The following is a 57,159-nucleotide window of genomic DNA, read 5'->3' as shown; positions in this document are numbered from 1 at the left end:
TGAAGAAGAAGCCGTCACAGGTCGCGCACCAGGAGACGCCGCGGCCGGAGAGCGCGTCCTCGTTGGGGAGGCCGAGCTTGCGGTGCTGGGAGCCGGTGGTGACGATGACGGCCTTCGCGCGGTGCACGGTGCCCGCGGTGTCCGTCACGGTCTTGATCTCGCCGCTCAGGTCGACGGCCACGACGTCGTCGGGCACGAGCTCGGCGCCGAAGCGCTCGGCCTGGCCGCGCATGTTGTCCATGAGCTCGGGGCCCATGATGCCGTCCTGGAACCCGGGGAAGTTCTCCACCTCGGTCGTGTTCATCAGCGCGCCACCAGCGGTGACGGCACCCTCGAACACGAGCGGCTTCAGCGACGCGCGCGCGGTGTAGAGCGCCGCCGTATAGCCGGCGGGCCCGGAGCCGATGATGATCACGTTACGGACGTCGCTCACGGCTTGATTCCTCGTCTCTGCGGGACTGCTGCGTACTGCCAGGGGGAGGCCATTGGGAGGACTCTCACCCGACCCAACGGATCCTACGGGGCATGCATTCCCGACGTGCCCGGCCACACTTAGCGAGTGCTCTTGGGCGTCCCGGAGCCGTGGTCGTAATCGTGCTTGTACAGCAGCGTGCCGGCCGACGAGGAGGACGTGCCGACGCAGGAGGAATCGATGACGAAGGCCGTGACCCGATGGGCCGGATCTGTCTTGTGGGGCAGCACGACGAGGTAGGCCTTCTTCCCTTCGTACGTGCCTGTCTCCGCGGCGAGGGGGTCCTCGTTCCGGTGGGTTCCGAGCTGGATGCACGGGGGCACAGAGATGGCCCGTTTCTGCATCGGAGCCTTCGTCCCCTGTGCGCTGGGCCCCACTTTTTCGGTGTTGAGCGTCGAGGAGCCGAGCAGCGTCATGACCTTCGTCTCCAGAGTGCCCTTGGCGAGGGTCGACGCGCTGTGGCTCTTCCCTGCGACCGGCGAGCCGCCCTCGTCGTTCTGGATGAGCAGGGCTCCCACGCCGATCGCTGTGACCGTCAGGACGGCTCCGAGCGCGGCACCGGCGCGCTTCCGGTTGCCGCGTACCTTGCGTCCGGGGCCGGTGGCCCCGTGCGCGTGTCCGGCAGGACGGTCGGCCGCGGTCGCCGTTTCACGTGAAACAGGCCCCGTTTCACGGTCCCCTTCGAAAGCCAGGGCCGCATCGATCCGGCTCACGATCTCCTCCGGCATACGCGCCGGGGCCGTCACGGCACCGAGCGTGCCCCGGATCTCTTCCAGGGACGCGAGGACATCGGCGCAGAGTGCGCAGCCGTCGAGGTGCTGCTGGACGGCGGCCGTACGGGTGGGAGCCAACAGGCCCTCGGCGAGTTCGGAGATCTCGGTGACCTCCGGGTGCTCTGCCGTGTCGGTCGTGGATGTCACGCTCGCCCACCTCCGCCCTTCACCGCAGCCGAATCGGCAGGTCCTGTCTCGTCACGAGGTCCCGCTGCGGGTGGGACGGATGTCCCCTGCGCCCGGTTCCTTCCAGGGGGCGGGTTCTCGCCACCTTCCTGGCCCCCGCCCTCTGTGCGGAGATGTGTGAGCAGCGGAAGCAGTTTGGCTCGGCCGCGCGCGCAGCGGCTCTTGACCGTGCCGGTGGGCACATCGAGGATCCGCGCGGCCTCGGCGACCGGATACCCCTGCATGTCGACGAGGACGAGGGCAGCGCGCTGATCGCTGGGCAGGACCGAGAGCGCCTCGATGAGCTGACGGTGCAGGTCGCTCCGCTCGACGGGGGCGTCCGCGGACTCGTGCGGTTCCAGGAGCTGGTCCAGACGGTCGGCGTCGTCCACGGGCGCCGTCTTGCGCGAGGCCATCTTGCGGGCCCGGTCCAGGCACGCGTTGACGGTGATGCGGTGCAGCCAGGTCGTCACCGCGGACTGGCCGCGGAAGGTGTGGGCGGCGCGATAGGCGGAGACCAAGGCGTCCTGCACCGCGTCCGCGGCTTCCTCTCGATCCCCCAGGGTCCGCAGGGCCACGGCCCAGAGGCGGTCGCGGTGGCGTCGGACGAGTTCACCAAAGGCGTCCTTGTCGCCGGCGACGTGACGGGCGAGGAGGTCCTGATCGTTCGCTTCGCCATAGGCGTCGTCCACTGTCGAACCCCCTCCCCGTGGTGAGCCGTGCCCGTCAGCCGGTGAACTCCACATCGGTGATGCCCTGCTTGAAGCCCGCGCTGCTGTAGCCATCCTGGCCTGCGCGGGGCAGCGCGGTCAGCCAGACGAGCAGATAGCGCGTCTTGACCGGGGCATCGGCCGTGATCTTCGCGGAGGTGGTCTTCGAATCCGTCTTGGGCCCGATCTGCTTCAGGCCGGACACCGAGCCCGGGTTCAGGGACGGCGAGGCGTACAGCGAGACCGTGGTGTGGTCGCCGCCGTATCGGAGCCCTATCGAGGCGGCCGACACTTCCTTGGCGGAGCCGAGGTCGTAGACGATGCCGACCCCGGGCTTGATGACCATCTTCGGGCCGTCGACGAAGGACTTGGTGCGCCAGTACGTCGACGTGCTGGCGTCGTACGTCTTGGCGACGTCGCCCGGAGCCTGGGCGTCGCCTTCGGCGACGAACTCCTTGGCGCTCTGGATGGAGAGCGGCTTCGCGTCCTGCTTGCCGCCCTTGCCACTGTCCTCCGAGGTGTCCGTGGACCCGGAGCCGCCCGAGTCGCCACGGTCCATGAGGGCGTCGGCGAGCTGCCAGCTGCCCAGGCCGAGGGCCGCGATGAGCAGCGCGGAGACGCCCCACTTGAGGGCCTTGCCGGTACGGCTCTGCAGCGGGGGCGGCGGCGTGGGGACGGGCTGGGTGGCACGTGGGGCGGGGCGGCCGTAGCTCCCCTGCTGGTACGTGGTCCGCTGGTACTCCGGGGGCGCCGTGAAGGCGGGCTCCGGTGGCCGGATCCTGGGCATCTCGCCGATGGCCTTCACCAGGTCCTCCGGCGTGGTGCACGGCGGCTCCTGGCGGGACGCGGTCGCCCCGTCGTTCGCGAGCGCGCGCATGGAGAGCTCCGCCAGACCGCGGTGGACGCCGGCGCGCACCTGGTCGGGGGCGATGAGGCCGACGCCCTTGGGCAGCCCGGAGAGGCCGTAGGCGTCGTCCTCGTACGGCCAGCGCTGGGTCAGAGAGGCGTACAGGAGCGCGCCGATCGCCTCGGTGTCGGCGCGCTGCGGGGTGTCGCAGGTGATGCCGCGCAGCGCCGCGTTCACGGCGAGGCCGCGGATGCGCCACTGCCCGGTGGAGGTGCGCAACACGGCGCTCGGCGTGAGGCGCAGATGGGCGAGGCCCTCACGGTGGGCGGCCGCCATGGCATGGGAGACCTGGCTCGCCATCTGGTACGCGTCGTGCGCCTCGAGGGGAGCGAGAGCGAGCAGGGAGGTCAGTTCCGTCGCGTCGGGCAGCCACTCGTGGACGACGTAGACGAGGTCGTTCTCCTCGACCGCGTCCAGCACCTGTACGAAGCGGGGGTCGCCCAGGAGAGCCGAGGAACGGGCCGCGGCGAGCACCGAACGGCCTCTGGGGTGATCGGCGGGGAGGATGTGCACGCCGACGGCACGCCGCAGCTTCTCGTCCATCGCACGCCAGCTGCTGAAACCGTCCAGACGGGTGACGCACTCCTCGAGCCGATAGCGTCTGGCGAGCTTGTGGCCACTGTGCAGCTCAGGTGGCGACGCGGCGCCGGGGCTCACATGAGTCCCCGTCTCCGCGGTGTCCACGGTCTCCTCGCGCTCCGGCGCGTCCTGCTCCCCGGTATCGGCCACCCCGTCGGCCGTGGCCTGCTCCGCCTTGTCCGCCTTGGCGGTCAGCGGTTCATCACCGCTGTTGTCGGCCACGTCGACGGCAGCCGTGCTCCGTTCCGCCACCGTCGTTCCTGCCTCCCCATCCGTTGCACTCACTCCGACGCCAAAGCCAATTGTGCCCACAGTCCGGCGCTATGCACGACACGCGATGGCCGCCGATGGTTGCACACACTTCCGGCCGACTCAGCGGCCGAGACGACCGCGGACCATGCCGACCAGCGAATTCAGTTCTTCGATCCTCATCTTGCGGGCTGCCACATAGAAGACTCCGAGCAGTGCCACACTGCCCACGACCAGCGCCGCGATCGAGCCGAGCACACCATGGCCCAGCGCTTGCGTGACCGCGTACCCGAGTCCACCGCCGACGATCGTCGCCGGCAGCGCCGCGAGGCAGAGCCGGGCGTAGGTACGGACGACGTGCGCGCCGTCCAGGTCGCCGCCGAGCCGGTTGCGCAGCCGCCGCCAGGCCACACCGACGCCGATCGCGTACGCGATGCCGTAGGAGAGTGCCATGCCGACGACGGCCCACTGAGCGGGCAGGATCAGGTAGCAGATGCCCGCTGTGGCGGCGTTGACCGCGGCGACGATGACCGTGTTGTAGAAGGGCGTGCGGGTGTCCTCGTAGGCGTAGAAACCGCGCAGCACGACGTACTGCACGGAGTACGGAATGAGGCCGATACCGAACGCCATGAGGATGTAGCCCATGGACTGGGCGGCCTCTGTGCCGCTGGAGCCGAAGAGCAGGGTGCACATCGGGACGCCGAGCGCCACGAACATGAACGAGATCGGGACGATCGCCACGGCCGAGGTGCGCAGGCCGGAGGAGATGTCGTCCCGGACCGCACCCGGGTCGCCGTCGTGGGCGGAGCGTGAGATGCGCGGCAGCAGGGCGGCCATGACGGAGACGGTGATGATGGCCTGCGGCATGCCCCAGATGAGCTGGGCGTTCGAGTAGGCCATGATGCCGGCGCCGGCCTTGCCGGACGCCTTGCCGGCCGCCGTGGCGAGCTGGGTGACGACCAGGACGCCCGCCTGGTTGGCGAGGACGAACAGGACGGTCCACTTGGCGAGCTTCACGGCCTTGCCGAGGCCGTGGCCCTTCCAGTCGAAGCGCAGACGGAAGCGGAAGCCGGTCTCGCGCAGGTACGGGAGCATCGCGAGGGACTGCACGACGAGGCCGAGCAGGGTGCCGATGCCGAGGAGGCGGATGCCCTCGTCCGGGATGGTCGTGACGCCCATCTGCGATTCGGCCGCGGTCCCGTAGACCCAGATGAACGTGCCGAACGTGAAGATCATGACGATGTTGTTGAGGACCGGAGTCCACATCATCGCGCCGAACTTCCCGCGGGCGTTCAGGATCTGGCCCATCACCACGTGGATGCCCATGAAGAAGATCGTGGGCAGGCAGTAGCGGGCGAAGGCGACGCCGACGCTGTTGGCGTCCTCGTTACCGGCGACCGTGTTCGACATCAGATGGATCAGCAGGGGCGCGGCGAAGACGACGACCGCCGTGATGGCTGCGAGCGCCACCATGACCAACGTGAGCAGGCGGTTGGCGAAGGCCTCGCCGCCGTCCTCGTCATCCTTCATGGCGCGCACCAGCTGCGGTACGAACACCGAGTTCAGGCCGCCGCCGACGGTGAGGATGTAGATCATCGTCGGCAGCGTGTACGCGACGGACCAGGTGTCACCGAGAAGTCCGGCGCCCAGCGCCGCGGTGATCACCATGGTGCGGACGAAGCCGGTGAGGCGGGAGACGAGCGTGCCCGCCGCCATCACCGCGCTCGACTTCAGGATGTTGGAGGCGCGGCCGCCCTTCTGCGCCGCGGGCGCCGGCGCGGGGGTGGCGGCCGGTGGCGGCGGGGGCTGCGGAGGACCGAGTTGCGTGGTCGGGTTGTCGACGGGCTCGGCCGGCGGGCGGCCTCCGCTGTGGCCGGGCTGCTGGTCGCGGTACAGGTGCGCGAAGGCGTCCGGTTCGTGGCTCTCCTCGGCGGAGTGCGTCACCAGGTCGTCGACGCCCACGAACTGCGTCGTACGGGCGTCGTCGCCGTACGGGAGATGCTGGGTGGGACCCGCCGGCTCCGGCGCGGGCGTCTGCGCCCACACACGGGGGTCGGGCTGGTACTGCTGCGCGGGCGGCGGCGCGTACAAGGGCTGCTGCGCCTGCTGCGTGCCCGGAGGCGGTGGAGGGTGTGCGGCGCGGTCGTACAACGCCTCGGTCACCGGGTCCTGGGCGGTCAGGTCGTGCGCCCGGTACGGATCCTGCTCGTACGCGTCCTGAAGGTACGCGTCCTGCGGATACGCGTCGGGAGCAGGCTGCGGCGGCGGCACCTGCCCCTCGGGCTGCGGTGAACCGGCGTACGGCCGACCATCGCCCGAGGCAGAGCCGCCCGAGCCGTGGCCACGCTCACCGTCGTACGGCGCGTTCATGGTTACCCCACCTCATCGTCCCCGGCCCAGCGGCCCCGACATCGCTCAACGGTCCACTCTCTCACCCGTGCCCGACGGGGCCGTGCTTTCCGGAGCGGTGTCAGCCGTCGGGTCACTCGGCTGCTGCGGAACGTCTCCCCGTGCGGCGTCGTCCGGCTCGTCGCCCTTGTCGTCGTCGGCGGCCGCGGAGTCGCCCTCGGGGGCGTCCCCGTCGGGCTGCGCGGCGACGGCACGCTTGCGCTGCTGGTACATCCGGTATCCGGCGAGGACGAGCAGCAGGACGCCGCCGGCGATGACGAGCATCACGGTCGGGGTGACCTCAGTGACGTCGACCTTGAAGGCGAGCGGTTCGCCGTAGGGCTCGCCGTCCTGGGTGTACAGCTGGGCGTGCACCCAGATCGGGCCCGTCGCCTTGGCCGTGGTCGTGAACTTCACGGACTGGCTGTGCCCGCTGGCGATCTTGACTTCCTGGTTCTGGAAGTTGTCGCCGCCGATCTTGAGGCGGGTGCCGTTGCCCGAGGTGAGACGCAGCGTCAGATGGTCGACGTCCTGCCACAGGTTGTTCTGCACCGACACCGGGATCGTCGCGCTGCGCCCGGACAGCTTCACTTCGGACTTGTCGATCAGCGCCACCTGTTCGGTGAGGCCCGACAGGTACGAGGAGACGGCGTCGCGGAAGGTTCCCGAAGTTCCCGGGTCCGCACGCCACGACGTGGACATCTCCCGGTCCATCGCGCGGCCGAAAGGTGTCACCACGCGGGACTGATCGGTGAGGACGACGCCGAAGTTCTCGAGATCGCGCTGGGTCGCCTGGATCTGGTCGAAGGCCGACTGCGGCAGCTCCTGCTTGCGCAGCGACGAGGGGTACGCGTGCGGGACACGTGTGGTGGCGGCGGGGTCGGGCTTCGCCTTCGCGGCGGCCGACAAGGTCTGGGGCTGCGACCAGGTGCCGTCCTGCAGCGCGTGCAGCGCCTTGGCCATGGTCTGGGCCTGGCTCGTGGTGGGCATGCGCTGTGGGGCCACGACGACGCTGCGCTGCTTGTTCGTCTGCATGTTCAGCATCAGGGACTGCGCGAGGAACTGCTGCACGGCGAGCGTGGAGTTCTCGGCGCCTGTCATGTCGCCCTGGAAAGCGGTCGACAGCCGGCCGTCGGCGACCACGGCCGAGGCGCCGCCGCCGATCGGACGGGCGGCGGACGGCGTGTACGCCAGCCCTCCGGTCTCCGGGAAGTGGTCGCTGCGCGCGATGATCTTGTCGGCGCCCGCGGACGTGGCGACCTTGACGATGTCCCGGTCGACGGCGCCTTCCGCGGGCCATGCGTACGACGTGTCCGGCCTGGTGTGCAGGATCGTCTGCACGGTCAGGGTTGCGGCGTCGGTGGCGTCCTTGAGTTGGGCCAGGGAGCCGGTGACCTTCGTGCCGGTGTGTGCGAGCGACGCGAGGTCGGGGTCGGCGAACGGAAGCGTGACCACCTTCTGCCCCTGCACGGCGGTCTCCAGGTCGCTCAGCCACTGCTTGGCGTGCGCCTGGTTCTTGCCCGCCCTGAGCTTCCCGTCGGGGCCCTTGACCTTGTACGGCTCCGTCATGGCGTCGACCGACGCCAGCAGGTCGGGGTCGATCACCCACGTCACGTCGAGCTCGCTGCCGAGGGCCAGCATCTGCTGGAGGCGGCCGCCGGGACCGATCTGCTTCGCCAGGTCGTTGTCGTCAAAGACCGGCGTCTGCTGTTCGTCCGCGCCCGTCTCGGCAGTGAGGTGGGAATCGGAGATCAGCGGCCACAGAGCCGTCGTCTTCGTGCTCGTGTCGGTCTCGCCCGGCTGCCAGGGCAGGAAGGTCCGCTGGATGCCGAGCGTCTGCTGGTAAGGCTGCGCAGCGGTCTGTCCCATCAGGGCGACGCTGAGCTGGTAGACGCCGTCGGCGCCGAGATGCAGCGCCTTGACGGGGACGGACAGCGTGAAGTCCTGAGCGACGCCGGGCGCCAGCTTGGAGAACTTCTTGCCGTACTTGCGGGAAATCTCGTTGCCGTCCGCGGCGCCGCCCGTGCCGTTCTTCGCGGCCTCGTCCACGGCCGTGCGGCCGCTGTAGGACGTGCCGACCCGCAGGCCCGCGTGGGCGCCTGTGACCACCTGCTTGCCCTTGTTCATCACCGTGCCGCTGACTGTCACGGTGTCACCGTCCGTCGGCGCGCTGGGCGAGAGGGAGTTCACGGCCACCTCGACCGTGCTGGTCCCTGTCGCGCTCGATGCGGCGGTGGCCGGGGTCGCGGCAGGCAACAGCGGCAGCGACGCCAGGAGCGGCGCAGCCGCGAACAGGGCCCCGGTGCGCCGCAGCAGTCGCCGGGCAGGTGAGGGACTCACCGTTGGGAAGTCTGCCGCCTCGGCCACGTGGTCGTCCGTCCCTCGTCCTCGTCGGTGGTCGCAGATGTGTCCACGCATGGTAACGAGGAGCGCTGTGGCTGAGTGCCACGGTCTGCCCGGCATGATCGTGGGGGCAAGAGTAGGGGGCCGCGGGTGTGCTCCTGTCGCGGGCCCGGCGAACGGTTTCGGCCCGGGCCGTCCGGGCCACGTACCCTGTCCTGTTGTGCCGAACGCCAACGAAGACACCCCCAGCACCCTGAGCCAGGTGCAGCACCGCGCGGTCAGTGAGCTGCTGCGGGTCTCGCCTGTCGCAGACGACCTCGCCCGCCGATTTCAGGAGGCCGGGTTCTCTCTCGCCCTGGTCGGTGGTTCGGTGCGGGACGCACTGCTCGGCCGACTCGGCAACGATCTGGACTTCACCACTGATGCCCGTCCCGAGGACGTATTGAAGATCGTTCGTCCATGGGCCGATGCGGTGTGGGAGGTCGGGATCGCGTTCGGCACGGTCGGCTGTCATAAGGACGGCTACCAGGTCGAGGTCACGACGTACCGCTCCGAGGCGTACGACCGAACCTCCCGCAAGCCCGAGGTGTCGTACGGCGACTCCATCGAAGAGGACCTGGTCCGCCGGGACTTCACCGTCAACGCGATGGCTGTGGCGCTCCCTGAGAAGGAGTTCATCGACCCGCACGGCGGCATCAGGGACCTGTCCGAGCGGGTGCTGCGCACGCCCGGCACTCCGGAGGACTCCTTCTCCGACGACCCGCTGCGGATGATGCGGGCCGCCCGCTTCGCCGCTCAGCTCGACTTCGAAGTCGCTCCTGAGGTCGTCGAGGCCATGACGGCCATGGCAGGCCGCATCGAGATCGTCTCCGCGGAGCGAGTGCGTGACGAGCTCAACAAGCTGATCCTCTCCGCGCACCCGCGCAAGGGCCTGACGCTGCTCGTCGAGACCGGTCTGGCCGATTCCGTACTGCCCGAACTGCCCGCGCTGCGTCTGGAGCGTGATGAGCACCACAGGCACAAGGACGTCTACGACCACACGCTGATCGTGCTCGAGCAGGCGATGGCGTTGGAGACCGAAGGCCCCGATCTGACGCTGCGTCTCGCGGCGCTGCTCCACGACATCGGGAAGCCGCGCACTCGTCGCTTCGAGAAGGACGGCCGCGTCTCCTTCCACCACCACGAGGTGGTCGGCGCCAAGATGACGAAGAAGCGAATGACCGCGCTCAAGTACTCCAATGACCTGGTGAAGGACGTCTCACGCCTCGTCGAGCTGCACCTGCGCTTCCACGGCTACGGCACCGGCGAGTGGACGGATTCCGCTGTACGTCGGTACGTACGGGATGCGGGGCCGCTCCTCGGCCGGCTGCACAAGCTCACCCGTTCCGACTGCACGACGCGCAACAAGCGGAAGGCCAACGCGCTTTCGCGTGCGTACGACGGCCTTGAGGAGCGCATTGAGCGGCTTCAGGAGCAGGAGGAGCTGGACTCGATCCGGCCGGACCTCGACGGTAACCAGATCATGGAGATCCTCGGCGTCAGCCCGGGCCCGGTGATCGGGCAGGCGTACAAGTTCCTGCTGGAGCTGCGCCTTGAGAACGGGCCGATGGATGACGACGCGGCGGTGTCGGCGCTCAAGGAATGGTGGGCCGACTGCTCTCAGGACTGAGACGGATGGAATGCGTCGGGCTCTGTTTCACGTGAAACAGAGCCCGACGCATATCTGGAGACGCTCCGTTTCACGTGAAACGCCGCCGCCCGCACAGCGTCAGAGCGGTCGCTCCGTAGAGGATCGAAACCAGGACCACGAGGGGGACCGAGCGGCCGTCCGGCGGCAGCATCAGTGCCGCCACCGCGGCCGCACCGACGAAGGAGACGTTGACCAGTACGTCGTAGATGGAGAAGATCCGGCCACGGAAGCCGTCCTCGATGGAGGACTGCACGACCGTGTCGGTGGCGATCTTCGCTGCTTGTGTGGTCAGGCCCAGAACGAACGCAGCCACCACGATCGGCGCGGGTTTGAAGGTGAGTCCCAGGGCGAGTTCCAGTACGGAAGCGGTGCTGGCGCAGAGGACGATCCACCCGGCCGTGCCGAACCGGCCCACAGCTGCGGGGGTGATGGCCGCCGCGACGAAGAAGCCTGCCCCCGAGACGCCCATGGCGAGGCCGAGCAGGGCCAGGCCTTCGGACTCCGTGGATGACCACGCGTACCGGCACAGCATGAGCACCATGACGAGTAGGGCGCCGTAGCAGAACCGCATCACCGTCATCGCGGCAAGGGCGCGCGCGGCGGGTGGGCGCGAGACAAGGTGCCGGACGCCGGCGGCGAGGTCCCGGGCGGTGCCGGTCACTGCCGCCCCCAGCCGTGGCTGGACCAACTCCGGATCGGGGCCGAGGAGTTGAACACCCATGCGCAGGGATGCGAGCGCGGCACACAGGTAGAGCAACGCCCCGATGAGGACCACTGCAGCATCCGAGTCGGCGGCGATCAGGCGCACGCCGAAGGCGAGGCCGCCGCCCAGCGTGGCCGCGAGGGTCCCCGCGGTCGGTGAGACGGAGTTGGCCATGACGAGGCGCTCCGAGTCCACGACACGGGGCAGTGCGGCCGAGAGCCCGGACAGAACGAAGCGGTTGACCGCGGTGACGCACAGCGCGGACGCGTAGAAGAGCCAGTCCGGAGTGTGGCTCAGCATGAGTGCGGCCGTGACGGAGGCGAGCAGTACCCGCAGCAGGTTGCCGTAGAGGAAAACCTGACGACGTCGCCAACGGTCGAGGAGGACGCCGGCGAACGGGCCCACAAGGGAGTACGGGAGCAGCAGCACGGCCATGGCCGACGCGATCGCGGCGGGCGAGGTCTGCTTCTCCGGGGAGAACACCACGTAGGTGGCGAGTGCCACCTGATACACGCCGTCCGCGCCCTGGGAGAGCAGCCGTAGCGTCAACAGACGCCGAAAATCGCGCAGGCGCAGCAGTACGCGCAGGTCACGGACGACAGACATGGGGCACAGCCTCACATACGAGGCGGGCCCCCGGCGCGCACCATGTGTGCGAACCGGGGGCCTCAACAGCCTTCAGGAGGTGGGTGTTTCACGTGGAACACCCGGACCGCCCTTCAGGACAAGGTCAGCGCTCGACCTCACCCTTGATGAACTTCTCGACGTTCTCGTAGGCCTCGTCGTCGAAGTACTGCACCGGCGGGGACTTCATGAAGTACGAGGACGCGGAGAGGATCGGGCCGCCGATGCCGCGGTCCTTGGCGATCTTCGCGGCGCGCACGGCGTCGATGATGACACCCGCGGAGTTCGGGGAGTCCCAGACCTCGAGCTTGTACTCCAGGTTCAGCGGGACCTCACCGAAGGCGCGGCCCTCGAGGCGGACGTACGCCCACTTGCGGTCGTCGAGCCACGCGACGTAGTCGGACGGGCCAATGTGGACGTTGTCCTTGCCCAGCTCGCGGTCGCGGATCTGCGAGGTGACGGCCTGCGTCTTCGAGATCTTCTTCGACTCGAGGCGGTCGCGCTCCAGCATGTTCTTGAAGTCCATGTTGCCGCCGACGTTGAGCTGCATCGTGCGCTCGAGGCGGACACCGCGGTCTTCGAAGAGCTTCGCCATCACGCGGTGCGTGATGGTCGCGCCGACCTGCGACTTGATGTCGTCACCGACGATCGGGACGCCGGCCTCGGTGAACTTGTCCGCCCACTCCTTGGTGCCGGCGATGAAGACCGGGAGGGCGTTGACGAACGCGACCTTGGCGTCGATGGCGCACTGGGCGTAGAACTTCGCCGCGTCGTCGGAGCCGACGGGCAGGTAGCAGACGAGAACGTCGACCTGCTTGTCCTTGAGGACCTGGACGACGTCGACCGGGGCCTCGGGGGACTCCTCGATCGTCTCGCGGTAGTAGCGGCCCAGGCCGTCCAGCGTGTGGCCACGCTGGACCTCGATGCCCTTGTTCGGCACGTCGGCGATCTTGATGGTGTTGTTCTCGGAGGCGCCGATGGCGTCCGAGAGGTCCAGACCGACCTTCTTCGCGTCGACGTCGAACGCGGCGACGAACTCGACGTCACCGACGTGGTAGTCGCCGAACTGCACGTGCATCAGGCCCGGGACCTTGGTCTCCGGGTCGGCGTCCCTGTAGAACTCGACGCCCTGCACCAGCGAGGCGGCGCAGTTGCCCACGCCGACGATGGCTACGCGAACCGAACCCATTCCGGTTGCTCCCTGTGTGTACTCGGTGAAGCCCTGACCGGGCTTCACGTGGCGGTGTCGTCGGACGGATCCGGCCGGGTGCTGTCCCGATGCCGGGGCAGGCCGCCCGTCTCTCCAGATGTGTCCTGCTGAGCCGCGTCCCCCGGTCGTGACCGTCGTTGGTCACGGCCCGCGCGCTCGCTCTCGATGAGCTCGTTCAACCAGCGCACTTCGCGCTCCACGGACTCCATGCCGTGCCGCTGCAGCTCGAGCGTGTAGTCGTCCAGGCGCTCGCGGGTGCGGGCGAAGGAGATGCGCATCTTTTCGAGGCGCTCCTCCAGACGGCTGCGACGGCCCTCGAGGACGCGCATGCGCACGTCCCGCGACGTCTGCCCGAAGAAGGCAAAACGCGCGGCGAAGTGCTCGTCCTCGTATGCATCGGGGCCGGTCTGCGAGAGCAGGTCCTCGAAGTGCTCCTTACCTTCTGCCGTCAACCGATAGACGATCTTGGCGCGACGCCCCGCGAGTGGAGCCGCAGGGGTGTCGTCGGGTCCTGGACCCGGTTCCTCGATCAACCAGCCGTTGGCGACCAGTGTCTTGAGGCAGGGGTACAGCGTCCCGTAGCTGAAGGCGCGGAATATTCCGAGTGAAGTGTTGAGTCGCTTGCGCAGCTCGTAGCCGTGCATCGGGGACTCGCGGAGCAGACCGAGTACGGCGAACTCGAGGATGCCGGAACGTCGGCTCATCGTCGTCTCCTCCCTGCCGCGGGCCCTTGTATCGACTCTTTATGCCGAGCTGATGTATCGACTCGATACATCTAGACGATAGAACTGCTCCTCGGCTGCGGCAAGTGCGATCACGGTGAACGGCGTCACATCACCGATTCGTAGGAATCGAGTTGCCTGATTTGGGGTGAAGTTCGGCCCTAGGAGGGTTTTGACGGTGCGTAGTCTGTCCGCCATGCAGACCACCGGGAACCGAGTGACGCACGTGAGCGTCGTTGTCCCTGGTGTAGTGCGGGTGAGTGCCGAGAGGGGCGCATCCGTACTCCGGGGGGACCGGAAACCCGACGCCGTTTCCAGGCGCGCGACCTCGCGCCTGCCCGAGGAGTAGTCGTTCGATGAGCGAGCACCGTCGCAAACCGCCGCAGCCGCAGGGCGGTGGGCGCGCCGCGGCCCGTCGCGGAGCATCCGGAGCACCATCGGGCCGCCGCGCGGCACCGCGTGGAGGCTCCCCCTCGCCCGCCGCTTCCCACGACCCCCCGAGCTCAACGGGCCCGTATGGGAGCCCGGAGGCGGAACGCCCCTGGGGCGGACGTGCCGAAGCCCGTAAGGCGGCCCAGCGCGGCGGTCGGCGCAGGTCAGCCGATGGCGCCGGTGGCGGTGGCGGTGGCCGCCGCGGTGGTGGCGGCCCCGGTGGAGGCGGTCCTGGCGGCCCGTACGGTGCGGGGCACGGTGGCCCGGAGAAGAAGAGGTTCGTCGACTACCCGCGCGCGTACAAGCACGGCTGGCGCCGCTGGGTGCCCTCCTGGCGCCTGGTGACCGGCATGTGCGTCGGCTTGTTCGGCAGCATGATGGTCGCGGCCGGCATCGCGTACGCGCTGGTGGGTGTGCCCGACCCGGCCAAGACTGCGACGGCGCAGAACAACGTCTACTACTGGTCCGACGGATCGCAGATGGTCGCCACCGGTGGCGAGACCAACCGGCAGATCATCAAGTACGAGGACATCCCGAAGTCCATGCGCTACGCCGTCATGTCGGCGGAGAACAAGACGTTCGAGACGGACAAGGGCGTCGACCCGATGGGTATCGCCCGTGCCGTGTTCAACATGGCCAAGGGCGGCGAGACGCAGGGCGGCTCGACCATCACCCAGCAGTACGTGAAGAACGCGATGCTGGACGACCAGTCCCAGACGGTGACCCGTAAGTTCAAGGAGTTGTTCGTCTCCATAAAGGTCGGTCGGACCGTCGACAAGGACGATGTCATGGCCGGCTATCTGAACTCGGCGTACTACGGGCGCGGCGCCTACGGCATCCAGGCCGCAGCCCGCACCTACTTCGGTGAGGACGCCACGAAGCTCGACGCGAGCCAGACCGCGTTCCTCGCGTCTGTGCTCAAGGGCTCGACGTACTACGACCCGGCGGGAGCGCCCGGCATCGACCCGGTCAACGCGACGCCGCAGAAGAACCAGGCGCGCGCCACGAAGCGTTGGTCGTGGATCCTCGGCGAAGAGGTCAAGGACGGGCATCTGAGCCAGAGCCGGCGAGCCCAGTTCAAGAGTTTCCCCAAGCTGGCGAGCCCGCGCGCCAACGCCCAGCTCGGCGGTCAGACCGGCTATCTCGTCGACCTCGCCAAGTCGAATGCCGTCAAGAACAGCAATGGCGAGATCACCGAGGACGACCTGCAGAAGGGCGGCTACGAGATCCACACCACGTTCAACAAGAACAAGGTGAAGAAGCTCGAGGACGCCGTGAAGAAGGTTCGCAAGGAGAACCTCCAGAAGAACCGCAAGGTCAACGGGAAGTACGTGGACCGGCATGTCCAGTTCGGTGGAGCCTCCGTCAGCCCCAAGACCGGCGCGATCGAGGCGATCTACGGCGGTGAGGACGCCACGAAGCACTTCACCAACAACGCTGATGTCACCGGCGCCCAGGTCGGCTCGACCTTCAAGCCCTTCGTCCTCGCGGCTGCCTTCAGGGACGGAGTCAGGAACCCGCAGGGGCCCGAGGTCCAGGACGCGAGCCAGCGCACGATCGTCTCCCCCAAGAGTCTGTACAGCGGCAAGAACGGGCTCAAGATCAAGGACTGGAAGGGGGACATCTGGACGAATGAGAAGGGCAAGCAGTGGAACCAGACCAACGACGGTAAGCAGTCGTACAACAAGCCGAGCTACCAGATCGATCTACGCGAGGCCATGCGCGAGTCCGTGAACTCGGCCTATGTGCAGCTGGGCATGGACGTGGGTCTGGACAAGGTGCGCGGCGCCGCGAAGCGGGCCGGCATCCTGGACGACAGCTTCGCCGACTCCAACTACCCCTCGTTCTCCCTCGGTACGTCCGACCCGAGTGCGATCCGTATGGCGGGCGCCTATGGCACGTTCGCGACCAGTGGTCAGCAGAACGACCCGTACTCGGTGACATCCGTCGACCGTGAGGGCGAGAACGTCTTCCGGCACGAGGCCAAGCCCGTGCGCGCCTTCGACACGAAGGTCGCCGACAACGTGACCGACGTTCTCAAGACCGTCGTCGACAAGGGCACCGGTACGGCGGCGCGGCTGCCGGGCCGCGACGTGGCCGGCAAGACCGGTACCACCGACGGCAACAAGTCGGCCTGGTTCGTCGGCTACACCAAGCAGTTGTCCACCGCGATCACGATGTACCGGATGGACGACAACGAGAAGTCCCACAACCGCAAGTTCCTTGAGATGTACGGCACCGGTGGTCAGGAGAAGATCCACGGTGCGTCGTTCCCGTCCGAGATCTGGCACGACTACATGACGCAGGCTCTGAAGGGCCAGCCGAACGAGCCGTTCCCGGTGCCGGAGCCCATCGGGGAGCTCGTGGGCGCGACCCCGAGCCCCACGCCGACCCCGTCGGCCACGGTGACCCCGTCGGAGACCGCCTCGCCGTCCCCGTCGACCAGCGAGACTGCGCCGCCGTCCCCGTCGCCCTCGGAGACGTGCAGCGACTGGGACTGGGCCTGCAAGAACGAGGACGGTGGCGCCACCGGGGGTACGGACACCGGAGGCGCGACCGACGGCGGAGCGTCGTCGACGCCGAGCGACGGGAGTACCGACGACACCGGAGGCCCGGGCAATGGAAACGGTGGCGGCATCTTCGGAGGCCCGAACCAGTAGCCGAACCGGCTTCAACGCACCGTGTTTCACGTGAAACTCTGCGTGTTCCACGGCAAGCGAGGGCCGTCACACCCACCGGGTGTGGCGGCCCTCGCCCCGTTCTCAGCCTCGTACGGCAGGATGTGCCGCATGCCCAGTGCAGAGACGACGAGCGCGAATCCGCAGCAGCCGGAAGGGGATCCGGATCCGGAGCAGGTACGGCCGACCAGAGAGGACGAGGTCGCCGCCGTTGGCAGCGGGTTCATCGGCGGGCCCATCGGGCGACGGGCCCTGCTCGGGATCTCGTGGTGGACGCCCGCACGGGTGATCGCACTCGTCATGCTCGGCATGTTCGCGCTCGGCATGGTCCAGAAGTTCCCCTGCTACGACGGCGCCTGGTTCTACGGCACCAGCTCCCAGTACACACACGCCTGTTACTCGGACATCCCGCACCTGTACCAGGGACGCGGATTCGCCGATGGCCTCGTGCCGTACTTCGACAAGCTCTCCGGCGACATGGACTACCTCGAATACCCGGTGCTCACCGGTGTGTTCATGGAGGTCGCCGCGTGGCTGACGCCGGGCAGCGGCTCCATTCAGCACCAGGAGCAGGTGTACTGGATGGTCAACGCCGGGATAATGATGATCTGCGCGGCGGTGATCGCCGTGTGCGTCACCCGCACCCATCGCAGGCGCCCCTGGGACGGCCTGCTGGTCGCACTGGCGCCCGCCTTCGCGCTGACCGCCACCATCAACTGGGACCTCTTCGCGGTGGCGCTCACAGCGGCCGCGATGCTGATGTGGTCGCGGAGCAGGGCCTTCGCCTTCGGCGTGCTGCTCGGCCTTGCGACGGCCGCCAAGCTGTACCCCGTGCTGCTGCTCGGACCGCTCTTCGTGCTGTGCTGGCGGGCCGGCCGGTGGCGGGAGTTCGGCAGGGCGACCCTTGGCGCCGCCGTCTCGTGGCTGGCCGTGAACCTGCCGGTGATGATGCTGGCGCCCGAGGGCTGGTCGAAGTTCTACACGTTCAGCCAGGAGCGCGGAGTCGACTTCGGCTCCTTCTGGCTGATCATTTCCCAGCACCGGGACACGCCCCTCGACACCAACGTCGTCAACACCCTGGCCACGACGCTGATGGTGTTCGCTTGTCTGGGCGTCGCGGCGCTGACACTCACCGCGCCCCGGCGACCGCGCTTCTCACAGCTCGCGTTCCTGGTGGTCGCGGCCTTCATCCTCACCAACAAGGTCTACTCACCGCAGTACGTCCTGTGGCTGATCCCGCTCGCCGCGCTGGCGCGCCCCAAGTGGCGGGACTTCCTGGTCTGGCAGGCGTGCGAGGTCGCGTACTTCCTGGGGATCTGGCTGTACCTCGCGTACACGACGAGCGGGGACAAGCATCAGGGGCTACCCGAGGACGGATATCAACTGGTCGTCGCGGCGCACCTGTTGGGCACGCTCTACCTCTGCGCGGTCATCGTGCGGGACATCTGGCTGCCCGAGCGGGACGTGGTGCGACGCTCCGGGGAGGACGACCCCACGGGCGGTGTGCTGGACGGCGCCAAGGACGTCTTCGTACTGGGGCAGGCGGCTCGCCCGCGGCGGCACCGGCACGCCGCCCGTACCTCGGAGGAACCGGCGGCGGTCGACTGGGGTCGAACGCCGGGGAGTTCGCTCTGAGCGAACACCCTCGCTGGAGGCACGAAAAGCGGGTCGGGCACCTCATGGGCCCGACCCGCTTTCGTATGTCCTACGTAGAGGCGCGTTCAGTGGTCAGCGATCCACGATCCGGTCGAACTGCGTGGTGGTGTGCCGAAGATGGGCCACCAGTTCCTCGCCGACCTGCGGCTCGGGGGCGTCGGACGGCACGAACAGGATCGACACCTGCATGTGCGGCGGCTCGGCGAACCAACGCTGCTTGCCCGCCCAGACGAACGGCGCCAGGTTCCGGTTCACCGTCGCCAGACCGGCCCGTGCGACGCCCTTGGCGCGCGGCATGACGCCGTGCACGGCCTTCGGGGCCTCCAGGCCCACACCGTGCGACGTACCGCCCGCCACGACCACCAGCCAGCCGTCGGAGGGGGCCTTCTGCTGGCGGTAGCCGAACCGGTCGCCCTTCGTCACGCGCGTGACGTCGAGGACGGCGCCGCGGTACTCGGTCGCTTCGTGGTCGCCCAGCCACAGCCGCGTACCGATGCGCGCACGGAAGCGCGTCTGCGGGAACTGCTGCTGCAGACGCGCCAGTTCGTCTGCCTTCAGGTGGCTGACGAACATGGTGTGCAGCGGAAGGCGGGCCGCGCGCAGCCGGTCCATCCAGCCGATGACCTCCTCGACGGCGTCCGTGCCGTCGGTGCGGTCGAGAGGCAGGTGGATCGCGAAGCCCTCGAGGCGCACGTCCTGTATGGCGTGCGCGAGCTGCGGCAGGTCTTGCTCGGTGACGCCGTGCCGCTTCATCGAGGACATGACCTCGATGACGACGCGGGCGCCGACGAGGCCGTGCACGCCGTCGACGGAGGAGACGGAGCGGATGACGCGGTCGGGCAGCGGAACCGGCTCCTCGCCGCGCCGGAACGGCGTCAGGACCAGCAGGTCACCGCTGAAGCAGTCCTTGATCCGGGCGGCCTCGTACGTGGTGCCGACGGCAAGGACGTCGGTACCGAAACGAGTCGCTTCCTCCGCCAGCCGTTCGTGACCGAAGCCGTATCCGTTGCCCTTGCAGACGGGGACGAGCCCCGGAAACTGCTCGAGCACCTGCTTGTGGTGTGCCCGCCAGCGCGCGGTGTCGACGTAGAGCGTGAGCGCCATGGCCGGTCCCGGAACCTTTCGTGGAGAGTGCGGAGCTAGGTCAGATTGTGCCGGGCGCTCAGCGCCGCGACATGTAGATGTCGAGCGCCTTGTGCAGCAGCTTGTTGAGCGGGAAGTCCCACTCGCCCAGATATTCGGCCGCCTGGCCGCCCGTACCGACCTTGAACTGGATCAGGCCGAAGAGGTGATCGGTCTCGTCCAGCGAGTCGGAGATGCCGCGCAGGTCGTAGACGGTGGCGCCGAGCGCGTAGGCGTCGCGCAGCATCCGCCACTGCATGGCATTGGACGGGCGCACCTCGCGGCCGATGTTGTCGGAAGCGCCGTAGGAGTACCAGACGTGCCCGCCCACGACGAGCATGGTGGCCGCCGCGAGGTTCACGCCGTTGTGCCGCGCGAAGTAGAGCCGCATCCGGTTGGGGTCCTCGGTGTTGAGGGCCGTCCACATGCGCTGGAAGTACGACAGCGGGCGCGGCCGGAAGTGGTCGCGGGTGGCCGTGATCTCGTACAGGCGCTGCCACTCGGCGAGGTCCTGGTAGCCGCCCTGGACGACCTCGACGCCGGCCTTCTCGGCCTTCTTGATGTTGCGTCGCCACAGCTGGTTGAACTGCTTGTGCACCTCTTCGAGGGAGCGGTTCGCGAGCGGCACCTGGAAGACATAGCGCGGCTGTACGTCGCCGAAGCCGGCGCCGCCGTCCTCGCCCTGCTGCCAGCCCATGCGGCGGAGCTTGTCGGCGACCTCGAAGGCGCGCGGCTCGATGTGGTCCGCCTCGATGTCGCGCAGGCGCTTCACATCCGCGTCCTGTATGCCCTTCTTGATGGAAGGCGCGTCCCAGCGGCGAATGATGACCGGCGGGCCCATCTTCACGGAGAAGGCGCCCTGCTGCTTCAGATGCGCGAGCATCGGGCGCAGCCACTCTTCGAGGTTCGGCGCGTACCAGTTGATGACCGGGCCCTCGGGCAGATACGCGAGATAGCGCTTGATCTTGGGGAGCTGGCGGTACAGCACCAGGCCCGCACCGACCATTTCGCCGGTGCGCTCGTCGAACCAGCCCAGGTGCTCGGAGCGCCATTCCGCCTTTACGTCTGCCCATGCGGGGACCTGCATGTGGCTGGCCGACGGCAGGCTCTGGATGTACGCCAGATGCTGCTCTCGGCTGATGGTCCTCAGGGTCAGGCTCATTCGGGGCGCTCCTCGGGCTGGTGTGTCCCCATGGGTACAGGGGCTCCGGCTCTCGCGCCGAAGCCTACTGCGCCCTGTGAGCGCCCCGACCGGCCGTATGGGAGGTCGGTGGTGAAGGCGGCCCCGCGGCAGCTTCCGAGGGGGCGGTCTCAGCCGAGGAGCCCGCCGAAGAGACCTCCGTGTGCCATGCCGATGAAGAAGCCGACGGCTGACGCTCCCAGGCCCAGGATCAGCCCGAATCGTTCCCGGGTCGTCTCGGAGACGAACTGGCCGTAGGCCCCGGTCAGGATGCCGACGAGCCCTGCCCAGGAGCTGAGGAGATGAAGCCCGGGCCAGATCGACGTGATGATCGCGATCGCTCCGAGCACCACGGTCACCCCGAGCAGGGTGTCCGGCAGCGGATGGGGCCTGCCGTCCGTGGCAAAAAGGGATGAGGAAGCGGTGCTGTTCGGACGCATTACTTGTGCCATGGGGCACCTCCTGCGGAAGCGGCGCACTGTAGCGCCGTACACACCCGATGTGTACAGATTGCGGCCATTGGCTGCCGGATTTCAACCGGAAGCAGAGGTGCGGGTAGTCTGTACGGTCTGCACCGGTGTCTGTTCATGCCCCCGACCAGGGGGCACTCCTCTGATCAGCGCGGATCCGCTCGTCGGACCCGATTGTCAGTGGTGGCCGATACCGTTGCTCACGCATAACAACCCTCCTGCCACGGAACGACCGTGGCCGCTGAGTCCAAAGGAGGTGGGTTCTACATGCGTCACTACGAGGTGATGGTCATCCTCGACCCCGATCTGGAGGAGCGCGCTGTCGCCCCCCTGATCGAGAACTTCATGTCTGTTGTCCGTGAGGGCGACGGCAAGGTGGAGAAGGTCGACACCTGGGGCCGTCGTCGGCTCTCGTACGAGATCAAGAAGAAGCCCGAGGGCATCTACTCGGTCATCGACCTGCAGGCTGAGCCTGCGGTCGTCAAGGAGCTCGACCGCCAGATGAACCTGAACGAGTCGGTCCTCCGGACCAAGGTCCTCCGTCCCGAGACCCACTGAACTTCCTAGTTCAGCGGTACTCGGGATCCGAGTAGCAGCAAGCAGCCAGCAGCAAACCCGCCGAGAGGTTCCCCCATGGCAGGCGAGACCGTTATCACCGTCGTCGGAAACCTGACCGACGACCCCGAGCTGCGCTTCACCCCGTCCGGTGCGGCCGTCGCGAACTTCACGATCGCGTCGACGCCCCGGACGTTCGACCGCCAGACCAATGAGTGGAAGGACGGCGATGCGCTGTTCCTCCGCGCGTCGATCTGGCGTCAGGCCGCGGAAAACGTCGCCGAGTCGCTGACGCGCGGCATGCGCGTCGTCGCTCAGGGACGACTGCGGCAGCGTTCGTACGAGACCCAGCAGGGCGAGAAGCGGACGGTCGTGGAGCTCGAGGTCGACGAGATCGGCCCCTCGCTGCGCTACGCCACCGCCAAGGTCACCAAGACCCCCGGTCGTGGTGGCCAGGGTGGCGGCGGCGGATTCGGCGGCGGCCAGCAGGGCGGCGGCGGTGGCGGCTGGGGCGGCGGCCCCGGCGGTCAGCAGGGCGGCCAGGGAGGTGGCCAGGGCGGAGCCCCGGCCAACGACCCCTGGGCGACCGGTGCGCCAGCCGGCGGCGGCCAGCAAGGCGGCGGCGGTGGCGGCTGGGGCGGAAGCTCCGGCGGCTCCGGCGGCGGCTACTCGGACGAGCCCCCCTTCTAGGGATCACTCCCTGACAGGGCTGGGTTCGCACCCCACACTTCTTGATCACACAGGAGAAACACCATGGCGAAGCCGCCTGTGCGCAAGCCTAAGAAGAAGGTCTGCGCGTTCTGCAAGGACAAGGTCACGTACGTGGACTACAAGGACACGAACATGCTGCGGAAGTTCATTTCCGACCGCGGCAAGATCCGTGCCCGCCGCGTGACCGGCAACTGCACGCAGCACCAGCGTGACGTCGCCACGGCCGTCAAGAACAGCCGTGAGATGGCGCTGCTGCCCTACACGTCCACCGCGCGATAAGGAAAGGGTGACCGAAACATGAAGATCATCCTGACCCACGAGGTCTCTGGCCTCGGCACCGCCGGCGAGGTCGTCGACGTCAAGGACGGGTACGCCCGTAACTACCTGATCCCGCGGAACTTTGCGATCCGCTGGACCAAGGGTGGCGAGCAGGACGTGGCGCAGATCCGCCGCGCCCGCAAGATCCACGAGATCGCCACCATCGAGCAGGCCAACGAGATCAAGGCCAAGCTCGAGGGCACCGCGGTCCGTCTGGCCGTCCGCTCCGGCGACGCCGGTCGTCTCTTCGGTTCCGTCACCCCGGCTGACGTCGCTTCGGCGATCGAGGCTGCCGGTGGCCCGAAGGTCGACAAGCGTCGTGTCGAGCTGGGCTCGCCGATCAAGTCGCTCGGTGGCCACGAGGCCTCCGTGCGTCTGCACCCCGAGGTTGCCGCCAAGGTCAACATCGAGGTCGTCTCTGCCTGAGCACTGCCCTGAGCAGCGCTGAAGCGAATGTGGGGCCGCACCCTTCGGGGTGCGGCCCCACATGCTTGCTGTCTGCGTTTCACGTGAAACGGGTTCGCTGGCACGGTTTCACGTGAAACAGCCCGCTCGGAGTCAGCGTGTCGCGCCCGTCACGGCCCAGCGTCCCGAGCGGTAGCGGATCCAGAGCGTGATCATGCGCACCGTCATCATCAGCGCCATCGCTCCCCACACTGCCGTGAGACCACCGCCGAACACGGGGACCAGGAGCGCCACCGGCGTGAAGACGGCAAACGTGACCAGCATGGCCCAGGCAAGATAGGGCCCGTCGCCCGCGCCCATGAGGACGCCGTCGAGGACGTAGACGATTCCGCATACGGGCTGGGACAGCGCGACGACGATGAGCGCGGGCAGGGCGGCGTCCTGTACGAGCTGATCGCTCGTGAACAGCGGGACGAACAGTGGCCTGGCAAAGACGATCAGTACGCCCAGGACGACCCCCGCTGCGATCCCCCACTCCACCATCCGGCGGCAGACGGCCCGCGCGCCTGGAGCGTCATCCGCTCCGAGATAGCGGCCGATGATCGCCTGGCCGGCGATGGCGATGGCGTCGAGGGCGAAGGCGGTCAGGCTCCACAGGGACAGGATGATCTGGTGAGCGGCCACATCGGCATCGCCGAGCCGGGCCGCGACGGCCGTCGCGATCATCAGGATCGCCCGGAGCGAGATCGTACGGACGAGAAGTGGAGCGCCCGCCTGGGCGCAGGCCCTGATGCCGGCCGCGTCCGGACGCAGTGAAGCTCCGTGGCGGCGGGCGCCACGGATCACGACGACGAGGTAGACGGCGGCCATTCCGACCTGGGCGATGACGGTGCCCCAGGCCGAACCCGCGATGCCCAGGCCGGCACCGTAGACGAGCGCGACGTTGAGCCCCGCGTTGGCGATGAAGCCGGCGACCGCCACATACAGAGGGGTCTTGGTGTTCTGCAGCCCGCGCAGCACGCCGGTGGCGGCGAGGACGATGAGCATCGGGGGAATGCCGAGCGAGGAGATGCGCAGGTAGGTGATCGCGTAGGGCGTCGCGGTGTCGGAGGCGCCGAAGAGTTCGACCAGCGCCGGGGCCGCGGGCAGGGCGACCGCGACGACCACGGCCCCGAGGAACAGGGCGAGCCAGATGCCGTCCATACCTTGCTGGATGGCGGACTTCAGATCACCGGAGCCGACACGTCGCGCAACCGCCGCGGTGGTCGCGTAGGCGAGGAAGACGAAGATGCTGACCGCGGTCTGCAGCAGGGCCGAGGCGACGGCGAGTCCCGCGAGCTGCGAGGTGCCGAGATGGCCGACGATGGCGCTGTCGGCCATGAGGAAAAGAGGCTCAGCGACGAGTGCGCCAAAGGCGGGAACGGCGAGAGCGACGATCTCTCGGTCGTGCCGCCGTCGGGCGGCTTTGGGCGTCGCGGGAGCCTGTGTCATGGGCACCAATCTAATCTTCCACAGGTAAGAGATGCAATCCGTGAATGACCCTTACTTACGACAGTCTTCCGCGTGTCGCGGGGCGGGGCCGACGGAGATCTTGGGCCGACTGGGAAAGTTTTTCTTCTGCACAGCCGGTGGATGGGAAAACAGCAGGTCAGGCCCTATGTATGGAATAGCCTGAGGGCTTGTTCACAGGCCTGTCCACCGTGTCGTGCACAGGTTTTGCCAGGTTCTCCACAGCGAGGGGCCGGTCATCCACATGGCCTGTGGATAACCAGATTGGCTGACGGTGCCCACAGGCCTACCGTGGTGCGGCGCCCACCGTGTCCCGCGACCTCGGAAACCTCACAATTCCGACGCGTCATAAGCGGAGTTGGGCCTCTGATTTGTCAGTGTCGTGCCGTAGGAATGAGGGGTACGGCGAGGTCCGCTCGGCGGACGGGAGGAGGCGGCCCGGTGAGTATCTCCGAGCCATTGGACGACCCCTGGGCCGACGACGGTCCCAGCGATCGTCTGCCCGCTTCCCGGCCGTTCCGGGGTGCCGGCCGAGGCCAGGGCGACCAGCACGAGCGGGGCAGCGAGGGTGGTGGCGGCTGGGACGAGGGCCCTGCCACCTTCGAGCGCGTTCCGCCGCAGGATCTGGACGCCGAGCAGTCCGTGCTCGGTGGCATGCTCCTGTCGAAGGACGCGATCGCCGACGTCGTGGAGGTCATCAAGGGGGCGGACTTCTACAAGCCGGCCCACGAAACGATCTTTCAGGCGATCCTCGACGTCTACGCCAAGGGCGAGCCCGCCGACCCGATCACCATCGCCGCGGAACTGACCAAGCGCGGCGAGATCAACAAGGTCGGTGGCGCATCGTATCTGCACACCCTCGTGCAGACGGTCCCGACGGCGGCGAACGCCGAATACTACGCGGAGATCGTCCACGAGCGCGCCGTACTGCGCCGTCTCGTCGAGGCGGGCACGCGGATCACGCAGATGGGATACGCGGGCGACGACGACGTCGACGAGATCGTCAACAGGGCGCAGGCCGAGGTCTACGCGGTCACCGAGCAGCGCACCAGCGAGGACTACCTCCCGCTCGGCGACATCATGGAGGGCGCGCTCGACGAGATCGAGGCGATCGGTTCGCGCAGCGGCGAGATGACCGGTGTGCCGACCGGCTTCACCGACTTCGACTCGCTCACCAACGGTCTGCACCCGGGCCAGATGATCGTCATCGCGGCCCGCCCCGCCATGGGTAAGTCCACGCTGGCGCTGGACTTCGCGCGCGCCGCGTCGATCAAGAACAACCTGCCGAGCGTCATCTTCTCCCTCGAAATGGGGCGCAACGAGATCGCGATGCGCCTGCTGTCGGCCGAGGCGCGAGTGGCCCTGCACCACATGCGCTCCGGCACGATGACGGACGAGGACTGGACGAGGCTCGCGCGCCGGATGCCCGAGGTCTCGGCCGCGCCGCTGTACATCGACGACTCCCCGAACCTGTCGATGATGGAGATCCGCGCGAAGTGCCGCCGGCTCAAGCAGCGCAACGACATCAAGCTCGTGATCATCGACTATCTGCAGCTGATGCAGGCCGGTGGCTCGAAGCGCTCCGAGAGCCGACAGCAGGAGGTCTCGGACATGTCCCGAAACCTGAAGCTGCTGGCCAAGGAGCTGGAGCTGCCGGTGATCGCGCTGTCCCAGCTGAACCGTGGCCCCGAGCAGCGGACGGACAAGAAGCCGATGGTGTCCGACCTGCGTGAGTCCGGCTCCATCGAGCAGGACGCGGACATGGTCATCCTTCTGCACCGTGAGGACGCGTACGAGAAGGAGTCGCCGCGCGCGGGCGAGGCGGACATCATCGTCGGCAAGCACCGTAACGGTCCGACGGCCACGATCACCGTCGCCTTCCAGGGCCACTACTCGCGCTTCGTGGACATGGCGCAGACCTGACCAGGAGACGGTCGGCGGCACAGATCAGCCTCCGGTGAAAACCGCTCGACGCCGGTCGTCGGTCAGGATGGACTGGGCCCATGACGACATCCCCGGAAGTGTTGTTGCCCACCACGCGTCGCGCCCTCTTGCACCGCATCGCCGTGGCCCAGAGCGAAGGGCGGGCGCCCTCACTCGTGGCCGCGGTCGCGCGGGACGGCGAATTGGTGTGGACCGGATCGCGTACCTCGGTGGACGGGCACGGGCCGGACGAGCACGTGCAGTACCGGATCGGTTCGATCACCAAGACATTCACGGCCGTACTGGTGCTGCGACTGCGCGATGAAGGGCTGCTCGATCTGGCGGACCCGCTGGAGAAGTATCTGCCCGACACCGGTGCCGGCACGGTCACCGTCGCCGAACTGCTCGCCCACACCGGCGGGTTGGCGGCCGAGACGCCGGGGGAATGGTGGGAGCGGAGCCCCGCGAGCCGGCGCCCGACCCTCGCGGACGTCCTCGGCGAGCAGCCTTTCCGGCACCCCGTCGGCCGCCGCCACCACTACTCCAATCCCGGCTATACGCTGCTGGGCGCCCTGGTCGAGGCGGTGCGCGGGGTGTCCTGGGAGAAGGCCCTGCGCGACGAGATTCTCGAACCGCTGGGTCTGACCCGCACCAGCGTCCAGCCACAGCAGCCGCACGCCGGGGGCTGGGCCGTGCACCCGTACGCGGATGTGCTGCTGCCGGAGCCGAGCGAGGACCTGGGCTTGATGGCCCCTGCTGGTCAACTGTGGTCCACCACGCGGGATTTGGCCGTCTTTGCCTCCTTCCTCATGGGCGGAGACGACCGGGTGCTGAGTGCGGACTCCGTCCGGGAGCTGCGGACTCCCGCCGCGCCGACGGTGCCGGGCGACTGGGGATCCTCGTACGGGCTCGGCATGCAGGTGGTGCGGGGCGGAGGACGCACCCTGGCCGGGCACACGGGCTCGCTGCCGGGGTTCGTGGCGGGGCTGTGGTTGTGCGAGGAGGAGGGGCTCGTGGCGGTGGCCCTCGCCAACTGCACGACGGGGGTGCCCGCGGGGACGCTGGCCGCCGAACTGATGGCGATCGTCGCCGAGGCCGAGCCGAGCTTGCCCGAGCCGTGGCGGCCGCTCCCCGAAGTAGAGGCGTCCGAACTGGAGCTGGTGGGGCCCTGGTATTGGGGGACACAGGCCGTGGTGCTGCGCTTGGCGGCCGACGGCGGTGTGGAGATGGGTCCGGCGGCCGGGGGCGGACGACGCTCCCGGTTCCGGTCGAACGGAGACGGCACCTGGACCGGGCTGGATGGCTACTACGCCGGAGAGCTGCTCCGGGCCGTCCGGCGGGACGACGGGGCGGTGAGCCACCTGGACCTCGGTTCCTTCGTCTTCACGCGGGAGCCGTACCCGGCGGACGGGCCGGTTCCTGGTGGAGTGGATCCGGAGGGGTGGCGGGGCATTCCGCGGTGACACCCAGCTCTGTCGGTCGGCTGTTTCACGTGAAACAGCCGACCGTGAAACGCCGACCGCGCGACTCCTCCGTCACAGCTGCAGCTTGAATCCCATGTGCGAGCCCACAAAGCCCAGTCGCTCATAGAAGCGATGGGCATCGGTACGCGTGGCATCGGAGGTCAGCTGTACCAACTGGCAGCCCTGGCGCCGGGACTCGTCGACGGCCCACTCGATGAGCTGCGTGCCGAGGCCGCTGCCACGCTCGTCCGCGTGGATGCGGACGGCCTCGATGATCGAGCGGGTGGAGCCCTTCCGGGAGAGCCCGGGGATGATGCTGAGTTGCAGTGTGCCGACGACGTGGCCCCCGCGCGCGGCGACGACGAGGTGCTGGTTCGCGTCGGCCGTCAGGCGTGCGTGCGCGGTGAGATACGGCGTCAGGTCCTCCGGGGACTCCCGCTGGGCGCCCAGCGGGTCGTCCGCCAGCATGGCGACAATCTCCGGAATGTCCTCGGCCGCGGCGGGCCTGATCTCAAGATCTCCCATGGACCGCAGCCTATGCGGGGCCTTCCGCCGACTGTGTTCGGCCCCGGTCAGGCGACGGCGTGCAGCCCCTCGACCGCTTTGACCAGAGGAACGAGGTCCGGGTTCTCGGCCGCGGCGTCGAGGGCTTCCCGCAGCGCCGTGGAGTTCGTGGGGCGGGCCTCTTCGAGGAGCTTGAACCCGGCTTCGGAGACGTTCGTGTAGATGCCCCGACGGTCGGTCGGGCACAGATAGCGGGCGAGCAGGCCGCGTTCCTCGAGCCGCGTGACGAGGCGCGTGGTCGCGCTCTGGCTCAGGACGACGGCGTCGGCCACCTGCTTCATCTGGAGGTGGCCGCCCTCCCCGTCGTGCTGACGGCCGAGGACGTCAAGCAGCGAATACTCGCGCACGCTCAGCCCGTGTCGGGCCTGCAGTGCGCGCTCGATGTGGGACTCGATTTGCCCGTGCAACAGCGAAAGCGCGCACCAGCCCTGAGAAAGGGCGGTCAGTGCGGGGTCTGTGGCGGTCATGGTTCGTGATTCCTCCGTCCCGGAGCGGCTCAGCCCAGGGTAGTCGATGACCGGGGTAGCCCGCGTTTGCAATTAACCAGCGTCTGCAATTATTGTGAGGTCTCGTAAAGCGCACCCGCAACAGTCTGGAAGGGGTCCCTCCATGCCTCTCGCGCTTCTCGCCCTCGCGATCGGGGCCTTCGGTATCGGAACCACGGAATTCGTGATCATGGGATTGCTCCCAGAGGTCGCGGGTGACTTCGGCGTCTCCATCCCCACGGCCGGCTTTCTGGTGACCGGCTACGCGCTCGGCGTGATGTTCGGCGCCCCGCTGATGACCGCCCTGGGCACGCGCATCCCGCGCAAGCGGATGCTGATGCTGCTGCTCGGCTTCTTCATCGTCGGCAACCTGCTCTCCGCCGTCGCGCCCGTCTTCGCCGTCATGCTGATCGGCCGCGTGGTCGCCTCGCTCGCCCACGGTGCGTTCTTCGGCATCGGCTCGGTCGTCGCGGCCGAGCTGGTGGCACCGGAGAAGAAGGCCGGAGCGATCGCCATGATGTTTACGGGCCTGACCGTCGCGAACGTCGTCGGTGTCCCGCTCGGCACGTACATCGGCCAGTCGGTCGGCTGGCGCGTGACGTTCACGGTCGTCGCCGGACTCGGTGTCATCGGCCTCGTCGGCATCGCCAAGCTCGTGCCCGACCTGCCCAAGCCGGAAGGTGTGCGGCTGCGTCACGAGCTGGCCGCGTTCAAGAACGTGCAGGTCGTGCTCGCCATGGCGATGACCGTGCTCGGCTTCGGCGGGGTCTTCGCGGCCATCACCTACATCGCGCCGATGATGACGCACGTCGCGGGCTTCGCGGACGGCTCCGTCACCTGGCTCATGGTCCTCTTCGGCCTCGGCATGGTCGCCGGCAACCTCGTCGGCGGAAAGTTTGCCGACCGCGCCCTGATGCCCATGCTGTACGTGTCGCTTGGCGCGCTCGCCCTCGTGCTCGCTCTGTTCACGGTCACCGCGCACAACCAGGTGCTGTCCGCGATCTCCATCGTGTTGATCGGCGCGTTCGGCTTCGCGACCGTGCCACCGCTGCAGAAGCGCGTCCTCGACCAGGCGTCCGGCGCCCCGACCCTCGCCTCGGCCGTCAACATCGGCGCCTTCAACCTCGGCAACGCCCTCTCCGCCTGGCTCGGCGGCATGGTGATCGCCGCGGGCCTCGGCTATACCTCCCCGAACTGGGTCGGTGCCGTGCTCGCCGCGGCAGCCCTCGTCCTGGCCGTGCTGTCCGCGGCCCTCGAGCGCCGCACGTCCGCCCCGAGCCTGATCGTCGCGGCCACCGAGCAGCCGCGTACCGAGCCGGCCCGCCACTGATCCACGCCCCGGGAGGCGGGGCCCGATGTCGCCCTCGCCCCACAGCCCCCTCAGCACCATCCCGCAAGGAGCATCACCTCATGAGCACCACCGCCGTCACCCCACTCAGCACGCAGGACGCCGAGACCCTGGTCGCCGCCGCTCACCTCGCGGCCGAGGCGGCCGGAGTCACCGTCAGCGTCACCGTCCTCGACGCGGGCGGGCACCTCCTGGCCTTCCGCCGCGACGACCGCGCCGTCCTCATCTCCGGCGAGACCAGCACGCGCAAGGCGTACACCGCGCTCCAGCTGAACGCCCCCACCGCCGACCTCGTCGACCTGGTCAAGCCCGAGGGCCCCTTCCACACCCTGCCCACCGCGCTGGACCGGCCGTTGCTGTTCATCGCCGGCGGCCTGCCGGTCCACCGCGACGGACGGCTCATTGGTGCCATCGGTGTCGGTGGCGGCGCCCCCGAGCAGGACCACGGCTTCGCCACCGCGGCCGTGGAGGCCCTCGCGTAACAGCTGGACGTGCGTGCCGCATCCGCCCCGAGTCACCGCAACACAGCGGTACTTGGGGCGGACGCTTGCTCAGCCCGCGGCCACGGTCAGCGGTGCGAAGCGGCGGGTCCAGTCGCCTGGCAGACCTGAAGACCCGTAGCTCATCACCGCGTTGAGGCTGACGGCATCGAGGCCACTTTCCTTGAGCCACGCCAGCAGCTCTTCGTGGCGCACGTCGATGTCGGTGCGCAGCGGCCGGTCCGTGCCCGCCGCGAGCGAGGCCACGAGGGCCTGTGCCGTCGCGGTGTCGCGGGCGATGAGCGGGCCGATGACGTGGGTGTCCTCGTTGGGCCAGGCGGCCGCGAAGCCGATGAGCCCGCCACTGGGCCCCTCGTCCACCGCCACCCGCAACTGGTCCGCGAAGGCCGGAAGTCGCGTGATGACCTGCGTACGGTCCGGGCCGAAGACCTCAGCGTCCAGGCGGAGGATGGCGGGGAGGTCCTCTGCTGTGGCCGCGCGGGTGGAGACAACAGGCAGGGACCCGCCCGCGGCGAAGCGGCCGCGCACCATTTCGGCCCGCCCTGTGACCTTGAAGCCCAACTCCTCGTAGAGCGGCCGCCCGTACGGCGTCGCGTGGAGTGTGAGCGGGGTCGTGCCCGCCCGCTCGACGACGTGGCGCATCAGGCGCCTGCCGATGCCCTGCCGTGCATGCTGCTCGGCGACCAGAACCATGCCGATCGCTCCGAGTTCGGGCCGCTCGCGGGGTCCGTACTCGGTCACTACGCACGCGCTGACGAGACCGCCGTCGGGGTCGTCGATGCCGTAGCCGGTACCGGCGGAGAGCAGTAGCCGCCACTTGTGTTCCTCACGGGGCCAGCCCCGGTTCTCGGACAGGTCGGCGCAAGCGAGGACATCGCGCGGGGTGAGGCGGCGGATGGGCTGGCTGGAGGGGGAAGGTGTCGACACGCAGGTCAGGCTGTCCGACTTCGCCCCGCGGCGTCCACCGCTTTGTGAAGAGTGACCCGGCGCTTTCGGCCGCGCCGGGAGTTTCACGTGAAACATGGCGCCGGGGGCGGCTCTCGCCCGCGCTCGACGGCGCGGGACGCGCGAATTGGCGCGCCGAGGCCGGTAATTGAGGAATTTACGAAGTGGCCGGAGTTCGCTTAATCCGCAGTTATGCCGGTAGGGGGTTGTCGACTTCGAGGCGGCCGGTATCGTCGGGTCCGGATCGCGCCGGGTGGCCGAAGAAGGCCGAGGGGAAGCCCGTGGTGCGCGCAGGCCCACGCAGCCTAACGGGACGGAGAGATCGAAGACCTGCACTTTCCGCTTTGCGTTCTGGGCAATGACACCGGATGGCAGGCTGCGGTGAGAGGACTGCGGACAATGTCACACTCTCACCTTACTTGTCAGTAGCCGTCCGGAATGCAGTGTTCAATGTGGACTGCATTGTCGTCGAGGCACGCGGGGGAAAGCCCATCGTTTCCGGGTGCGGAACAGCTCGGGAGTACGTTGACCGACCGAAATATGTTCGAGGCGAGGCACAGCATGGACGCTCCGACCACTACGCCGTCGGCCGATTCCGGTTCGGACGGTGGGGGCTGGTTCACGCCGCGCACGGCCCCGGCCCCGCAGCCGCCCACCACCGGTTCCGGCCAGGAGGCGACGCAGGAGGAGCACCGAATACCGGAGCCGCGCCAGGCACCGGCCGTGCAGCAGCCGCAGCCGACACAGCAGACGCAAGCGCCCGCCCCGCCGCGCGCCGCAGAGGCACCCGGCCCCACGGCCGCCTCTGCACGCACCGCTCCCCATGCCTCCCCCGACGCGATCCTCATCCGCCGCACCATGGAGGAGATCGGCCCCGTCGCGGACAGAGTCACGTCGTACTTCTACGCGCTGCTCTTCGTGCGGCACCCCGAACTGCGCCCGCTCTTCCCTGCGGCGATGGACACCCAGCGCGACCGGCTCCTCAAGGCGCTGCTGACCGCCGCCGAGCACATCGACAACAAGGACGTCCTCGTGGCGTACCTGAAGAATCTGGGCCGCGGGCACCGAAAGTACGGCACGCAGGCCGACCACTACCCGGCCGTCGGCGAGTGCCTGATCGCCGCGCTCACCCAGTACGCCACCACAACGTGGAACGCGGAGACCGAGGCCGCCTGGGTCCGCACGTACACGACGATCTCCCAGGTCATGATCGACGCGGCGGCCGAGGACGAGCTGAGGGCACCGGCCTGGTGGCTGGCCGAGGTCGTGTCGCACGACCTGCGCACTCCCGATGTCGCGGTGGTGACCGTACGGCCCGATCAGCCCTACCCGTTCCTGGCCGGTCAGTACACGACGCTGGAGACACCCTGGTGGCCGCGGATCTGGCGGCACTACTCGTTCGCGTCAGCGCCCCGCTCGGACGGGCTGCTCTCGTTCCACGTGAAGGCGGTCCCGGCGGGCTGGGTCTCCAATGCCCTCGTGCACCGGGCCCGCCCCGGCGACGTGCTGCGCCTCGGCCCGCCCGCCGGCTCCATGACCGTCGACCACACCACGGACAGCGGGCTGCTCTGCCTGGGTGGTGGCACCGGCATCGCGCCCATCAAGGCGCTCGTCGAGGACGTGGCCGAACACGGGCACCAGCGCTCGGTCGAGGTGTTCTACGGCGCCCGCACCAATCACGACCTGTACGACATCGACACGATGCTGCGCCTCTCGCAGAGCCACGCATGGCTCTCGGTGCGCCCCATCGTCGACCAGCAGGCCCACCTCCAGCTGCCGGACGCGGTACGGGAGTACGGCCCCTGGAACGAGTACGACGCGTATCTCTCCGGGCCGCCCGGCATGATCCGCAGCAGCATCGACACCTTGCGGCGCATCGGTATCCCCGGCAGCCGCATCCGGCACGATTCGGTCGAGGACCTGGTCGCGGCGGTGGACTGAGACCGCGACATGCCTCCTACAGCGAGGTGTCAGCCCAGATCGGGTGCGTGCATCGCACGGACCCCCTCGATGTTGCCGTCCAGGTAGTGACGCAGCGAGAGCGGCACCAGATGGACCGAGGCGATGCCGACGCGGGTGAACGGCACCCGCACGATCTCGTAGTCGCCGCACGGGTCCTCGATCTCGGGCCCGTGCCGCTCGTCGGTGTCCATCGACTCCAGTCGGCAGACGAAGAAGTGCTGGACCTTCACGCCGGTCGCGCCGCCGTCCTCGCCGATGTGCTCGACGGTGTCCACGAAGCAGGGCACCACGTCGATGATCTTGGCGCCGAGTTCCTCGTGCACCTCGCGATGGAGGGCGTCCACGACGGTCGTGTCCTCCGGCTCGACCCCGCCACCGGGAGTTACCCAGTACGGATCGACGCCGGGCTTGGTCCGCTTGATCAGGATCAGGTCGTCGCCATCCAGCAGGACGGCGCGTGCGGTGCGCTTGACCACGGGTCGGACGGTCATGGGAGAAATGTGGCCCGGCTGGTTCCACGTGAAACATCCCGCATCGCTCGGCGCCCGCTCACGACCAGTCGACGGCAGCGCGCAGCAGCCACTCATGCGCCCGCGCGATGTGTGGCATGGCGAGTGTGCCGGTGCGCACCACCAGGAAATACGTACGCAGTGGCGGTACGGGCGGGTCGAGCAGGGCGACGATCTGCCCACGCTCCAAGTTCTCCTCGCACAGATAGCGCGGCAGGACCGCGAGTCCGGCACCCGCGATCACACAGGCGAGTACGGCGCGCAGATCGGGCACGACGACCGTGGCGGACACGGCGGGCCGGGAGTCGAAGACGGCGGCCCAGTAGCGGCTGACCAGGGGCAACGACTCGTGCACCTCGACCACTGGGAACTTCTCCAGGGACGGCGCCGCGTCGCGGTGCAGCATGCCGGGGCCGATCCGGGCGGCCAAACGGGGGGCGGCGGCCAGCACGTGCTCCTCGTCGCAGAGCGGAGTCGCCGTGAGCAGGGCGCCGCGTGGATGGGCCGTCGCGATGGCCAGATCGTGATGCCCCGCAGCCAGCCCTTCCAGGGTTTCCTCGGCCGTACCGAAGCTCGCCCGCAACGCGATGCTCTGCCCGTTGTCTCGGGGCAGGGCTGTCAGCGCGGGCAGGGCGCGCTCCGCGGTGAACTCCGGGGGCCCGGCCAGGTGCAGGGTGCGCCCGGCGGACTCCTCGTCGAGCCCGGCTTCGGCTATCTCCACGAGGGCGTCGAGATGCGGAGCCGCCTTGTGGGCCAGCTCGTCGCCGATCGTCGTGGCCGTCACGCCGCGCGCCTGGCGCAGGAAGAGCGGGCGCCCCAGCTGCCGCTCCAGCGTGCGGATCTGGGAGGTGACCGCCGGTTGGGACAGCCCGAGCAGAGCGGCGGCACGGGTGAACGAACCGGCGCGGTGCACCGTCACAAAGGTGCGCAGTAAGGCGAGATCCATCGCGGCACGTCTCCCTCCCCAACCCCCCGGCCGCGCCCAACTATAAATAAGTCGATAGGTCTCTGTCGCTACAGTGATTGGACACTGACACAGAGTCAACTAGCCTTGTGCGCGCGGTTCTTCGCGCGCAAGAACCGGGACGGTCCGAGCCACGAGGGGGGAGGCTCGGACCGTCCGTTGTACGTAGCGCGGTACTAGGGCCCTTCTGACGGATCTTGCTGGGGTCGCGGGCCCTGGTGCGCACATCTGCTGCGTTGTCGTCGGTTGCCAACGCTCCGCGTTGTCGCCCTCCTCCGCCTTGCAGCTGCACGCACCAGCCCCCGCTCGCGGAGCCGAATGGAGAGGCCTCCCGCATCCAGCCTGGTCCGTCAGAAGGACCCTAGGGCCCGTTCCGGCCGCGTGGTGAACTCACCCGTCGTGGGCCTCGTCCAGCGCCCGCAGCACGTCCGCCACCAGGTCCTCGGTGTTCTCGGCGCCCGCTGAGAAGCGGATGAAGCCCTCGGTGACGGCATCCCCGCCCCAGCGCCCGCGCCGCTCGGCAGTGGACCGTACGCCGCCGAAGCTCGTCGCGTCGTCCACCAGGGTCAGGGCTTCCAGGAACCGCTCGGCCCGGACGCGCGAGGGCAGCTCGAAGGCGACCACACAGCCGAAGCGCCGCATCTGACCTGCGGCGACGCGGTGGGACGGATCGTCGGGCAGACCGGGATGGCGCACCCTGGAGACGTCCGCGCGTGCCAGTAGGGCGTGCGCCACGGCCAGTGCGTTGGCGCTCTGCCGCTCGGCGCGCAGCTCGAGCGTGGCGAGGGACCGGTGCGCGAGCCAGGCCTCCATCGGCCCCGGAATCGCCCCGACGATCTTGCGCCAGCGTTTCACCGAGGCGACCAACTCGGCGTCGGCGCACGCGACGTAGCCGAGCAGGACATCGCCGTGACCCGTGAGCTGCTTGGTGCCGCTGGCCACCGCGAAGTCCGCGCCGAGCTCCAACGGGCGCTGCCCGAGCGGCGTCGCGAGCGTGTTGTCCACCGCGACGAGCGCCCCGTGCGCGTGGGCGGCGTCGGCGAGGCGCCGGATGTCGCAGACGTCGAGGCCGGGGTTGGACGGCGTCTCCAGCCACAGCAGGCGCGCCCCGTCGAGCACGTCGAGCTGCGCGTCACCGCCGGTCGGTGCGGTCCGCACCTCGATTCCGTACGCCGTGAGTTGCTCGCGGACGAGCGGGAAGACCTGGTAGCCGTCGGCCGGCAGGACCACCGCGTCACCGGCGCGGAGCTGCGAGAAGAGGACCGCGGAGATCGCCGCCATGCCGGAGGCGAAGGCCAGCGTCTCCACACCGGAGCGCCCCGGAGCCTCCAACTCGTTGATGGCGCGCTCGAGATGCGTCCACGTCGGGTTCTCGTCGCGGCCGTACGCATAGGGCCCCGACACATCGCCGGGCAAGTGGAAGTGTGCGGCGAACACCGGCCCCGGCAGGGTCGGTTCGTTCTTGACCGGTTCGGGCAGACCCGCCCGGACCGCCCGCGTGCCGTCTCCCGGCTCCAGTGCTGAGCGCTCCGTCATGCGACCCGTCCCTCCACTGCTTCGCGTACGGATACGAGAAGGCCGTCGGAGGCCGCCTCGACCAGCTTCAGGCACTCCTCGAAGCCTCCCAGATCGCCGTAGTACGGATCGGGGACTTCCAGGTCCGAGGCGGCGGCCCCGGCATCGTAGGAACGCAGCAGCCGCACCTTCTCGGCGTCCTCGGGTGTCGACGCCAGGCGGCGCAGTGTCCGCAGATGGCCGTGGTCGAGTGCGACGACCAGGTCGAGGCGGGCGAACCAGTCGCGGTGGAACCGGCGGGCCGTGTGCTCGGAGCCGTAGCCGTTCTCGGTGAGGACGCGGACGGTGCGCGGGTCGGCGCCGTCGCCCTCGTGCCAGCCGTCGGTGCCCGCGCTGTCGACCTCGACGAGGCCGTCGAGCCCCGCCTCCTCGACGCGGGCGCGGAAGACGTGCTCGGCCATGGGCGAGCGGCAGATGTTGCCGGTGCAGACGAAACAGACGCGGTAGGTCATCCTCTGACGCTCTCAGTCCTTGCCGTCGGGCAGTACGACGTTCAGCGCCCAGGAGACGATCGACACGATCAGGCCGCCGAGGATCGCGGTCCAGAGGCCGTCGACGTGGAAGCTCAGGTCCACCTGGTCGGCCAGCCACGACGTCAGCAGCAGCATCAGGGCGTTCACGATCAGCGTGATCAGGCCGAGCGTGAGGATGAACAGCGGGAAGGTCAGGAGCTTTACGATCGGCTTCACGATCACATTGACCAGGCCGAAGATGAGGGCGACGAGGACCAGCGTGCCGATCTTCTTGCCGGTGCTGTCGCCGGTGAGGGTGATCTTGTCGAGCACCCAGACCGCGACGGCCAGGGCTCCCGCGTTGGCGAGCGTCTTGACTAGGAAATTCATCATGTGTCTGATCGTGGCAGACGTGACTGGTGACAGGGGTGGAGAGGGCGATGAAGTCGTTCCGGTTGGATGAGCTCGAGGCGGAGAGGGCCGCCAACGACGGGGCGTATCTGCAGTTCCTGCGGGAGCGCAATATGTCGGTCGGGCTGTACGCACTCGACGCGGGCACGCAGGACCCGCAGCAGCCGCACAACCAGGACGAGGTCTACCTGGTGGTCAGCGGGCACGGTTCGATCACCGTCGGCATGGAGACCACTCAGGTCGCCCGGGGCAGCGTGGTGTACGTGCCGGCCGGTGTCGCGCACAAGTTCCACCACATCAGCGAGGACCTGCGCGTCCTCGTCGTCTTCTCGCCTCCGGAGGGCTGAGGGGGTCGGCCTCACGGGCGGGCCGCACCTCGGGGTTCCCTAAGGGTCGGGTCAGGGGAGGACAAGGGATCGGACAGGCCCGCGCGGGCCTGCGACGTGCCAACATCGAAGCAGAAGCTCGAGGCAGCAGAAGCTCGAAGCAGCAGTAATCGAAGCAGCAGTATCGAAGAGACAACGAAGGAGCGATGGCAGTGCGAGAGATATTCGCGGACATGCCGTGGTGGGTGAAGTGGGTCGCGGTGCCGGTCATCGCCATCGTCGTGTTCGGCGGTCTGATCGCGAGCGTCGTCGGCTTTGTGATCGGCCTGCTGTTCAAGGTGCTCGTGTTCGCCGCTCTGGTGGGTGGACTCATCTACGTAGTGCGGAAGTTCCTGGTCGGTTCGTCGTCGCGGAGCCGCGACTGGTGAGGCCGCACTGAGGCCGCACGCACTTGTGTGCGGGTCCCGGTCGTTGCGTCGCGCGACCTTTCGCACGACCGGGGGAAGTTTCCTTGCGCGGCGGGCGCCAATCGGTGGCCAAGGGTTAGAGTCCGGAATTCGATGGCTTTAGCCCCCTGCGAGCCTCGAACACGCGGGGGTTCCCCACGCGCATCGGGAGTGAACCTTGGCCACGGTCGATACCGCACCCGCCGCCGCCCCGCAGACACTCATCGGCTCCGTACAGCGGGCCATGCGACTGCTCGAGGCGGTCGCTTCCCATGACGACGGGGCGCCGGCCAAGCAACTCGCGCGGGAAGCCGGCCTCGCCCTTCCCACCGCGTACCACCTGCTGCGCACGCTGGCCCATGAGGGATATCTCCGCCGGGAGAACGGCGTCTTCGTATTCGGTGCCGCCGCCGAGCGTTTGAGCAGCAGCGGAGCACAGCAGAATCGTCGCGGCATGATCACCGACGCGCTCCGGCACTGGCGCGACACCATCGGCGTCCCGGTCTATTTCGCGGTCTACCGGGACGGCGAGATCGAGCTCGTCGCCGTCGCCGACTCCTCGTCCAATCCGGCCGTCGAGGAGTGGGCCGACTTCCGGGAGACCGGCCATGCCCACGCCATCGGCCAGTGTCTGCTCTCCCAGCTCGACGAGGGGGCCCGCAAGGACCATCTCGACCGCTACCCCGTGCAGCCCATCACTCCGTATTCGGTCCGGGACGACCGTGCGTTGCTACGGAAGTTGAACCGGGTGGGCCGCATGGAACCGCTCGTCGAGCGTCAGGAGTACGCGCTGGGTGCGGCCTGCGCCGCGTTTCCGCTGACGATCGGGTCGGCCGCGGCAACTTTGGCCATTTCTCTCCCTTCCCATCAGGCGGAGCAACTGCTGCCCACAGCACGGCAGTTGCAGCACGAGATCGGCAAGCTTGTAGGAACACTCGCCTTCTCTATCAGCATTTGAAAACTCACTCCTTGTGATCCCGTGTGTACGTTGAGCAAGATGCCAGCAGTGGCAGGGAGGTAGTTTCCTGGCCAATCGACGGCAAGTTGACGGGGTAGGCGATGCGCGAGTCGGTACAAGCAGTCCAAGCAGAGGTCATGATGAGCTTCCTCGTCTCCGAGGAGCTCTCGTTCCGCATTCCGGTGGAGCTCCGGTACGAGTCCACCGATCCCTACGCCGTGCGGCTGACCTTCCATCTCCCCGGAGACGCGCCCGTGACCTGGGCGTTCGGCCGGGAACTCCTCGTCGACGGGGTCAACGGGGCCAGCGGCGAAGGGGATGTACAGGTCACACCGGTGGAGCTGGTGGGTGGCGCCGTCGGCGAGATGCCGGGAGAGGTGCACATCAGACTCCAGGTCGGTGCGGATCAGGCCCTGTTCCGGGCCGGGGTCGCACCGCTCATCGCGTTCCTCGACCGGACGGACAAGCTCGTCCCGCTGGGCCACGAGGAGTCGGGCGTGGACTTCGAGTCCGACCTCGACGAGGCTCTCGACCGGATCCTCGCCGAGGAGCAGAGTGCGGGCTGACTCCCCAGCGGCTCGCACGACACCGGATCAGAGGTAACGCTTCAGCAGCGCGGTGCACCCGAGCAGTTCCGCGCCTTTCAGCGTTTACGCCGCCGGCCTCGGCCACCGCGTCCAGGAGCGGGAGCGTCCTTCGCGGGCTCCCGTGTCTCCGGGCGGTCGGCGGAGACCACGAGCGCGGCCAGTGCGGTGGTCACCGGCACCGAGGCGACGAGGCCGATCGAGCCGACCAGCGTACGCACGATCTCCTCGGCCACCAGCTCACTGTTGGCCACGTCGGCGACGCTGCTCTGCGCGATGGAGAAGAGCAGCAGCAGCGGCAGCGCCGCCCCCGCGTAAGCCAGGACGAGCGTGTTGACGACGGACGCGATGTGGTCGCGGCCGATGCGGATCGCCGCCCGGTACAGGGCGCGTCGGCCCAGCGTCGGGTTCGCCTCGTGCAGCTCCCACACGGCAGAGGTCTGTGTGACCGTCACATCGTCGAGCACGCCGAGCGAACCGATGATGACGCCGGCGAGCAGTAGACCGCTCATGTCGATGTCCGGGTACAGGCCGTGGATCAGCCCCGTGTTGTCGTCGGTATTGCCCGTCAGGGCCGCCCAGCCGATGAACAGCGAACCCAACAGGCCGATCAGCAGCAGAGAGACGAGGGTGCCGAGCACGGCGACGGAGGTTCTGGCCGTCAGGCCGTGACACATGTAGAGCGCGATCAGCATGATCGCGCTGGCTCCGACCACCGCGACGACCAGGGGGTTCGACCCCTGCAGAATCGCGGGGAGGATGAAGAGCGTCAGCACCAGAAAACTGACCGCGAGCGCGACGAGGGCCATGACGCCGCGCATCCGGCCCACCACGACCACGGCCAGGGCGAAGATTCCGGCCAGCAGGACCATCGGAACCTTGCGGTTCACATCGGTGACCGAGTACTGCAGGTCCTTGGGCGCGTCCGGCGCGTAGGCGGCGATCACCTTCTGGCCCTCGTGCAACTGCCGCGGTGAATCCGGCTGTACGACCTCGGTGAACGTGCGGCCCTTGTCCTTGCCGCCGTCGATCCGGATCGTCGCGTTTTCACAGGTGCCACCAGGATTCTGCTTGCCTGTGGTGCCCTGCTGCGCTGTGGCGTCCCCGGTCGGGCTCTGCCCCTGGGCGTGCACGGACGAGCAGTCGACCTGTGCGACCCGGGTGACCGTGGCCTGCTGCGTCTGCCGGTCGAAGCCGACACCGCTGCGCTCGTGCGGCGGTGCGCCGCCCGGCCAGAGCACCGCGAGACCCACCACGACCGCGACCGAGAACGGGATCAGGACGGCCGCGATCACTTTGCGCAGGTGCCGCGAGACAGGCGCCGCTGGACCGTGGCTGTGGGAGTGCCCATGCGGCGGGTGGGACGGCGGAGCTGGGGGCTGCTGGCTGGTGGTCACCGCCAGATCATCGCAAGAACGGAGGGGGCCCTCTGTTCAACGCGGCGTACGCCACGTTAGCGTGGAGGCGCTTTTGCCATCGCGGGAGCTCGGAGCACCGGGCTGAGAGGGCGCTGACCTTCGTCCCAGCGCGTTTCACGTGAAACAGCGTGGAGTTGCGCGACCAGGGGACGGATATCGCTGCGTCGACCGCTGAACCTGTTACCGGGTAATGCCGGCGTAGGGAGTAGGTCTCATGACCACAACGGACGCGCACACGCCTGCCTCCAGCTCGACCGCGGAGGCCGGCCAGTCCATCGGCTGGCACAAGGGGTACATCAGGGGCTCGCGCCCCGACCTCCAGGTGCCGGTCCGTCAAGTGCACCTCACCAATGGGCAGTCGGTGACGTTGTACGACACCTCAGGTCCGTACACCGACCCGACCGTCGACACCGATGTCCGCCGCGGTCTCGCGCCGCTGCGGGAGAACTGGATCATCGCCCGCGGCGACACCGAGGAGTACGCGGGTCGCCCCGCCCGTCCCGAGGACGACGGCATCAAGCACACGTCGCCGCGCGGCGGGGGGCTGAAGAATCTCGACGCCGTCTTCCCCGGCCGCCCGCGCCAGCCGCGCCGCGGCCGGGACGGACGGGCCGTGACCCAGCTCGCGTACGCACGCCGGGGGGAGATCACCCCGGAGATGGAGTACGTGGCCATCCGGGAGAACGTCGCGCCGGAGGTCGTGCGTGAGGAGATCGCGGCGGGCCGGGCCGTGCTGCCCGCGAACGTCAACCACCCGGAGATCGAGCCGATGATCATCGGCAAGCGTTTCCTGGTGAAGGTCAACGCCAATATCGGCAACTCGGCCGTGACGAGCTCCATCGAGGAGGAGGTGGACAAGATGACCTGGGCGAGCAAGTGGGGCGCCGACACGGTCATGGACCTCTCCACCGGCCGCAACATCCACACCACGCGTGAATGGGTGCTGCGCAACTCCCCCGTCCCGATCGGCACCGTGCCGCTCTACCAGGCGCTCGAAAAGGTCGACGGCAGGGCCGAGGAACTGACCTGGGAGATCTACAAGGACACGGTCATCGAGCAGGCCGAGCAGGGCGTGGACTACATGACGGTCCACGCGGGCGTCCGCCTCCCGTTCGTCCCGATGACCGCCGACCGCAAGACCGGCATCGTCTCCCGCGGTGGCTCGATCATGGCCGCGTGGTGCCTCGCGCACCACAGGGAGAGCTTCCTCTACGAGCACTTCGAGGAGCTCTGCGAGATCCTCGCGGCGTACGACGTCACGTACTCGCTCGGCGACGGCCTGCGTCCCGGCTGCATCGCGGACGCCAACGACGAGGCGCAGTTCGCGGAGCTGCGGACGCTCGGTGAGCTGAACTCCATCGCCAAGCGCCACCATGTGCAGACGATGATCGAGGGCCCGGGTCACGTCCCGATGCACAAGATCAAGGAGAACATCGACCTCCAGCAGGAGATCTGCGAGGAGGCGCCGTTCTACACGCTCGGCCCGCTGACCACCGATGTCGCCCCGGCGTACGACCACATCACGTCCGGGATCGGCGCCGCGATGATCGCCTGGTGGGGCACGGCGATGCTCTGCTACGTCACACCGAAGGAGCACCTGGGCCTGCCCAACCGGGACGACGTGAAGACCGGCGTCATCACGTACAAGATCGCGGCGCATGCGGCGGACCTCGCCAAGGGCCACCCGGACGCGCAGGCCTGGGACGACGCGCTCTCCGACGCACGGTTCGAGTTCCGGTGGGAGGACCAGTTCAACCTGGCCCTCGACCCGGACACGGCGCGGGAGTTCCACGACGAGACGCTGCCGGCGGAGCCCGCGAAGACGGCGCACTTCTGCTCGATGTGCGGGCCGAAGTTCTGCTCGATGAAGATCTCGCAGGACATCCGGCGCGAGCACGGCAGCACGTCCTCGGAGATCGAGGAGGGCATGGAGCAGAAGTCGAAGGAGTTCGCGCAGGCCGGCAACCGCGTGTATCTGCCGATCGCCGACTGACCGCGTGAAGCCGTGACGGCATGACCGCGTGACGGTGGGGCCCCTCGTGCGCGAGGGGCCCAGTGTCCGTCGCGGCCAGGCGGCCACCGGAGGGTCAGTCCGGCTGGTGGTCCGGGCCGCCGAAGTCCGGGCTGGAGAAGTCCGGGCTCGAATAGCCGGCGCGCTGGCCCGTGGCCGTGCCGCCGCCGTCGGGGCTGCTGAACCCCGGCCTGTTGTAGCCGAGTTGCGGCATGCGCCCGCCGGAGCCGCCGCGGCCCCCGAGGTGCGAGCCGCCGCCCGCCGAGGGATCCGCCAGGGCGTCCCGCAGGAACGGCAGGATGCCCCGGTCCAGGAGCGCGACGCGCCAGGCCTCCCTGGCCTGCTTCACTTCCTCGCTCGCCTCGCCGTGCGCGCTCGCCTGGAGCGACGTCGAGCCATTGCGCAGCGCCGCGATCAGCAGGCAGACGGCCGCGACGAGGATGCTCGCCGCGGTGATCGCGCCGAAGACCCAGCCGAAGGTGCGCAGGGTCCTGGCGAAGCCCGGAACCGGGTTGAGCATGCTCAGGACGTAGCCGACGATCAGGAAGATCAGGGCCGCGGTCCCGGCCAGGACCGGGACGAGCACGACGGCGACCGCGGCGACGCCCGGACCCGTGCTCTCCCCGCTGGAGTTGCCTCCTTCGCGTAGCGGACGCAGGAGCCGCGGCGTGGAGCGCAGTTCCTCGCGGACCTTGACGTAGCGCTGGTACTCGTCGGCGGCCGCCGTGTTGATCAGGGCGGCGGCGCCGAGCGCCATGGTGCGCAGCTGTTCGGGGTTGAGCCGCCGGCCCACTGCGGCGAGTTCAGGCCGATTCGGTGCGGTACGCAGCGCGTCATCGAGGAGCCGCTCGAACTCTGGACGGTCCTCGTTCAGCAAATGCGGAGCGCTGTTCATGTGCATCCCCCGATGCTCCGTAGGGCTTGGTGGCCCGCATGGGTGCGAGCCGTCGGGCAGAAACGGAGGGGAGCCTGCTACGGATAAGCCGATGGTAGAGCTGTCACGGCACGCGGTGACAGGGGGTTTCCGGAAATTGGCCGGGCGGCCGGTCGGATCCTCCGCTTTCGCGTCTGCCCCGCGAAGTCTCAGATATCCATGGGGAGTTGCTGGACGAGCAGTTTTCCGGCCATGGTTACGCCGCCGTCCATGGCGATGGCCAGGCCGTTCGCGTACACATGCGGGCCCTCGACGGGGGGCCTGCCGGCCTCGCTGTCGCCGTCCTCACCACCGACCTCGCCGAGCAGATACGGGATCGGGCTGTGGCCGTGCACGATGCGCGAGCCGCCAAAGGCGTCGAGGAGCTGCCGCACCGCGCCGGGTCCCGACTCCTCGTCCTTGAACGCGAACCGCTTGGTGAACTTGCGGAACAGGTCCCAGCACTCGTCCGCGTCATTGCGCGTGAGGGTCTCGCGCACCGTGTCGTTGACGGCCTCGATGGAATCGCCGTAGTCGAGATACGCGGTGGTGTCCGAGTGCGTGAGCAGGTGGTCGTCCTCGATCTCGATCGCGTCGAGCCGGGACATCCACTGCAGGTGCACGTCCTGGAGGCGGTCCATGTCGGCCTTCTGCCCGCCGTTGAGCAACCAGGCCGCCTGGAACGTGGCGGTGCCCGCGCCCGAGTTCACGGGCGTGTCGCCGAACCGCTTCGCGCCGAGCAGCAGCAGCTCGTGGTTGCCCATGAGCGCCTTGCAGTAGCCGCCCGCTGCCGCCGCCTCCGCGGACAGCCGCATGACGAGGTCGATGACGCCGATCCCGTCGGGCCCGCGGTCGGTGAAGTCTCCGAGGAACCACAGGCGCGCGGTGCCCGCCGCCCACTCGCCCTCCGCGTCGATCAGGCCCTGCTCGCGGAGCGCGGCGAGCAGCTCGTCGAGGTAGCCGTGCACATCGCCGACGACGTACAGCGGGCCGAGGCCCTCGTCCCCCGTGGGCGCGGGCTGCGCCGCCTCGATCCGGACGGTGTCGCCCTGGTCGATGACCGGCAGATCGCGCTCGGTCGGCGTGTAACCGACGGGATGATCCTCGGGATTCTCGGCGCCGGGCGGGGCGACGTCGGGGTCCGTCGGCTGCACGTTCGCCGGTACGTCATGGACGTACGCGGGAACACGGAAGTCGCGCAGCGTCTCCGTGTCCGCTGCGGATCCCAGACCGGCCCCCTGAGTCATCGACCCCTCCACCACCATTGCGCCGCCTGTGCACCGTATCGGACTGCCTGGTCGCAGCGGCCCGCGGTGTCGTGCGCCCATCATAGGAATGCGGCTCGCGCTGTGTGATGCACCAGGGGTGGTGAATCGGTGACGGGCGGCTGATCGCCGTGCATTTCTCCCGAATTGGTGTGGACTTTTCTCTTCGGTGGAGCAGATGGAGGGGGCGGTCGGGGGCGGTCAGCCCTGTCCCGGAGAGCGGGGAGGGCTGACCGTGGTGCGGTGTGGGCGTCGGTGGGACGAGGTCCGCACGATGAGTTCCGTCGGCATCACCTGCTCGACCGGCTGGTCGGAGTCGAGCCCCTCGATGGCGTCGATGAGGAGCTGCACGACGGACGTCCCGATCCGCCGCGGTTTGAGCGAGAGGGTGGTGATGGGCGGTTCCGTATTCGCGTAGACGGTCGACTCGCTGCAGCACACCAGCAGCAGATCGTCCGGGACGCGTAGCCCGTAGCGGCGCGCGGCCGCGAGCAGATCGGTGCCGTTGGGATCGAAGAGGCCGTAGACCGCGTCGGGGCGGTCGGGCCGGGCGAGCAGCCGGTCGGCTGCGACGGCGCCCGCGCACGGGTCGTGCGCGGGGTACGACTCGTAGACCGGTTCCTGTCCGATGCGCTCGCACCAGCGCAGATACGCCGAGGTGGAGAGGTGCGTGTACGTGTCGGTGGTGGTGCCGGTCAGCAGGCCGATGCGGCGGGCGCCGGACTCGGCCAGGTGGTCGAGGATGCCGAGCACGGCGGCCTCGTGGTCGTTGTCGACCCAGGCGGTCACGGGCAGGGTGCCCGCGGGACGTCCGTCGGAGACGACGGGCAGGCCCTGACGGACCAGCTCGGTGACGACCGGATCGTGGTCGGAGGGGTCGATGACGACGGTGCCGTCGAGTGCGACGTTCGACCAGACGTCATGGCGTGAGGTGGCGGGCAGGATGACGAGGGCGTACCCGCGGGCGAGCGCGGCGGAGGTGGCGGCGCGCGCCATCTCGGCGAAGTACGCGAATTCTGTGAAGGTGAAAGGTTCATCCCCGTACGTCGTCACGGTCAGGCCGATGAGGCCCGATTTCCCGGTACGGAGCGTGCGAGCGGCCGCGGAGGGGCGATAGCCCAACCGTTCGGCGACCTCGCGGACGTGGCTTCGGGTGGCGTCCGGGAGCCGGCCCTTACCGTTGAGCGCATCGGACACAGTCGTGATCGAGACCCCGGCGGCTGCGGCAACATCTCTGATACCTGCCCGGCTCGGCCGGGTGCCCTTGCGGGGCGTCTCTGCCCGGCTCACCTGGTGCTTCCCTGCTGCTGTCATGGCGAGCCGATAGTAGGGCTCATTCGGCTGCATGGTGGGGGTGCATATGCAGGCGTTGACAGGCACGTTTCTGCAAGGTGATTACCCATCATCAACCTTTAAATAAAAGGGAGTTGAAGGGTTCCACTATGGCACTTCGCTTGTCGTCACGCATGGGCCTGCCAAGTCGGCGATGTTGCGAGTAGGTCTCAACTCACCTTCACGGGTGATGCGCGCCACGGCGCGAGCCACCGGCGCGCGCCAGGGCGAGGAGCGCTCCCCCCTCTCCGCGCGCCTTGGGGAGGGGCGGGACCCGGGCCGTTGGGGAGCGTGGCGAATCCTCTTAAGGTGAGCAGTATTGGAACGGTGCCCACAAGGAGGACTGCGGTGAGCGAGATCAACCCCAAGCTGCGTGCGGAGCTGGCGGGGATCCCTGCCTACAAGCCCGGCAAGCCGGCCGCTGCCGGGGGGCCAGTGGCGTACAAGCTGTCCTCCAACGAGAACCCGTATCCTCCGCTGCCCGGAGTGATGGAGCAGACGATCGCGGCCGCCGGGACCTTCAACCGCTACCCGGACATGGCGTGCACCGGCCTGATGAACGAGCTTTCCGACCGTTTCGGTGTGCCCCTCGCGCATCTGGCCACGGGGACCGGCTCGGTCGGTGTCGCGCAGCAGCTGCTCCAGGCGACCGCGGGGCCGGGCGACGAGGTCATCTACCCGTGGCGGTCCTTCGAGGCGTACCCGATCATCACGCAGATCAGCGGCGCGAAGTCGGTGCAGGTGCCGCTCACGGCGAGCGAGGACCACGACCTGGACGCCATGGTCGACGCGATCACCGACCGCACGCGCCTCATCTTCGTCTGCAACCCCAACAACCCCACGGGCAATGCCATCCGCCGGGCCGAGCTGGAACGGTTCCTCGACCGGGTGCCCTCCGATGTCCTGGTGGTCCTCGACGAGGCGTACCGCGAGTTCATCCGCGATCCCGAGGTGCCGGACGGCGTCGAGGTCTACCGGGACCGGCCGAACGTGGCGGTGCTGCGGACCTTCTCGAAGGCGTACGGACTCGCGGGGCTCCGCGTGGGTTTCGCCATCGCGCACGATCCGGTCGCCGCGGCGCTGCGCAAGACGGCGGTGCCCTTCGGTGTGAGCCAGCTCGCGCAGGACGCGGCGGTCGCCTCGCTGCGCGCCGAGGACGAGCTGCTCGGCCGGGTCGGCTCGTTGGTGACCGAGCGCACGCGGGTCGTCGAGGGGCTGCGGGCGCAGGGCTGGACGGTGCCCGAGACGCAGGCCAACTTCGTGTGGCTGCGCCTGGGGGAGAAGACGACGGACTTCGCGGCGGCCTGTGAGCGGGCGGGCGTGGTCGTGCGGCCGTTCGCGGGTGAGGGTGTGCGGACCACGGTCGCGGAGACCGAGGCCAACGACATCTTCCTGCGGACGGCCGAGGAGTTCCGCAAGGAGCTGTAGAGCACCGCGCGTTGGCGCGTGGATCGTAGTGACAGGGGTCTCCCGAAATAACGGGGGACCCCCCTTCGTATGCCGACAACCAGTACGACATAATGCTTGTGAATGTGAACGCGTTCACAAGCGTGTCCCGGTTCCTCCCGGGATTTGTGGGATTAAAGGGGCAAGCTGCCGCTGTGACCACGGCGAGGTAAGGAGAAGACGCAGTGGACCCGACAACGATCGCCCTCGCACCGGAGACCCTGGCGCGATGGCAGTTCGGCATCACCACCGTCTACCACTTCCTGTTCGTCCCGCTGACGATCTCTCTTGCCGCGCTCACGGCGGGCCTGGAGACGGCATGGGTGCGCACGGGCAAGGAGAAGTACTTCCACGCCACGAAGTTCTGGGGGAAGCTTTTCCTGATCAATATCGCGATCGGTGTCGCCACCGGTCTCGTGCAGGAGTTCCAGTTCGGCATGAACTGGTCGGACTACTCGAAGTTCGTCGGGGACGTCTTCGGCGCCCCGCTCGCGATGGAGGCGCTGATCGCCTTCTTCTTCGAGTCCACCTTCATCGGGCTGTGGATCTTCGGCTGGGACAAGCTGCCGAAGAAGATCCACTGCGCCTGCATGTGGATGGTGTCGATCGGCACGCTCGCCTCGGCCTACTTCATCCTGGCGGCCAACTCCTGGATGCAGCACCCGGTCGGCTACGAGATCGACAGCAAGACGGGCGTGGCCCGTCTCAACGACATCTGGCACGTGCTCTTCCAGAACACCGCGGTCGTCCAGTTCTCGCACACGGTCTCCTCCGCCTTCCTGACCGGCGGAGCCTTCATGATCGGCATCGCCAGCTTCCTGCTCTGGAAGATCAAGAAGCAGAAGGACGCCGGTGAGCAGGTCGACCGGAAGCGGATCGTCACGCTGCGCAGCTCGCTCCGGATCGGCCTGGTCACCGCGATGATCGCGGGCGTCCTGGTCGCCCTCTCCGGCGACCAGCTGGCCAAGGTGATGTTCAAGCAGCAGCCGATGAAGATGGCCTCGGCCGAGGCGCTCTGGGACACCGAATGCCCCGCGCCGTTCTCCATCTTCGCCATCGGCAACGTGAACAAGGGCCACAACTCCGCCGAGATAGAGCTTCCGGGCCTGCTCTCCTTCCTGGCCGACGACAACTTCACCAGCTGTGTCCCCGGCATCCACGAGACCGCCAAGGCCGAGGCCGAGAAGTACGGCGGCCAGCCCGAGGACTACGTCCCCAACATCTTCGTCACCTTCTGGGGCTTCCGCCTGATGATCGGCATCGGGCTCACCGCCGCCGTCGCCGCGGGCGCCGGATTCTGGCTGACCCGCAAGAGGCGATGGCTGCTGCCCGAGCATCGAAGGGGTGAGGACGAAATCCCCAAGCTGATGCTCACCAACAAGAAGGAACTCGGCCCGACCGTCACCAAGTGGGGCTGGCGGGTCGGCATGGCCTCGCTGATTTTCCCCTTCATCGCCAACTCCATCGGCTGGATCTTCACCGAGATGGGCCGCCAGCCCTGGGCCGTCTTCGGCCTGTTCAAGACCGCGGACTCGGTCTCCCCCGGCGTCAGTCAGACCGAGATGGCGATCTCGCTGACCGCTCTGACCCTGCTGTACGCGGTGCTGTTCTGGATCAACGTACGGCTGATGAAGAAGTACGCCGTCAAGGGTCCCGACACGGACGAGGAACCGCCCACCAAGGACCCGAAGCTGCGTGGTCCTTCGGGGGACGACTCCGATGACGACGACGCCGACAAGCCAATGACCTTCGCGTACTGAGAGGAGAAACGCCATGGGCCTCAACGACTTCTGGTTCCTTCTGATCGCCGTTCTGTGGACCGGCTACTTCTTCCTCGAAGGCTTCGACTTCGGGGTGGGCATCCTGACGCGGCTTCTCGCGCGCGACAGGACCGAGCGGCGCGTGCTGATCAACATCATCGGGCCGGTGTGGGACGGCAACGAGGTCTGGCTGCTCACCGCGGCCGGCGCGATGTTCGCCGCGTTCCCCGTCTGGTACGCGACGTTCTTCAGCGCCTTCTACATGCTGCTCGTGCTCGCGCTGCTGCTGTTGATCGTGCGGGTGCTGTCCTTCGAGTACCGGCACAAGCGGCCGGAGGAGAGCTGGCAGCGCAACTGGGAGCTGGTGCTCTTCGTCACCTCGCTGCTGCTGCCGTTCCTGTGGGGCGTGATGTTCGCCGACATGGTGCACGGTGTGCCGATCAACTCCCATCAGGATTTCGCCGGTTCGTTCGGCGACCTGCTGACCTGGTGGGGACTGCTCGGCGGCCTTGCCTTCACCGCCGTGTGCACGCTGCACGGCGCCGTGTTCACGGCTTTGAAGACGCAGGGCGACATCCGGGGACGGGCGCGTGCGCTCGCGACGAAGGCCGGTGTGGCCACCGTGCTCCTTGGCGGCGGGTTCCTCGCCTGGATCCAGGTCGAGCGCGGAACGGTGTGGACCGCGGTGGCGTTCGCCGTGGCGGTCATCGGGCTGCTCGGGACGCTCGTGATGAACGCCAAGGGGCGCGAGGGCTGGGCCTTCAGCTTCAACGGGATCGCGATCGCGGCGGTGGTGGCGGTGATCTTCCTGTCCCTGGCGCCGAACGTCATGCCGTCCTCGCTCAACGAGGCGTGGAACCTGACGATCGACAACACGTCCTCGGGTCCGTACACGCTGAAGGTGATGACCTGGGTCGCCGGGATCATGACGCCGCTGGTTCTGCTCTACCAGGGCTGGACCTACTGGGTCTTCCGCAAGCGGCTCGGCACGAATCACATGCCTGCCGAGGCGCACTGAGCGTCTTCAGGGGCGCAGTGAGCTCCTTCAACCCGTCTACGTGAGGGTGTGTTTCACGTGAAACCGATCGACCAGCGTCTGTTCCGGTACGGCCGGGCCTCTCGCCTCTTCCTGATCGCGGTGGTGGTGCTGGGCGCCGCCGGGGCGGGCCTGGTCATCGCGCAGGCGATGCTCATCGCCGAGGTCGTGGTGGGCGCGTTCCAGCACGGCCTCGACGTGGCCGAACTGCGCACGCCGCTGCTGCTGTTGACGGCGGTCGCGGCAGGGCGTGGGCTCGTGGCCTGGCTGACCGAGCTGGCCGCGCACCGGGCGAGTGCGGCGGTCAAGTCGGAGCTGCGCAGGCGGCTGTTGGAGCGGGCCTCGCGGCTCGGTCCGGGGTGGTTGAGCGGGCAGCGCACCGGGTCGCTCGTGGCGCTCGCGACGCGCGGGGTGGACGCCCTCGACGACTACTTCTCCCGCTATCTGCCGCAGTTGGGGCTCGCGGTGGTGGTCCCGGTGGCGGTGCTCGCCCGCGTCGTCACCGAGGACTGGGTGTCGGCGGCGATCATCGTCGGCACGTTGCCCCTCATCCCGATCTTCATGATGCTGATCGGCTGGGCGACCCAGTCCCGGATGGACCGCCAGTGGCGGCTGCTCTCCCGCCTTTCGGGCCACTTTTTGGACGTCGTCGCGGGCCTGCCGACCCTGAAGGTGTTCGGTCGTGCCAAGGCCCAGGCCGAGTCCATCCGCAAGATCACCGGCGAGTACCGCAGGGCGACGATGCGCACCCTGCGGATCGCCTTCCTCTCGTCGTTCGCGCTGGAGTTGCTGGCCACGCTCTCGGTGGCGCTCGTCGCCGTGACCATCGGCATGCGGCTCGTGCACGGTGAGATGGATCTGTACATCGGGCTCGTGATTCTGGTGCTCGCGCCCGAGGCGTATCTGCCGCTTCGGCAGGTGGGCGCGCAGTACCACGCGGCGGCCGAGGGGCTCGCCGCGGCGGAGGAGATCTTCGCGGTTCTGGAGTCACCGCTGCCCGAGGACGGCACGCGGGGTGTCCCTTCGGCCGGTGGAATCGGGTTTGAAAGCGTTTCTGTTCGCTACGAAGGGCGGTCTTCGGAGGCGGTCTCCGATGTCTCCTTCAAGGTCGCCGAGGGCGAGACGGTAGCCCTTGTCGGTCCTAGTGGCGCGGGCAAGTCGACGCTGGTCGGCGCCCTGTTGGGTTTTGTACGCCCCTGTAGTGGGCGGATCGTCGTCGGCGGTGTCGACCTCGCCGAGATGTCGCGCGAGGCGTGGCACGCGCGCGTGGCGTGGGTTCCGCAGCGGCCGCAGCTGTACGCCGGTTCGATCGCGGACAACGTACGGCTCGCGCGGCCCGGGGCCGATGACGCCGCGGTGCTCGCCGCGCTGCGGGAGGCCGGGGCGCTGGAGTTCGTCGAGGCGCTGTCCGAGGGCGTGGCGAGCGTGCTCGGGGAGGACGGCGCCGGGCTCTCCGCCGGGCAGCGCCAGCGGCTCGCGCTCGCACGGGCCTTCCTCGCGGACCGGCCGTTCGTGCTGCTCGACGAGCCCACGGCCGCGCTCGACGGGGAGACCGAGGCGGGCATCGTCGACGCCGTGCGCAGGCTCGCCGTGGGGCGGACCGTGCTGCTCGTCGTGCACCGTCCCGCCCTGCTCGCCGTCGCGGACCGGGTCGTACGGATCGAGGCACCTGGCGCGGTGCCGGCGCAGCTGCGTGGCGCCGCGCAGGGCAGCCCGTCCGCGCAGGCCCTCGCCGGTGCCGTCGAAGCCGCTCCGGTGGAGGTGAGCGGCGACGCGCCTGTGGACCGGCGTCATGTGCTCGCACGGCTGCGCGCCGCCGCCAGGCCGCGCCACTCCCGGCTCATCCTCGCCCTGCTGCTCGGCGCGCTCGCGCTCGGCAGCGCGGTCGGCCTGATGGCGACGTCCGGCTGGCTGATCTCGCGCGCCTCGCAGATGCCGCCGGTGCTGTACCTGATGGTCGCGGTCACGGCCACGCGCGCGTTCGGCATCGGGCGGGCGATCTTCCGGTACCTGGAGCGGCTCGTGTCGCACGACGCGGTGCTGCGGATGCTGGCCGACACCCGGGTCGCCGTGTACCGGCGCCTGGAGCGGCTCGCCCCGGCGGGGCTGCGTACGACGCGGCGCGGCGACCTGCTCTCCCGGCTCGTCGCCGATGTCGACGCCCTTCAGGACTACTGGCTGCGCTGGCTGTTGCCCGCGTCGGCCGCCGCGCTGGTGGGCGTGGGGTCGGTGGCGTTCACCGCGTGGCTGTTGCCCGCCGCCGGCGCCGTGCTCACCGTGGGGCTGCTGCTCGCCGGGGTCGGAGTGCCGCTGTTGGCGGGCGCGGTGTCCCGGCGTGCGGAGCGGAGGCTGGCCCCCGCGCGGGGGGAGCTCGCCACGAAAGCCACCGAACTGCTCACCGGTACCGCCGAACTGACGGTCTCCGGCGCGCTGCCACGACGTACGCAGGAGGCCGCGGAGGCCGACTCCGTGCTGACGCGGATCGCCTCCCGCGCCGCCACCGCGACCGCGCTCGGCGACGGACTGACCGCGCTGATCACCGGCCTGACCGTGGCGGCGGCCGCGCTCGTCGGCATCCAGGGCGTACGCACCGGACAGCTCCACGGGGTGTCCCTCGCGGTCGTCGTCCTGACCCCGCTCGCCGCGTTCGAGGCGGTGCTCGGCCTGCCGCTCGCCGTGCAGCACCGCCAGCGCGTCCACAAGAGCGCTGAGCGGGTGTATGAGGTCCTGGACGCGCCGGAACCCGTACGGGAGCCCGAGCGGCCCGCACAAGCGCCGCAGGACCCCTTCCCGCTCGCCGTGCGCGGCCTCAGCGCCCGCTACGAGGGCCAGGAGCGGGACGCGCTCGCCGGCCTCGATCTGACGCTGGAGCGCGGCCGCCGCGTCGCCGTCGTCGGGCCGTCGGGGTCCGGCAAGACCACTCTCGCCCAGGTGTTGCTGCGCTTCCTCGACGCGGACGCCGGGACGTACACGCTCGGCGGTGTCGAGGCGGTGGCTCTCGACGGCGACGAGGTCCGGCGCGTCGTCGGGCTGTGCGCCCAGGATGCGCACCTCTTCGACAGCAGCCTCCGCGAGAACCTGTTGCTTGCCAAGAAGGGCGCCAGCGAGGACGAGCTGTGGGCGGTACTCGGCCGCGTACGTCTTCGGGAGTGGGCGCAGGCGCTGCCGGACGGGCTCGACACCCTGGTGGGTGAGCACGCCGCACGTCTCTCGGGCGGCCAGCGGCAGCGGCTCGCGCTCGCCCGCGCGCTGCTCGCCGACTTCCCCGTCCTCGTGCTCGACGAGCCCGCCGAACACCTCGATCTGGAGACGGCGGACGCGCTCACCGCGGATCTCCTGGATGCCACGCGGGGGCGGACGACGGTGTTGATCACGCACAGGCTCGCCGGTCTTGAGGCCGTGGACGAGGTGCTCGTGCTCGACGGGGGCCGGGTCGCCCAGCGCGGCCCGTACGCCGAGCTCGTCGCGGTCGACGGCCCGCTCCGGGAGCTGCGGCGCCGGGAGGGCGCGGCGGAGGCGCTGGCCGGCGCGGGAAGCTGAGGAACCGCCTGGGCCCCTCCGCCCATCCGGATCCCGACTTTCCTCGCCAATCGGCACTAATTAGGCTCGTCGCATGGCAGCTCCCACGGACCCCGGCGTCCCTCCTCCCGCAGAGCCCGCCGCGGCGTCCCTGGAGGCGGCGACTCAGGCGACACGCGGCCTCCACGGTCTGTCGGCCGAGCTGACCGCCCGGTTGCCGCAGCTCCTGGAAGCGATGCGTTCCGTGGGCACAGGCCTCGAGCTGCACACCACGCTCGACCGGATCTGCGAGACGGCCGCCGAACTGACCGACGCCAAGTACGCCGCGATCGGCGTCGTCGCCGAGGACGGCACCGCGCTCTCGGATTTCGTCTACTCCGGAGTCGACGAGGAGACCGCGCGGCGCATCGGGCGGCTGCCCGACGGGCACAGGGGGCTGCTCGGCGCGCTCATCCACGACCCCGTGACGCTGCGCCTCGCGAACCTCGCGGACGACCCGCGCTCCTGTGGCTTTCCCGCGCACCATCCGCCGATGCACACGTTTCTCGGCCTCCCCATCCGCGTACAGGGCGAGATCTTCGGAAATCTGTACCTCACGGAGAAGCACGGTGGCGGCGAGTTCAACGACGACGACCTGAACATGGTCCGGGTGCTCGCCACGGAGGCGGGCATCGCCATCGGCAACGCGCGCCTCTACGAAGCGGCCAAGCAGCGCGAGCGGTGGATCGACGGCTCGGTGGCGGTGACCACCGCGCTCCTCTCGGGCGGCGACGCCGACGACGCGCTCCAGGTGGTCGCCGAACAGTCCCGGCACCTCTCGGACTCGGCGGCCGGCATAGTGCTGCTGCCCGCAGAGGAGGGCGGCATGGAGATCGTCGCCGTCGACGCGGACGGGCCCTCCGCCGCGCTCGGCGTGATCGTGCCGTCGGAGAGCGAGGTCATCTCCGAACTGCTCGACGGCCAGGCCGTGTTCGTCGACGACGCGGCCACCGATCCCCGGATGCTGACCGGCCTCGCGCAGGACTACGGGCCGTCCATGATGCTGCCCCTCCAGAGCGGCGGGCGGGTCCTGGGGACGTTGGTGATGACCCGCGCGCGTGGGGGGCGTCCTTTCACCGAGGCGGAGCGCATCCTGGCCACCCAGTTCGCGTCGCAGGCGGCGCTCGCCCTGGTCTCGGCCGACGCGCAGCGCGACCGGGAGCGTCTCGCCGTCCTGGAGGACCGCGACCGGATCGCGCGCGACCTGCACGACCTCGTCATCCAGCGCCTCTTCGCCACCGGGATGATGCTGGAGACCGCCCAGCGCCGCTCCGTGGTGCCCGAAGTGCAGACCGGCGTCGGCAAGGCGGTCGACGAGCTCGACACCACCATCCAGGAGATCCGCACCGCGATCTTCGCGCTTCAGCAAGGGCCGGCCGAGGCGCCGTCGAGCCTGCGCACCAAGGTGCTCCGGGAGATCAATACGGCCGCCGTGCCGCTCGGGTTCAAGCCCTCGCACCGCTTCCTCGGGCCCGTCGACACGGTCGTCGGCGAGCTCACGGGCAAGCACCTCATCGCGGCGCTGCGGGAGGCCCTCTCGAACGCGTTCCGGCACGCGGAGGCCGATCGCATAGACGTCGTGGTGGACGCCACCGTGTTCCTCCCCGACGGGCGGCCGGGCGTCCGCCTCACAGTCGCGGACGACGGCGTGGGCATCAAGCAGGGCGGGCGGCGCAGCGGCCTGAAGAACCTTCAGAAGCGGGCCGAATCGCTCGGTGGCGCCAGTTGGCACGGGCCGGGGCTCGACGGGGACGGTACGACGGTGGTGTGGGAGGCGCCCCACTGAGGCGTGCCTCCTCCTGAGGTGAGCCCCCCTGAGGCCGTCGGCGGCGCCCCGGTTTGGCGGTACGTTCCTGCGCCGTACGGGGCACCCGTTCCCTCGGCCGTACCAGCCCCACAGGAAGCCCGGCGTGCGGCGGTCGACGATCCGATGCATGCGTCATGGACCGCGCCGAACCCGCACATCGCTCGTCCTCCCGGTGCTGCTGTGCGCCCTCGTGGCCCTCGGCCCGCCCACGGTGTCCCGGGGCGCGGAGGGCCCCGAGGCGAGCGCGGACGTCGCGCGCCTTTTCGAGGAGGCGTCCACGGCGACGCAGCGCTACGAAGCGGGCCGTAAAGCCGCCTTCGTACAGAAGGCGGAGGTACGCACGATGGAGCGGCTGCTCGTGCGCGAGCGGCGGCAGATCTCCGCGCTCCACGACGACCTCGGCCGGATCGCCCGCGCCCAGTACCGCAGCGGCGGCGACATCCCTCTCACGGCGCAGATGCTGCTGGCCGGGAATCCCGAGAAACTGATGCACGGTCAACGGGCGGTCTGGCAGGCCGATCTGGCCCTCAACAACGCCGTGGACAAGAGTCGGCGCGCCGAGCGCAGGCTCGCGGACGGACAGCGCAGGGCGGCGGACGCGTGGCACTCACTGAAGGAGCGCAACGC

General features: G+C 68.9%; 48 protein-coding genes (2 of these 48 cut by a window edge). 23 read left to right on the top strand and 25 right to left on the bottom strand.

Going from position 1 to position 57,159, the window contains the following annotated elements:
* The 6 genes from trxB to ACWD2L_RS25125 form a co-directional block, all read right to left on the bottom strand.
* Positions 1–433: the 5' end (the start) of a thioredoxin-disulfide reductase gene (trxB, locus tag ACWD2L_RS25150; protein WP_351332247.1), read on the bottom strand. It extends 545 nt beyond the left edge of the window; 433 of the gene's 978 nt are visible here — the first part of the coding sequence; it begins with the start codon at positions 431–433; the stop codon falls past the left edge of the window.
* Positions 434–552: 119 nt separating this feature from the next.
* A complete protein-coding gene (locus ACWD2L_RS25145; RefSeq protein ID WP_351332244.1) occupies positions 553–1,392 on the bottom strand; it encodes an anti-sigma factor family protein in 840 nt (279 codons plus the stop codon).
* A complete protein-coding gene (gene sigM / locus ACWD2L_RS25140; RefSeq protein ID WP_351332241.1) occupies positions 1,389–2,102 on the bottom strand; it encodes an RNA polymerase sigma factor SigM in 714 nt (237 codons plus the stop codon). Before sigM ends, ACWD2L_RS25145 begins: the two co-directional genes overlap by 4 nt.
* Positions 2,103–2,136: 34 nt before the next feature.
* On the bottom strand, positions 2,137–3,858 hold the full coding sequence (locus ACWD2L_RS25135) for a protein kinase family protein (protein WP_351332238.1): 1,722 nt from the start codon (positions 3,856–3,858) through the stop codon (positions 2,137–2,139).
* Between the two features lie 120 nt (positions 3,859–3,978).
* A complete protein-coding gene (gene murJ, locus ACWD2L_RS25130) occupies positions 3,979–6,225 on the bottom strand; it encodes a murein biosynthesis integral membrane protein MurJ (RefSeq protein ID WP_351332235.1) in 2,247 nt (748 codons plus the stop codon).
* Positions 6,226–6,270: 45 nt separating this feature from the next.
* A complete protein-coding gene (locus tag ACWD2L_RS25125; RefSeq protein WP_351332233.1) occupies positions 6,271–8,610 on the bottom strand; it encodes a DUF6049 family protein in 2,340 nt (779 codons plus the stop codon).
* 196 nt (positions 8,611–8,806) lie between these two features.
* Here ACWD2L_RS25125 and ACWD2L_RS25120 point away from each other — a divergent pair, with 196 nt between their 5' ends.
* On the top strand, positions 8,807–10,255 hold the full coding sequence (locus tag ACWD2L_RS25120; protein ID WP_351332230.1) for a CCA tRNA nucleotidyltransferase: 1,449 nt from the start codon (positions 8,807–8,809) through the stop codon (positions 10,253–10,255).
* Positions 10,256–10,325: 70 nt separating this feature from the next.
* Here ACWD2L_RS25120 and ACWD2L_RS25115 read toward each other — a convergent pair whose 3' ends face one another.
* The 3 genes from ACWD2L_RS25115 to ACWD2L_RS25105 all read right to left on the bottom strand — a co-directional run bounded on the left by ACWD2L_RS25115 (position 10,326) and on the right by ACWD2L_RS25105 (position 13,517).
* Positions 10,326–11,585 carry an MFS transporter gene (locus ACWD2L_RS25115; RefSeq protein ID WP_351332228.1) on the bottom strand — a complete coding sequence of 420 codons (1,260 nt, stop codon included), beginning with the start codon at positions 11,583–11,585 and terminating at the stop codon, positions 10,326–10,328.
* 124 nt (positions 11,586–11,709) lie between these two features.
* Positions 11,710–12,792 carry an inositol-3-phosphate synthase gene (locus ACWD2L_RS25110; protein ID WP_351332225.1) on the bottom strand — a complete coding sequence of 361 codons (1,083 nt, stop codon included), beginning with the start codon at positions 12,790–12,792 and terminating at the stop codon, positions 11,710–11,712.
* A gap of 44 nt (positions 12,793–12,836) precedes the next feature.
* Positions 12,837–13,517, bottom strand: a complete 681-nt coding sequence (locus tag ACWD2L_RS25105) for a PadR family transcriptional regulator (protein ID WP_351332222.1) — start codon at positions 13,515–13,517, stop codon at positions 12,837–12,839.
* 374 nt (positions 13,518–13,891) lie between these two features.
* Here ACWD2L_RS25105 and ACWD2L_RS25100 point away from each other — a divergent pair, with 374 nt between their 5' ends.
* Both ACWD2L_RS25100 and ACWD2L_RS25095 read left to right on the top strand, forming a co-directional pair.
* Positions 13,892–16,627: a transglycosylase domain-containing protein gene (locus ACWD2L_RS25100; RefSeq protein WP_351332220.1), complete on the top strand. Its 2,736-nt coding sequence runs from the start codon at positions 13,892–13,894 to the stop codon at positions 16,625–16,627.
* A gap of 129 nt (positions 16,628–16,756) precedes the next feature.
* Entirely contained in the window at positions 16,757–18,280 is a 1,524-nt protein-coding gene (locus tag ACWD2L_RS25095; RefSeq protein ID WP_351332218.1) for a glycosyltransferase family 87 protein, read from the top strand.
* A 93-nt stretch (positions 18,281–18,373) separates the two neighbouring features.
* Here ACWD2L_RS25095 and ACWD2L_RS25090 read toward each other — a convergent pair whose 3' ends face one another.
* From ACWD2L_RS25090 to ACWD2L_RS25080, 3 genes are all read right to left on the bottom strand, one after another.
* On the bottom strand, positions 18,374–19,405 hold the full coding sequence (locus ACWD2L_RS25090; protein ID WP_351332215.1) for an alanine racemase: 1,032 nt from the start codon (positions 19,403–19,405) through the stop codon (positions 18,374–18,376).
* Between the two features lie 58 nt (positions 19,406–19,463).
* Positions 19,464–20,585 (bottom strand): peptidoglycan bridge formation glycyltransferase FemX, encoded by a 1,122-nt coding sequence (gene femX, locus ACWD2L_RS25085; RefSeq protein ID WP_351332213.1) that lies wholly within the window; start codon positions 20,583–20,585, stop codon positions 19,464–19,466.
* Positions 20,586–20,734: 149 nt separating this feature from the next.
* Positions 20,735–21,055: a hypothetical protein gene (locus tag ACWD2L_RS25080; protein WP_351332210.1), complete on the bottom strand. Its 321-nt coding sequence runs from the start codon at positions 21,053–21,055 to the stop codon at positions 20,735–20,737.
* Between the two features lie 285 nt (positions 21,056–21,340).
* Here ACWD2L_RS25080 and rpsF point away from each other — a divergent pair, with 285 nt between their 5' ends.
* From rpsF to rplI, 4 genes are all read left to right on the top strand, one after another.
* On the top strand, positions 21,341–21,631 hold the full coding sequence (gene rpsF / locus ACWD2L_RS25075; protein ID WP_326018524.1) for a 30S ribosomal protein S6: 291 nt from the start codon (positions 21,341–21,343) through the stop codon (positions 21,629–21,631).
* 75 nt (positions 21,632–21,706) lie between these two features.
* Positions 21,707–22,318 carry a single-stranded DNA-binding protein gene (locus tag ACWD2L_RS25070; protein ID WP_266712018.1) on the top strand — a complete coding sequence of 204 codons (612 nt, stop codon included), beginning with the start codon at positions 21,707–21,709 and terminating at the stop codon, positions 22,316–22,318.
* Positions 22,319–22,381: 63 nt separating this feature from the next.
* Positions 22,382–22,618, top strand: coding sequence for a 30S ribosomal protein S18 (gene rpsR / locus ACWD2L_RS25065; RefSeq protein WP_003949403.1), 237 nt, complete (start codon positions 22,382–22,384; stop codon positions 22,616–22,618).
* An 18-nt stretch (positions 22,619–22,636) separates the two neighbouring features.
* A complete protein-coding gene (gene rplI / locus ACWD2L_RS25060; protein ID WP_351332206.1) occupies positions 22,637–23,083 on the top strand; it encodes a 50S ribosomal protein L9 in 447 nt (148 codons plus the stop codon).
* A gap of 132 nt (positions 23,084–23,215) precedes the next feature.
* Here rplI and ACWD2L_RS25055 read toward each other — a convergent pair whose 3' ends face one another.
* Complete coding sequence (locus ACWD2L_RS25055; protein WP_351332203.1) at positions 23,216–24,553, bottom strand: MATE family efflux transporter; 1,338 nt, start codon at positions 24,551–24,553, stop codon at positions 23,216–23,218.
* Positions 24,554–25,012: 459 nt separating this feature from the next.
* Between ACWD2L_RS25055 and dnaB the strand changes: the two genes are divergently transcribed.
* Both dnaB and ACWD2L_RS25045 read left to right on the top strand, forming a co-directional pair.
* Positions 25,013–26,494 (top strand): replicative DNA helicase, encoded by a 1,482-nt coding sequence (dnaB, locus tag ACWD2L_RS25050; protein ID WP_351332200.1) that lies wholly within the window; start codon positions 25,013–25,015, stop codon positions 26,492–26,494.
* Between the two features lie 80 nt (positions 26,495–26,574).
* Entirely contained in the window at positions 26,575–27,957 is a 1,383-nt protein-coding gene (locus ACWD2L_RS25045; RefSeq protein ID WP_351332197.1) for a serine hydrolase domain-containing protein, read from the top strand.
* 72 nt (positions 27,958–28,029) lie between these two features.
* On the opposite strand, the gene ACWD2L_RS25040 is transcribed toward ACWD2L_RS25045, so the two are convergent.
* A complete protein-coding gene (locus ACWD2L_RS25040) occupies positions 28,030–28,482 on the bottom strand; it encodes a GNAT family N-acetyltransferase (RefSeq protein ID WP_351332194.1) in 453 nt (150 codons plus the stop codon).
* A gap of 47 nt (positions 28,483–28,529) precedes the next feature.
* Entirely contained in the window at positions 28,530–28,988 is a 459-nt protein-coding gene (locus ACWD2L_RS25035) for a MarR family winged helix-turn-helix transcriptional regulator (RefSeq protein ID WP_351332191.1), read from the bottom strand.
* A gap of 142 nt (positions 28,989–29,130) precedes the next feature.
* Here ACWD2L_RS25035 and ACWD2L_RS25030 point away from each other — a divergent pair, with 142 nt between their 5' ends.
* Together ACWD2L_RS25030 and ACWD2L_RS25025 are read left to right on the top strand one after the other, a co-directional pair.
* The gene (locus tag ACWD2L_RS25030) at positions 29,131–30,336 is read left to right on the top strand and encodes an MFS transporter (protein ID WP_351332188.1); all 1,206 of its coding nucleotides are present in this window, start codon (positions 29,131–29,133) and stop codon (positions 30,334–30,336) included.
* 80 nt (positions 30,337–30,416) lie between these two features.
* The gene (locus ACWD2L_RS25025; protein WP_351332185.1) at positions 30,417–30,836 is read left to right on the top strand and encodes a GlcG/HbpS family heme-binding protein; all 420 of its coding nucleotides are present in this window, start codon (positions 30,417–30,419) and stop codon (positions 30,834–30,836) included.
* 69 nt (positions 30,837–30,905) lie between these two features.
* Here the strand turns inward: ACWD2L_RS25025 and ACWD2L_RS25020 are convergent, their stop codons facing one another.
* Positions 30,906–31,781 (bottom strand): GNAT family N-acetyltransferase, encoded by an 876-nt coding sequence (locus ACWD2L_RS25020; RefSeq protein WP_351332182.1) that lies wholly within the window; start codon positions 31,779–31,781, stop codon positions 30,906–30,908.
* Positions 31,782–32,339: 558 nt separating this feature from the next.
* On the opposite strand from ACWD2L_RS25020, the gene ACWD2L_RS25015 reads away from it, so the two are divergent.
* Positions 32,340–33,740, top strand: coding sequence for a globin domain-containing protein (locus tag ACWD2L_RS25015; RefSeq protein WP_451191463.1), 1,401 nt, complete (start codon positions 32,340–32,342; stop codon positions 33,738–33,740).
* A gap of 29 nt (positions 33,741–33,769) precedes the next feature.
* Here the strand turns inward: ACWD2L_RS25015 and ACWD2L_RS25010 are convergent, their stop codons facing one another.
* From ACWD2L_RS25010 to ACWD2L_RS24990, 5 genes are all read right to left on the bottom strand, one after another.
* Positions 33,770–34,252, bottom strand: coding sequence for an NUDIX hydrolase (locus tag ACWD2L_RS25010; RefSeq protein ID WP_351332177.1), 483 nt, complete (start codon positions 34,250–34,252; stop codon positions 33,770–33,772).
* A 58-nt stretch (positions 34,253–34,310) separates the two neighbouring features.
* Positions 34,311–35,216, bottom strand: coding sequence for a LysR family transcriptional regulator (locus ACWD2L_RS25005; protein ID WP_351332174.1), 906 nt, complete (start codon positions 35,214–35,216; stop codon positions 34,311–34,313).
* A gap of 408 nt (positions 35,217–35,624) precedes the next feature.
* Positions 35,625–36,770, bottom strand: a complete 1,146-nt coding sequence (locus tag ACWD2L_RS25000) for a cystathionine gamma-lyase (protein WP_351332171.1) — start codon at positions 36,768–36,770, stop codon at positions 35,625–35,627.
* Positions 36,767–37,261 carry a low molecular weight protein-tyrosine-phosphatase gene (locus ACWD2L_RS24995; protein WP_351332168.1) on the bottom strand — a complete coding sequence of 165 codons (495 nt, stop codon included), beginning with the start codon at positions 37,259–37,261 and terminating at the stop codon, positions 36,767–36,769. Before ACWD2L_RS24995 ends, ACWD2L_RS25000 begins: the two co-directional genes overlap by 4 nt.
* Positions 37,262–37,273: 12 nt before the next feature.
* Positions 37,274–37,654, bottom strand: coding sequence for a phage holin family protein (locus ACWD2L_RS24990; protein WP_351332165.1), 381 nt, complete (start codon positions 37,652–37,654; stop codon positions 37,274–37,276).
* Positions 37,655–37,701: 47 nt separating this feature from the next.
* On the opposite strand from ACWD2L_RS24990, the gene ACWD2L_RS24985 reads away from it, so the two are divergent.
* From ACWD2L_RS24985 to ACWD2L_RS24970, 4 genes are all read left to right on the top strand, one after another.
* Positions 37,702–38,019, top strand: coding sequence for a cupin domain-containing protein (locus ACWD2L_RS24985; protein WP_351332162.1), 318 nt, complete (start codon positions 37,702–37,704; stop codon positions 38,017–38,019).
* Positions 38,020–38,210: 191 nt separating this feature from the next.
* Positions 38,211–38,426, top strand: a complete 216-nt coding sequence (locus ACWD2L_RS24980; RefSeq protein WP_351332288.1) for a DUF5326 family protein — start codon at positions 38,211–38,213, stop codon at positions 38,424–38,426.
* 196 nt (positions 38,427–38,622) lie between these two features.
* A complete protein-coding gene (locus ACWD2L_RS24975) occupies positions 38,623–39,402 on the top strand; it encodes an IclR family transcriptional regulator (protein ID WP_351332159.1) in 780 nt (259 codons plus the stop codon).
* Between the two features lie 101 nt (positions 39,403–39,503).
* Positions 39,504–39,968 (top strand): SsgA family sporulation/cell division regulator, encoded by a 465-nt coding sequence (locus ACWD2L_RS24970; RefSeq protein ID WP_351332156.1) that lies wholly within the window; start codon positions 39,504–39,506, stop codon positions 39,966–39,968.
* Positions 39,969–40,045: 77 nt separating this feature from the next.
* On the opposite strand, the gene ACWD2L_RS24965 is transcribed toward ACWD2L_RS24970, so the two are convergent.
* Positions 40,046–41,383 (bottom strand): YibE/F family protein, encoded by a 1,338-nt coding sequence (locus ACWD2L_RS24965; RefSeq protein WP_351332153.1) that lies wholly within the window; start codon positions 41,381–41,383, stop codon positions 40,046–40,048.
* A gap of 235 nt (positions 41,384–41,618) precedes the next feature.
* Here ACWD2L_RS24965 and thiC point away from each other — a divergent pair, with 235 nt between their 5' ends.
* Positions 41,619–43,397, top strand: a complete 1,779-nt coding sequence (gene thiC / locus ACWD2L_RS24960; protein ID WP_351332150.1) for a phosphomethylpyrimidine synthase ThiC — start codon at positions 41,619–41,621, stop codon at positions 43,395–43,397.
* A 94-nt stretch (positions 43,398–43,491) separates the two neighbouring features.
* Here thiC and ACWD2L_RS24955 read toward each other — a convergent pair whose 3' ends face one another.
* The 3 genes from ACWD2L_RS24955 to ACWD2L_RS24945 all read right to left on the bottom strand — a co-directional run bounded on the left by ACWD2L_RS24955 (position 43,492) and on the right by ACWD2L_RS24945 (position 46,907).
* Complete coding sequence (locus ACWD2L_RS24955; RefSeq protein WP_351332148.1) at positions 43,492–44,316, bottom strand: hypothetical protein; 825 nt, start codon at positions 44,314–44,316, stop codon at positions 43,492–43,494.
* Between the two features lie 182 nt (positions 44,317–44,498).
* Entirely contained in the window at positions 44,499–45,575 is a 1,077-nt protein-coding gene (locus ACWD2L_RS24950) for a metallophosphoesterase (protein WP_351332145.1), read from the bottom strand.
* Positions 45,576–45,794: 219 nt separating this feature from the next.
* Positions 45,795–46,907, bottom strand: a complete 1,113-nt coding sequence (locus tag ACWD2L_RS24945; protein WP_351332142.1) for a LacI family DNA-binding transcriptional regulator — start codon at positions 46,905–46,907, stop codon at positions 45,795–45,797.
* A gap of 366 nt (positions 46,908–47,273) precedes the next feature.
* Here ACWD2L_RS24945 and hisC point away from each other — a divergent pair, with 366 nt between their 5' ends.
* The 6 genes from hisC to ACWD2L_RS24915 all read left to right on the top strand — a co-directional run.
* Entirely contained in the window at positions 47,274–48,353 is a 1,080-nt protein-coding gene (gene hisC / locus ACWD2L_RS24940; RefSeq protein ID WP_351332139.1) for a histidinol-phosphate transaminase, read from the top strand.
* A 203-nt stretch (positions 48,354–48,556) separates the two neighbouring features.
* Positions 48,557–50,131 (top strand): cytochrome ubiquinol oxidase subunit I, encoded by a 1,575-nt coding sequence (locus ACWD2L_RS24935; RefSeq protein WP_351332136.1) that lies wholly within the window; start codon positions 48,557–48,559, stop codon positions 50,129–50,131.
* A 13-nt stretch (positions 50,132–50,144) separates the two neighbouring features.
* Positions 50,145–51,149, top strand: coding sequence for a cytochrome d ubiquinol oxidase subunit II (gene cydB / locus ACWD2L_RS24930; protein ID WP_351332134.1), 1,005 nt, complete (start codon positions 50,145–50,147; stop codon positions 51,147–51,149).
* Positions 51,150–51,206: 57 nt separating this feature from the next.
* The gene (gene cydD / locus ACWD2L_RS24925) at positions 51,207–54,707 is read left to right on the top strand and encodes a thiol reductant ABC exporter subunit CydD (protein ID WP_351332132.1); all 3,501 of its coding nucleotides are present in this window, start codon (positions 51,207–51,209) and stop codon (positions 54,705–54,707) included.
* A gap of 73 nt (positions 54,708–54,780) precedes the next feature.
* A complete protein-coding gene (locus tag ACWD2L_RS24920) occupies positions 54,781–56,511 on the top strand; it encodes a GAF domain-containing sensor histidine kinase (RefSeq protein WP_351332130.1) in 1,731 nt (576 codons plus the stop codon).
* Between the two features lie 148 nt (positions 56,512–56,659).
* Positions 56,660–57,159 carry the beginning of a M23 family metallopeptidase gene (locus ACWD2L_RS24915; RefSeq protein ID WP_351332127.1) on the top strand. The gene runs 547 nt beyond the window's last position, so the window shows 500 of its 1,047 coding nt (coding positions 1–500); the start codon lies at positions 56,660–56,662; its stop codon lies off the right edge, out of view.

Source organism: Streptomyces sp. NPDC002754 (assembly GCF_053592315.1).
The sequence above is the reverse complement of the archived record's forward strand: the minus strand, read 5'-3'. Positions and strand labels throughout refer to the sequence as shown.

Excerpts from the sequence above, each read along its gene's own strand:
- murJ (WP_351332235.1), bottom strand. The coding sequence starts at position 6,225 with ATGAACGCGCCGTACGACGGTGAGCGTGGCCACGGCTCGGGCGGCTCT.
- ACWD2L_RS25115 (WP_351332228.1), bottom strand. The coding sequence starts at position 11,585 with ATGTCTGTCGTCCGTGACCTGCGCGTACTGCTGCGCCTGCGCGATTTT.
- ACWD2L_RS25110 (WP_351332225.1), bottom strand. The coding sequence starts at position 12,792 with ATGGGTTCGGTTCGCGTAGCCATCGTCGGCGTGGGCAACTGCGCCGCC.
- ACWD2L_RS25105 (WP_351332222.1), bottom strand. The coding sequence starts at position 13,517 with ATGAGCCGACGTTCCGGCATCCTCGAGTTCGCCGTACTCGGTCTGCTC.
- ACWD2L_RS25100 (WP_351332220.1), top strand. The coding sequence starts at position 13,892 with ATGAGCGAGCACCGTCGCAAACCGCCGCAGCCGCAGGGCGGTGGGCGC.
- ACWD2L_RS25095 (WP_351332218.1), top strand. The coding sequence starts at position 16,757 with ATGCCCAGTGCAGAGACGACGAGCGCGAATCCGCAGCAGCCGGAAGGG.
- ACWD2L_RS25090 (WP_351332215.1), bottom strand. The coding sequence starts at position 19,405 with ATGGCGCTCACGCTCTACGTCGACACCGCGCGCTGGCGGGCACACCAC.
- femX (WP_351332213.1), bottom strand. The coding sequence starts at position 20,585 with ATGAGCCTGACCCTGAGGACCATCAGCCGAGAGCAGCATCTGGCGTAC.
- ACWD2L_RS25080 (WP_351332210.1), bottom strand. The coding sequence starts at position 21,055 with ATGGCACAAGTAATGCGTCCGAACAGCACCGCTTCCTCATCCCTTTTT.
- rpsF (WP_326018524.1), top strand. The coding sequence starts at position 21,341 with ATGCGTCACTACGAGGTGATGGTCATCCTCGACCCCGATCTGGAGGAG.
- ACWD2L_RS25070 (WP_266712018.1), top strand. The coding sequence starts at position 21,707 with ATGGCAGGCGAGACCGTTATCACCGTCGTCGGAAACCTGACCGACGAC.
- rpsR (WP_003949403.1), top strand. The coding sequence starts at position 22,382 with ATGGCGAAGCCGCCTGTGCGCAAGCCTAAGAAGAAGGTCTGCGCGTTC.
- rplI (WP_351332206.1), top strand. The coding sequence starts at position 22,637 with ATGAAGATCATCCTGACCCACGAGGTCTCTGGCCTCGGCACCGCCGGC.
- ACWD2L_RS25055 (WP_351332203.1), bottom strand. The coding sequence starts at position 24,553 with ATGACACAGGCTCCCGCGACGCCCAAAGCCGCCCGACGGCGGCACGAC.
- ACWD2L_RS25045 (WP_351332197.1), top strand. The coding sequence starts at position 26,575 with ATGACGACATCCCCGGAAGTGTTGTTGCCCACCACGCGTCGCGCCCTC.
- ACWD2L_RS25040 (WP_351332194.1), bottom strand. The coding sequence starts at position 28,482 with ATGGGAGATCTTGAGATCAGGCCCGCCGCGGCCGAGGACATTCCGGAG.
- ACWD2L_RS25035 (WP_351332191.1), bottom strand. The coding sequence starts at position 28,988 with ATGACCGCCACAGACCCCGCACTGACCGCCCTTTCTCAGGGCTGGTGC.
- ACWD2L_RS25030 (WP_351332188.1), top strand. The coding sequence starts at position 29,131 with ATGCCTCTCGCGCTTCTCGCCCTCGCGATCGGGGCCTTCGGTATCGGA.
- ACWD2L_RS25025 (WP_351332185.1), top strand. The coding sequence starts at position 30,417 with ATGAGCACCACCGCCGTCACCCCACTCAGCACGCAGGACGCCGAGACC.
- ACWD2L_RS25015 (WP_451191463.1), top strand. The coding sequence starts at position 32,340 with ATGTTCGAGGCGAGGCACAGCATGGACGCTCCGACCACTACGCCGTCG.
- ACWD2L_RS25010 (WP_351332177.1), bottom strand. The coding sequence starts at position 34,252 with ATGACCGTCCGACCCGTGGTCAAGCGCACCGCACGCGCCGTCCTGCTG.
- ACWD2L_RS25005 (WP_351332174.1), bottom strand. The coding sequence starts at position 35,216 with ATGGATCTCGCCTTACTGCGCACCTTTGTGACGGTGCACCGCGCCGGT.
- ACWD2L_RS25000 (WP_351332171.1), bottom strand. The coding sequence starts at position 36,770 with ATGACGGAGCGCTCAGCACTGGAGCCGGGAGACGGCACGCGGGCGGTC.
- ACWD2L_RS24995 (WP_351332168.1), bottom strand. The coding sequence starts at position 37,261 with ATGACCTACCGCGTCTGTTTCGTCTGCACCGGCAACATCTGCCGCTCG.
- ACWD2L_RS24990 (WP_351332165.1), bottom strand. The coding sequence starts at position 37,654 with ATGATGAATTTCCTAGTCAAGACGCTCGCCAACGCGGGAGCCCTGGCC.
- ACWD2L_RS24985 (WP_351332162.1), top strand. The coding sequence starts at position 37,702 with ATGAAGTCGTTCCGGTTGGATGAGCTCGAGGCGGAGAGGGCCGCCAAC.
- ACWD2L_RS24970 (WP_351332156.1), top strand. The coding sequence starts at position 39,504 with ATGCGCGAGTCGGTACAAGCAGTCCAAGCAGAGGTCATGATGAGCTTC.
- thiC (WP_351332150.1), top strand. The coding sequence starts at position 41,619 with ATGACCACAACGGACGCGCACACGCCTGCCTCCAGCTCGACCGCGGAG.
- ACWD2L_RS24955 (WP_351332148.1), bottom strand. The coding sequence starts at position 44,316 with ATGCACATGAACAGCGCTCCGCATTTGCTGAACGAGGACCGTCCAGAG.
- ACWD2L_RS24950 (WP_351332145.1), bottom strand. The coding sequence starts at position 45,575 with ATGACTCAGGGGGCCGGTCTGGGATCCGCAGCGGACACGGAGACGCTG.
- ACWD2L_RS24945 (WP_351332142.1), bottom strand. The coding sequence starts at position 46,907 with ATGACAGCAGCAGGGAAGCACCAGGTGAGCCGGGCAGAGACGCCCCGC.
- cydB (WP_351332134.1), top strand. The coding sequence starts at position 50,145 with ATGGGCCTCAACGACTTCTGGTTCCTTCTGATCGCCGTTCTGTGGACC.
- ACWD2L_RS24920 (WP_351332130.1), top strand. The coding sequence starts at position 54,781 with ATGGCAGCTCCCACGGACCCCGGCGTCCCTCCTCCCGCAGAGCCCGCC.